The sequence below is a fragment of the Brevibacterium antiquum CNRZ 918 genome, from assembly GCF_900169145.1.
Lineage (GTDB): Bacteria > Actinomycetota > Actinomycetes > Actinomycetales > Brevibacteriaceae > Brevibacterium > Brevibacterium koreense.
In genome coordinates this window covers 115343-169779 of record NZ_FXZD01000009.1, presented here as the reverse complement: position 1 = coordinate 169779, position 54437 = coordinate 115343, and the positions used below count along the sequence as shown (strand labels likewise).

Here is a 54437-nt window from a genome sequence, read left to right as displayed (position 1 = left end):
GTCAGCCATCGTGGGATGCCTTTCGTGAGGTTCTTGGCGGAACTACTAGCGGGATCCCACGATGGTTCTTCACATTTTTGGGGGTAAAGTCCCTGGTGGGAATGCCACCACTCTATGGGACTCACCCCCGAGAAGTCGGGGCGGACGACGATTTCACTGAGACCGACGTTATGTTTCAAAGTGGTGACAGAGTGGGTCGAATCATACGGTTCAGTTCACTATTTGGGACAGGATCCGTAAGATGTGATGCGGATCTCTCCGAGCAAAGACGACACGGAGAGCACTTTTGGATGACAGGAACACAATGAAACGTCGAACTGGTGCAAAGGCAGTGGCCATCGCCGCTGCCGGCGCTTTGCTACTCTCGGCATGCTCGACCTCGACCACAGGTGGAGACGGCGAGGAAGGCGGTAGTTCCCTCACCGTGGGAACCACAGACAAGGTAGTCGCCCTCGACCCGGCCGGTGCCTATGACAACGGAAGTTCGCTCGTCGAACAGCAGGTCTATCCGTTCATCTTGGCCTACAAGCCGGGCACCGCAGACCTCAACCCCTCCATTGCGGAGTCGGCGGTCTTCAGCGAGCCGACCAAGTACGAGGTCAAACTCAAGGAAGGGCTGAAATACGCCAACGGGAACGAACTCACCTCTTCGGACGTGAAGTTCTCGTTCGAACGACAGCTGAAGATCCAGGACCCGAACGGACCGTCGTCCCTCCTCGGCGGCCTGGAATCGGTCGAGACTCCTGATGAGCAGACCGTGGTCTTCAACCTCAAACGCGAGAACGACCAGACCTGGCCGGGAGTCCTCGCCAGCGCCGCGGGACCGATCGTCGACGAGGACGTGTTCGAGGCGGACAAGATCACCGAGAATCAGGCAATCGTCGATGGCAAGGCCTTCGCGGGTCCCTACACAATCGACGGGTTCAAGTTCAACGAGCTGCTCACCTACAAGGCGAACAAGGACTACGAGGGCTTCATCGATCCGGCGAAGACCGAGACCGTGCAGATGAAGTACTTCTCGGATGCCAACAACATGAAGCTCGAGGTCCAGGAGGGCAAGATCGACGTGGCCTGGCGTTCGCTGTCGGCCACCGACATCGAAGACCTCGGCACGAAGGATGACCTCAAGGTGCACAAGGGGCCGGGCGGAGAGATCCGCTACATCGTCTTCAACATGGACACGATGCCCTTCGGCGCTAAGACTGACGACGCCGATGAGGAGAAGTCGTTGGCCGTGCGCCAGGCGATGGCCGATTCGGTCGATCGTCAGGCGATCGCGTCTCAGGTCTACAAGGACACCTTCACGCCGCTGTACTCTCACGTGCCCGAAGGGCTGCCGGGTGCCGATGAGCCTCTGAAGTCGGAGTACGGAGACGGTCAGGGAGCACCCGACGTCGACAAGGCGAAGAAGGCTCTGAAGGACGCCGGCGTCAAGACTCCGGTCAAACTCAACCTGCAGTACAACCCCGACCACTACGGTCCCTCCTCGGGCGACGAATACGCCCTGGTCAAGGATCAGCTGGACAAGACAGGACTATTCAAGGTCAATCTCCAGTCGACGGAATGGGTGCAGTACAACAAGGACCGCACCGCCGACTCCTACCCGATGTACCAGCTGGGTTGGTTCCCGGACTACTCGGACGCAGACAACTATCTCGTTCCGTTCTTCTACGACACGGACGAGACGCCGAGCTTCCTGGGCAACCACTACCGGGACAAGACGATGAACAAGGAACTGAACGCTCAGTCCTCCATTGCTGACGAGGGCGAGCGTGCGGACGCACTGAAGAAGATCCAGGGTCAGCTCTCCGAGGAGCTGCCGACTCTGCCGCTGCTCCAGGGCAACCAGATCGCAGTGTCCGGCAAGGATGTGAAGGGCGTCGATGACACCCTCGATCCCGCGTTCCAGTTCCGTTTGGCGCTGCTGAGCAAGTGAGACCGCGCACGGCAATACCTCGACGGTCAGTGTACTGACCCTCGATACGAGGTGCAGGTGAGCCGCACGGTCCACCTGCACCTCGTCGTGCGTTCGCACCTCGTCACCCGGGCGAAGACACGATCGACGCCCGATGCAATCCACGTCTGATGACGACACAACCGTCTACCGACGAAAGCCAAAGGAACACATGTCTGCAGCCACAAGCGAACCTGGGGCGGAGGCCGCCGAGACCTCGGTCGCGGTGAAGAAGCCCTCGGGAGGCGGATTGGGGCGCTACGTCCTCATCCGATTCGTCCTCATCATCCCCACCATCTTCATCCTCACCACACTCGTATTCTTCCTCATGCGGATCACCGGCGACCCGATCTCCGCGTCGATGGGCGGGCGTCTGACCACGGAGCAACTGGCCGAACGTATCCACGCCGCCGGCTATGATCGCCCGATCCTCGTCCAGTACTTCGAATACATGGGCAACCTGCTCAAGGGCGACTTCGGCACGGCGATCTCCGATGGGCAGCCCGTGTCGAGTATTCTCCTCAACTACGGAACCGCGACCGTCGAGCTCGTCTTCTACGCCCTGATCGTCGCCTTCATCCTCGGCATCCCACTGGGAATGCTCGCCGCATACCATCGGGACAAGGCTCCCGATGCGGCGCTTCGGATCCTCGCGATCCTCGGCTACGCCACCCCGGTCTTCTTCGCCGGCATGATCCTCAAGCTGGTCTTCGGCGTATTCCTGCCCATTCTGCCCGTCGCGGGCCGCGGCACCACCGAGACCGAATACATCATGTCCGGCGTGGTCGGGCCCACCCGGTTCTACATCATCGACGCGATCCGCATCGGCAACATCGAAGTCCTCGGCGACGTGCTTGCCCACGCGGTCCTGCCAGCGATCGCCCTCGGTGTTCTCACGGCCGGAGTCTTCCTCCGGCTCGTCCGCACGAACCTCATCGGCACCTTGGGGCAGCAGTACATCGACTCGGGTCGGTCCCGCGGAATCTCCGAATACCGTCTGGTCACCAAGCACGCATACCGTCCCGCGCTGATCCCGATCGTCACGGTCATGGGCATGCAGATCGCACTCATGCTCGCCGGTGCCGTGCTGACCGAGACGACGTTCGAGTGGAAGGGCCTCGGCTTCAAACTCGCCGAATATCTCACTGCCCGCGACTTCGTCGCCGTCCAGGGAATCGTGGTGTTCCTCGCCATCATCGTGGCGCTGACCAACTTCCTCGTCGACGTCGTCGCCGCTTTCATCGACCCCCGAGTGAGGTACTGATGTCCACTCCAGAGAACAACGAGAACGTCGCCAAGGCGGCTCCGGGCTCCGGTGTCCCCGCCATCACCAGCGATGACGTGGCCAAAAAATCCTGGTTCGCCCGACTGCCGATCGTCTCCCACCTGCGCCAGTCCGTCGGTCTGCAGCGGGGAATGCTCGTCACCGGGCTCGTCCTGTGCGGCATCGTCCTCATCTGCGCGATCTTCGCCCCGCTCATCGCCCCCTACGGCTTCAATCAGCTGGGCACCGCTGATGGCAACTTCGGTTCGAAGCTGCCACCCGGCGGAACCCACATCTGGGGCACAACAGTCGGTGGCTACGACGTCTTCTCCCGAGTGGTCTGGGGCGCCCAGACCGCTGTTGCCGTCATCATCGTGGCCGTGATCATGTCGATCTTCGCCGGTGTCATTCTGGGACTCGTTTCGGGCTACCTGGGCGGCTGGCTCGACCGGATCCTCGTCGTCATCGCCGACGCGGTCTACGCCTTCCCGACCCTGCTGCTCGCGCTTGTCATGTCGATCGCGATCTCCGGCGGTCAATCGAGCGCCTGGGGCGGCATCGCCGCGGCCGCATTCTCGATCACCGTAGTCTTCATCCCGCAGTACTTCCGCGTCGTGCGCGCGGAGACCCTGCGCCTCAAGGCAGAGCCCTTCGTCGAGTCGGCGATCGTGCTCGGTGCCTCGAAGACCCGAATCATCTCGAAGCACATCTTCCGCAACGCCACGCGGACCCTGCCGCTGATATTCACCCTCAACTCCTCAGAGGCGATTCTGACCCTGGCTGGACTCGGGTTCCTGGGCTTCGGCATCGAACCCACCTCGGCGTCGGAATGGGGCTATGACCTCAACAAGGCGCTGCCGGACGTGACCAGCGGTGTGTGGTGGACCTCGGTGTACCCGGGACTGGCCATCGTGCTGACGGTCCTGGGCATCACCCTGGTCGGCGAATCGATGAACGATCTCAACGATCCCCGCCTGAGAGTGCGTCGCAAAGCGAAGACGAAGATCGCCAAGTCCGTGGAGGTCAAGTGATGAGTAAGAACGTGAAGACAGCCAGCCCAGACAGTCCTGGCAACAGCATCCTCGACGTCCAGCGGCTCGATGTCACCTTCTCCACCGACGGCGGCGATGTGCATGCCGTCAAGGACGTGAGTCTGTCGGTCGCCCCCGGTGAGGTGCTCGCGATCGTGGGCGAATCCGGTTCCGGCAAGACCGTGACCGCGCGCAGCATCCTCGGGCTCCTGCCCGAGACCGCCCAGCGCTCGGGCGCGGTCATCATCTCCGGCAAGGATGTCCTCAGCGTCTCCAGCCAGCAGCTGCGCGAGATGCGCGGAAGTGACGTATCGATGGTGTTCCAAGAGCCGTCGACTGCGCTCAACCCCGTCTACACTGTGGGCTGGCAGATCGCTGAAGGACTGCGCGCGCACAATCGGAAGGCGAGTAAGGCCGAACTCAAGGCGAAGGTCGTCGCGGCAATGGAGCAGGTGGGGATCCCCGATGCGAAGAACCGCTTCGACTACTTCCCACACCAGTTCTCCGGTGGGCAGAAGCAGCGCATCGTCATCGCCATGGCGTTGGCGCTGGGAGCCAAGCTCATCGTCGCCGATGAGCCGACCACCGCACTCGACGTCACCGTTCAGGCCGAGATCCTCGACCTGCTGCGAGACCTGCGCGATGAGACCGGGACTGCGATCGTGCTGATCACCCACAATATGGGTGTCGTCGCCGATCTCGCCGACCGGGTCGCTGTGATGTATCGGGGTGACCTCATAGAGGTCTCGCCGGTCAAACAGCTCTTCAACGATCCGCAGGAGCAGTACACACGAGACCTGCTCGGAGCCGTCCCGCGGCTGGGGTCGACGGTCGTCGGCAGCCGCAAGGCCGCCGCGGCCGAGGAACGTGAGGGCGACCGGACAGGGACCACCTCGGTGGGGGAGCCGGGAGACGTCGGTGACGAACGTGGGTCCGGCAGGGGCCGTGACGAACGGGACTCCATCGTCGTCGCACGCGACCTGGACATCGTCTATCCGGGAGGGCTCGGGCGCCCGGACTTCCAGGCGGTGAAGTCCGTGAGCTTCGACATCAAGGCCGGCGAGGTCTACGGTCTGGTGGGCGAATCCGGTTCGGGCAAGACCACGATCGGTCGTGCCATCGCCGGCCTGACCAGGGCCAGTGGTGGGAGCCTGCAGGTCCTCGGGCATGAAATGGTCGGGTTCAAGGAACGCGCATTCTCCCCGATCCGGCGTCGGATCGGATTCGTGTTCCAGGATCCTGCGGCCTCGTTCAACCCGCACCTGACGATCGGCGAGTGTGTGGCGGAGCCCTTCGCCATCCACAGGCGGGACATGAGCGCCAAGGATCGGTCCAAGCGGGTGCTCGAACTCCTCGACTCGGTGCAGCTGCCGACGGCCTATGCGGCCAGGTACCCGCACGAGATCTCGGGCGGTCAACGGCAGAGAGCCTCGCTCGCTCGAGGACTGGCGCTTGATCCTGAGCTGCTCATCGCCGACGAGCCGACTTCGGCCCTCGACGTGTCCGTGCAGGCCAAGGTGCTTGAATTGTTCGTCGAGCTGCAGAACAGGTTCGATTTCGCGGCCCTGTTCATCAGCCACGATCTGGCCGTGGTCGACATGCTCTCCGATCGCATCGGAGTGCTGTTCCACGGCGAGCTGTTGGAAGAGGGGACAGGCGAGAAGGTGCTCGGGTCGCCGAGCACCGACTACACGAAGCGACTCATCGCCTCCCTGCCCGTTCCGGACCCGGATGAGCAGGCGAAGAGACGCGAACTGGCCCGCAACCTGCGCACCGCCGCGGGCTGAGGCTCGGAGCGCACCGCCGCCGGTTGAGCGGAGCACTGCCGTCGGCTGAGCGGAGCACTGCCAGCCGAGGACCGCAGTCGCGGGCAGTCGTGCCGGGCCGACGTCGGCAACCTCCCGGGCGCTGAGCAACCTTCAGAATGAGTTCCCCACGGTCTCAGCAACACCACGGGCGCTGAGCAACCTTCAGCGGGGTTGCCCAGCGCCCGGGAGGTTGCTGAGGCTGTCGACCCGACGGAGCTGAGTGCAGATGCGGTGCATTATCACCGCATCCGGCACGAGCGAGCAAGTGACCGAGCGAGCTCAGGCCTTGTCGTCGGAGATGAAGTCGAGCATGCCTGCCTGACTGATCGGCAGTGCCAGCAGGCGGCTGAGCTCCTCGGCGCTGGGGTCGACGCCGAGGATGCGCAGCGAGTACTGCGTGAAGTCGCGTTCGATGGTGTCTGGTGTCAGATCACCGGTGGGGCGGTACCAAAGTGAGAGCGAGTTGCAGATCGAATGGATTGCACGTGTGGCAAGTTGCGCACTGTCGACGTCGAACGTACCTGCGTCGATGCCTGCCTGGACGATGTCGCCCATGATGACTCGTGCCTCGCGTTGAAGTTCCTTCACGCGGGCGGCATTGTCACCGGTCAGCCGTTCGGTGTCGCGCAGAAGCACCGTGGACACCGAAACATTCTCTATGCGGTAGCGGGCGAGGTAGCGCACCGCCACGGTCAGCTGCTCGGTGGGATCGTCGCCCACTTCGGCGATGACGGCTCGGCAGTGCTCGCTGTACCAGGTGTACGCCGTATGCACGAGCTCGTACAGAGCTTCCTGCTTGGACGGGAAGTAGTAGTAGAGTGCGGACAGACTCAGTCCGGCGGCCTGCGCGATATCGCGGATGGAGGCACCATCGAATCCCTTCGCGGCGAAGGTGTCCCGAGCCGAGCGGAGGATGTTGTTGCGGCCGTTGGTTGATCTCACGGTGCTTGTGCCCCCTGGCAGTCGGATATCGAACAATCTTTCACTTGCCAACCGAGAATACATGACGTTGCTCCGCGAATGGCCGTTTCCAGCCAGAATTCGGCGATCTCTGCGCTGCTGAGGTATGCGCTGGCTCTGGTCGACAGATGGAGGCCACCCCAGACCGGCGACTGAAAACACCACCCCGAGCAGGCGCCTGAAAGCACCACCCGAGCGGGCAGCCGAGGGTAACGCCAATCACATCGCCGAGCGGGAATGATTGATGATTCAATCATGTTTGGAAAGTGTGGCTCGCACGGCCGAAGACTGCCGCTGCCGATCTCCTGAAGCCAACGTCACCTGACATCGCAGCCTATGAACAAACTGAGGACGGACATGCTCAACATCGCCATCATTCCCGGAACTTCGCGCCCGCAGGCACTCAACCCGCAGATCGTCTCCTGGGCCAAGGACCAGCTGGCCGGTCGCGAGGACGTGCGCGCCGAGGTCGTCGACTTCGCCGACTTCGATCTGCCGCTGCTCGACGAGGTCATCCCGGCCGGCGCGAACATGTACCAGAACGACCACACCAAGGCCTGGGGCGCCAAGCTCGCAGAATTCGACGCCTTCATCTTCGTCACCCCTGAGTACAACCACTCGATCTCCGGATCGCTGAAGAACGCCCTCGACTTCGTCGCCACCGAGTTCAACCACAAGGTCGCCGGCATCGTGAATTACGGCGCAGACAAGGGTGTGCGTGCCGCAGAGCACCTGCGCCATATCCTCGCCAACTACAAGCTGGCTGTTGTGCGCGACCAGGCCTCCTTCAGCCTCTTCACCGATGTCGCGGATGGCACGTTTGCTCCGACTGACGTCTCCGCGGCCCCGTTCGCATCGATGCTCACCGACCTCGTGAGCTGGGGCGAAGCCCTGAAGTCCGTGCGCGAGGATTCCGCGTCCGAAGAGCAGGCCGCCTGACACTCACTTCGCTGCCCAGCCGCAGGTGAAGCAGCCCTTCGCCCGGTGGTGACGCATCAGGAGCCCGCCGGTCCGAGTGACCGGCGGGCTCCGTCGTTGAGTCCCGTCCGCCTCCCCTGAGGTGACCCCGCCCACGGGCCTGAGTTAGGGTCGAATCAACACAACGTTCACTCAGTGATACGAAGGACTCTCATGGATCTCAACAACACAGTCGCTCTCGTCACCGGCGGCGCCTCCGGGCTCGGCCGCGCCACCACAGAACGACTCCTGGGCGCCGGCGCCCAGGTCGTCATGGTCGATCTCAACGCCGAGGTGGGCCAACAGGTGGCCGCAGAACTCGGCGATGACGCCCATTTCGTCTCCGCAGATGTCACCAACGAGGAGCAGGTTCAGGCCGCCGTCGACACGGCGACCGGCCTCGGCCAGCTGCGAGTCGTCGTCAACTGCGCGGGAGTCGCGACCCCCGGAAAGCTCGTCTCGCGCAAGGGCCCGCTAGCCCTGGAAGCGTTTTCGAAGGTCCTCAATATCAACGTCGTCGGCACCGTCAACGTGTGTCGTCTGGCTGCAGCTGCCATGCAGGCACAGGAGACTGTGGGCGAAGAGCGCGGCGTCATCATCAACACCGCCTCGGTTGCGGCCTTCGACGGCCAGATCGGTCAGATCGCCTACTCCGCGTCCAAGGGGGCCATTGCCGCGGTGACCCTGCCGATGGCACGCGAACTCGCATCCTCACAGATCCGCGTCGTCACGATCGCACCGGGAATCTTCGAGACCCCGATGATGGCCGGACTGCCCGAAGAGGCTCAGGAATCCCTGGCGAAGTCGATTCCCCATCCCTCCCGACTGGGCAAGCCCGCCGAATACGCGCAGCTCGCCGAATCGATCATCGCCAACCCGATGCTCAACGGGGAGACCATTCGTCTCGACGGTGCCATCCGCATGGCCCCGAAATGATCTGAACTGCAAGGCCGCTGGGCTGCTGAAACTCTGAGCGGCTCAGCGTCTTTCGTTGACGAGCAGGGCCAGCTGGACGCGGGTGCTGACGTCGAGTTTGTAGAAGATGCGCGCCAGGTGGGTCTTCACCGTGGCTGTGGAGACGAACAGCGCCCGTGCCACCTGCGCATTCGTCAAACCCTTTGCGACCGCCTCGGCGATCTCCCGTTCTCGTGAGGTCAGCGGCTCCAGCGGGTCGGGCCCACTGGAGTTCTGCAGTGCCCCGGCACCGGTGGGCCCGAAACGTCCCGCCTCCGTCGCCGAGGTGGTGGCCCCTCCCAGCAGGGAGTCGATGGCGCTCGGAGACAGGGTTCTGGTGCCGTTCGCAGCGGCCCGGACCGCATGGATGAGTTCGTCCGGGGGCGTGTCCTTGAGGATGTAGCCGGCCGCTCCCGAGCGCAGTGCCTGAAGCACGAACTCGTCGGTTCCGAAGGCGGTGAGGATGAGAACCTCGGGGTGGGAGGCCTGAGCCATGAGGGTCCGGGTCGCCTCGAGCCCGTCCATGACGGGCATGCGGATGTCCATGAGGATGATGTCAGGTGCGAGCTCACGGGAGAGTTCGATGGCCTCGGCACCATGGGCCGCCTCGGCGATGATGTCGATGTCATCGGCCGCGCCGAGGAGGAGGCGCAGGCCCGAACGCATGAGGGACTCGTCGTCGGCGATGATGACTCTGATGCTCACGCGATCTCCTCGTTCAGTTGCGGCACGGGGATCCGGGCGCGCAGTTCGAAAGCGGGGGTCCGAGCCACGCTGAGGTCTCCACCCATGGCTTCCATCCTCTCTTTGAGTCCGAGCAGGCCCAGTCCAGATCCAGCCAGCGACTGTTCCCGCGCTTTCGCGACTGTCGGAGCCTCGGCGATATGGGCGTTGTATGCGAGCATCTCGACGCTCTCCAGCTCGGAAATCCACGACAGAGTGAGGAGGAGCTTCTGCCCGGGGGCGTGCTTGACCGCGTTCGTGATCGCCTCCTGGGCGAAGCGATAGATCGTCGTGCGTTCCAGCGCCCCGACAGAATGCAGGAACTCCGGTGTGAGCGGCTGTGTGTAGGTCAGTTCCACAGTGTCTGATCGGTCGGCGATGAGGCGTTCCAGGTCGGGATCGATCACGGTGCCCTGATCGTCTCCGCGCAGCATCGTCAGCACCTCACGCAGTTCGATGCCCGAGCGGCGAGCGCTGGCCGCGATGAGGCGCGCACTCTCATGCACGGATTCGGGGTCGAGATCCCGGCGCACCGAGAGGGCACCGGAGTACATGGCGATGACACTGAGATGGTGCGACAGCGAGTCGTGCATATCTCGAGCAATCCCGCGGCGCACCTCGGCGACGGCCCGGTCCTGGCGGGAACGTTCGCGCAGCAGGGTCTGGGCTGCCGTGTCGATGAGACCCTGTTCGCGTGCACCGCGGATGACCCCGATGACGACGAGTATGGCGAAGACAGCGCCGTTGACCAGGAAGATGGGCAGCTCGAACTGCCCGAACGCGTTCGGTGTCAGCGTATAGGCCATGCTCTGGGAAGCGATTGCGACCGCGAGACAGGCGAAGTCGAGTGACCAGCTGCGACGTGCCGACAACGTGATGAGGAGGGCGGAGGCGGCGACCGCGCCGAGGAGGCTGATCGTACCGAGGAGGATGCCGAGGAGCCCGACGGCCACCGGAATCCATCCGCCGGGTCGACGCTGCAGGGATTCGACGGACCCGTCTTCGGCGAGGAATTCCTCCCCTCCGCGGCCGCTGGCGGTCAGGAAATCGCGGAACTTCTCTGCGGCGAGCACCTTGGGTCGCAGGGTCTTGCGAGGGATGGTCCGCCCGTCGAAGAGCAGGACGATCGGCAGGCAGGCCAGAGCGACGATGCCGAAGGCGATGTGGACGAACAATTCGGCGCGGAGCGCCCCCGCCTGCGCCCCGGCATCCTGCGGATCTGGCCATTGGGCTCCGACGCCGATGGCCAGTATGAGCACGCCGACTGCCAAGGAGACGCCCGTCCAGAAGAGAGCATGCAGAAGAGTGTTGCCGCCGCGATGGTAAGTCACCACTCGAGGCTACCGGTCGCACTCGGCCGCTGTTGTCGTCCGAAAGGATGAGATCGACCGTGCCGATGACCGATGGTGAGCGGCCGCGTTCGTCACTCAAGCGGTGAACTTCACCTCGCTGAAGTCCTTGCGCCACATCGATACTTCGCTGGCGATCTCGCTCAGAGCCACCTCGGTGCCGGGCTCTGCCCCCGTCTCCGCCACGGTCGTGTCCTGCGTCCGGCCGATGTCGAGGGCCCGCGCCATGAGTTCGGCCATCCGGGGCATATCGGCGGCGGTCATCCCTCGGCGCACGATCTCCGGGGTGCCGATGCGAAGGCCGTTCTGGACTCCGGGCTCTTCGGGCACGGGAAGGCCGATGCCCGAGGTGAGGAAGCCGGCGCGCTCCAAGGTCCGGGCCGCTCTCATGCCCCCGCCGAAGGGTGCGGCCAGCAGCCCGAACTGGTGGGAGTCGGTGAAGCCCTGCCTGCAGCGGAAAGGTTCGACACCGCGCGCCGAGAGCTCGGTGGCCAGGGCGGATGCGCTCGCCCTCATCTCGGATGCATAGTCCTCACCACATTCGATCCAGTCGGCCAGGGTCACGCCGAGCGCAGCGACGGCGCTTGCGTCGAAGTTCGCGGTCAGCCCGGGGAACGCGATCGCGTCGATGCGCTCCGAGAGCTCGGCGTCATTGCTCAGCAGCAGTCCGTGGGAGGGCCCGCCGAGGCTCTTGTACGTGCTCATCGACATGAGGTGAGCACCCTCGTCGAGTGGGTTGGCCCACTGCTTGCCGGCGATCATCCCGCACGCGTGGGCGGCGTCGAAGAGGAGGTGGGCGCCGACGGCATCGGCGATCTCGCGGACCTTTGCCACGGGATGTTCGAAGAGATTGAGCGAGCCACCCATAGTGATCAGTCGCGGCTTCACCTCGCGGGCCAGTGCCGCGAGTGCGTCGAGGTCATAGCTGTAGGCGTTGATATTGACCGGGGCTCCGGTGGTCCTGAGCCCGTACAGCCCGGCCGCGCCCTCGGCGTGGTGGGTGACGTGCCCGCCGATCGTGGTCGGGGAGGCGATGATGTCGTCGCCGGGTTGGCATGTGGCCATGAACGCGTAGAGGTTCGCCATCGCGCCGCTGGGCACGCGCACCTCGGCGAAGGAGGCGTTGAACAGGCGGGCGGCGAGTTCAGCGGTGACGACCTCCACCTGCTCGATGTGCTCGAGGCCCATCTCGTACTTCTCACCCGCATAGCCCAAGGAGGTCCGTGAGCCCGAGCCACTGGACAGCAGGGCCGCCGCACGTGGGTTGAGGACGTTCGAGGCGGGGTTGAGATTGAACGCCTCCTCGTCGTGGAGCCGATCCGAGGCGGCGATGAGGTCTTCGATGCCTGCAACGACCTCAGGCATGGTGGCGCTCGTGTCGCCGCGGCTGCTATCGCGGCTCCCATTGCGACTGCTCTCGCCGAGGTGGGTGCGGGAGATGGCCTCGATGCGTTCGCGGCTGCCGGCGGGAACCCAGGTCTGCGGTGTCTGGAACAAGGGCGACTCCTTCGTCGTGGTGGACTCGTGGCGCGACCGGGCCGGTGCGCCCGGATGCCTTCGATCCTAGGCAATCGATGTCAGAATTCCGCGGTCCGAGCCGCAAGAGTGTGTATGAGGTTCATCGTGCGAACGTTGAACGATCAGCACCGCTGTGGACGATAGCCGGGAGGTGGTTCCCGCGACTCACACCGCGGGCAGCCTCGCGAGCACCTCGAACCCGTTCGCTCAGTGACTCCCTGGGCGGCGCAGCAAGAACTACCGGCCGCTGAGTTGAGGAAGGAATGGGTCACTTTCTCGGGGTGAAATCAGCCCAAAACTTCCACAATTCGCGGTGGGGCTGCGACTACTCGCGCGCGAATGGAGCCCCGAGCTCCTTGATGACCGTTTCGGCGGAACCCGTGTGGGCGCCTCGATGGCCGGTGCCGGCCCACAGATGGAGCCACTGAGGATCGTCGTCCTTCTTCGCCTGGGCGCGGAAGGACTTCGTCAAGTGATGAACCGCCGGGTAGGCATCGACCGCGATCGGATCGAACTTCCGCACGAAGTCATTGACCAGCGCACGAGCCGGCCTGCCGGTGAAAGCACTGGTCAGCTGGGTCTCGTCGAAGTCCTCGGACTGCAGAGCAGCGCGGTGGGTCGGCGCAGTGCCTGCCTCATCGGTGAGCAGAAGTAGGGTACCGACGACCACGGCGCTCGCCCCAGCCTGCAGCAGCTCGTCGACTGCCTCGACACCATCAATTCCGCCTCCTGCCGCCACGGGCAGGTCCACTTCGGCGAGGACCTCGCGAACAAGGTCGGCAGTGGACCGATCCTCGATGGATCGCGTCGGGTCGGCGGTGCCCGAGTGCCCACCGGCACGAGGACCCTGAACGATGAGAGCGTCGACGCCGCGATCGGCGGCTGTGCGCGCCTCGGCGGTGGTCGTCACGGTGGCGACCACCTGAGTTCCGACGCATTGGAGACGAGAGACCACCTCGGCGCTGGGGATGTTGAAGGTCATTGACACGAGGGGCACGGGATTGCCGACGAGGTAGTCGATCTTGTCGGTGTAGTGATCGTCGTCATCAACCGGCTCTGGATCGATGGCGACTCCACGATCGGCCGCGACCGGCTCGAGCGCCGAAGCGAAGGCGTCGAAGGCGCCGCGATCAACGGGCACAACGTTTGGAGCGAAGAGATTGACGCCGAAGTTCGCGGTCGTCTCGCGCATGCGCGAGATCAGCGGGGCCAATGCTTCGGCGCTGAGATAGCCGCCGGCCACGAACGGGAATCCGCCGGCTCGGGCGACTGCAGCTGTGAGTTCGGGCGTCGTCGTTCCGCCGGCCATCGGAGCTCCGATGATGGGCAGGTCAGTGGTCTCGAAGGCGATCGTCGTCATCTTTTCCTACTCTTTACTCGGGCTTCCTGGACGAGGTGGGCTCCTCATGGGATGAGTATTCCTCTGCCATTCTTGCACTCCTGCTGAGCTGTGGCGTTCCAGGTCGGCAGCGATGAGGGTACGTGGTCGGGGGAGCCCAGGCTCACCCGAAAGTAGCGCTTGGGCCGTCTCCGGTCGGAACTCAGAAGTGGTGTGCCGGCGGCCGGCCTGAGGGTGCAGGCGCCCGAGACAACGGCGGTCAGCTTCGACTGGGGGACACTTGGGGACCGATCGAAGTTTCATAGCCTCGGTTTGAACGTGGGCCCTGAAACTTCGATCGATCCCCAGCCAGCTCCAGCGCCGCCGCTGTTCACGCCTTCGACTTTTCCGACCCGCGTGACGAAGAATGACGCCGCAAGACCGGAACATGACGGCCGGTGACACCCAAGGTCACAGGAGAGGGCATTGAGCGAGCAGCCCATCCAGACTGGTGTGACTTCGGCAGCGAAGTCGAAGTGTCGTCAGTGAAGGAAGGACCCGCCGTGAGCATCACAGAACCCTTGCGCACCGCTCAGCCTGGCATTTCGACCCGTTCGGTGCATTCGGGCGCCGACCCCGAATCACATACAGGCTCGGTCGTTGCCCCGATCTTCCAGACCTCGACCTTCATGATGGACACCCCGGGCCAGACCCGTGCCGGCTTCGACTACGCACGCACCGGCACCCCGAACCGCAGCGACCTCGAACAGGTGCTGTGCGAACTGGAGAACGCAACGTTTGCGGCGGCAGTGAACTCGGGCACTTCGGCGGAGGTCGCGGTGTTCTCGGCACTGCTGGGCCCCGGCGATGAGATCATCATTCCCCGCGATATCTACGGCGGCACCTACCGGCTGCTCGTCAACGAGTATGAGCGCTGGGGAATCAGCATCCGCACGGTCGACCTCACCGACACCGAGGCGCTGGCGGCCGCGATCTCCGAGAAGACCGCGATCGTGTGGGTCGAGACCCCGAGCAACCCCGGCCTCGATATCGTCGACATCGAGGAGACGGCCAGGCTGGCACATGCCGCGAACGCGCTCCTCGCCGTCGACTCCACGTTCGCGACACCCATCCTCCAACGCCCCATCGAACTCGGGGCCGATGTCGTCATCCACTCGACGACGAAGTTCATCAACGGCCACTCCGATGTCATCGGTGGCGCCGTTCTCGCCGGCGACGGCTCGACCTGTGCCCGTGCCGCCGAGGTTGTCGAACGTCTGCAGAACTACCTTGCATCCGTGGGGCTGGGCGTCGCCCCGTTCGATGCGTGGCTTACCCGTCGCGGCATCAAGACACTGCCGGTGCGCATGGCCAGGCACTGTGAGAACGCGCAGGCCGTGGCCGAATGGTTGGAAGACCGTCCCGAGATCGCCGAGGTGCTCTACCCGGGTCTGCCTTCCCACCCAGGCCATGAGGTTGCAAAGAAGCAGATGAGCGGCTTTGGAGGAGTCGTGTCATTTCGCACGGATACCGAAGCACGTGCCCTGTCTCTGGTGCAGAACACTCAGCTCATCACTCTGGCCGAGTCGCTTGGCGGAGTCGAGTCCCTCATCGATCATCCGGCGACCATGACTCATCTGGCGGTCGCCGACTGTGAGCTCAGCGTCTCGCCGACGTTCATCCGCCTGTCCCTGGGCATTGAGGATATCGGCGACATCCTCGCCGACCTTGAAACGGCGCTTGCTGCAGCGGAGCAGACGTTCACGGGGGACTCCGAGGGCCACCCATCACCGGCAGCTCTGAATCACCCATTTGCAGCGGTATGAAAAGCGGCTGACGCGGCGCGGTGCTCTGCTTACGGTAGGTCGTAGAGGTCCTGGTAGTCACTACCAGCACCGGTGTTGCGTGTACCCGGCCGCTATAGCTGCGTGTGCGTCTGGTCACCGGGCGTGGGGAAAACCCGACGTAGGCTAGGCGGTCAACGTGCTGTTGGCAGCTCGCCGACTCCCGTAGCGTATTTGCTATGAGTGAGAACACCCCCACGAACCCGCACGAATCGGAGCCGCAGGGCACCGATTCTCTGGAGTCCCAGACACCAGAAGAGACACCAGAAGAGACACCAGAAGAGACGCCAGAAGAGATACCAGAATCAGCGAGGTCCATCGGCGCGGAGGCGATAGTCAACGCGCCGCCAAGCGCAGAGACTCTCGAGGTTCCACCGAGCCCAGAGTCCTCGGCCGGCGGCGCGAGCGATGAGTCCGCTGACACGCCTTCGGCGACGGAAGAGGAGCAGCCATCCGGATCACCCCGGGCTTCGCAGTCGCCGACGACCGACTATCCGACGCAGCAGCACACGCCAGCATCCCCCCAGACCCGCGTGATGAATGCGAACTCCCCACAGGGATACCCGGGTCAGGGGCTCCCACAGCAGACGCCCGGACAGCAGCCCACCCAGGTGCACCCATCCCAGCCCGGCCATTCCCAATATGCTGGCCATTCCGCACAGACCGCAAGTGCCCCGCGCACCTACCCCAACCAGCAATCCGCCCGGTTCCCCAACCAGCATCCTGCACCCGCGGCCGGGCCCTATGGGCAGATGCCGATGCGCCCGGTGCAGCCGATGCAACCGCCTCGGCGGAAGAAGCCGAGGACGGAGAACGTCACTTACGCACCTGTGACAGGGACGATGCCTCTCACCGCCGACGGGGTGACTGAGATCCCCGCCGACGGCCCGATCGAATGGCCGCACAAGCGAGCCGGAATCGTCGGCGTCGCGAACCTCGTGCTCTCTGCCGTGATGGCTGTGGTCTGGGCTTGGATCCCGCTCGGCCTGCTGTTCACCGGCCTCGGTGGAATCTTCGCTCTCGGCCTCGGCGTGCTCGCACTCGTCGCCTGGGTCCTCGTCCAGCAGGGTGCCAACGTGTTCGAGCGCTACCGTGCTGAACTCATCTACGGCGACCGCATCCCGGTTCCGAAGATCGAACGCAGCACCCGTGAATCGGGATTCACCCGCTTCTGCCACAATCGCTGGCTGTATGTGAAGTCCGGCTCGTTCTGGCGCTCGAGTGCCCACCACTACGTGAAGATGCTGCTCGGCGCGATCGTCGTCTTCGGCACTGTCGCCGGCATCTGCGCGGCTGTCCTCGGCATCTTCAGCGCCATCAACCCGGAGGGCGTCACGACCTTCTTCCTCGGTTCTTCCACCGGCGGGTTGGGACGCATCGGCGTTGCCATCGGCTCCCTCATCGTCCTCGCCAGCTCCCTGGCGATCCTGTGGTTCGCCCCATACCTCGACAGGGCCCTGGATCGCAGCCTTCTCCCACCTGCACGGACCGCGGCGCTGCAGGCCGAGGTCACCGAACTCGACCGGGCCCGCATGGCCGGGATTGAGGCCGCCGGTGCAGAGCGGCTGCGCATCGAACGTGACCTCCATGATGGAGCTCAGCCCCGCCTCGTCGCCCTGAGCATGACGTTGGGCATGGCGAAGTCGAAGATCGACAACGACCCCGAGCGTGCCAAGGAGTTGGTCTCCGAGGCCCACTCCGAGGCGAAGGGCATCGTCAACGAGCTGCGGCAGTTGGCGCGCGGCATCCACCCTGCGGTGCTCACCGATCGTGGACTCGACGCGGCTGTCTCCGCTCTGGCAGGGCGCTCGTCGATCCCGGTCGAGGTCGATGTCCGTCTCTCCGGACGCATCGATCGAGAGGCCGAAGCTGTGGCGTACTTCGTTGTCGCCGAATGCCTGACGAACATCGCCAAGCATTCGGGGGCAACACATGCCCGAGTCTTCATCGCCCCGATCGAGACAGGCGTCCAGATCGTCGTCACCGACAACGGTGTGGGCGGGGCGCGCATCGACCGTTCGGGCCGTCACACCGGGATCGCCGGTTTGCTCGATCGCGTCGGTGCCGCTCGTGGGACACTGAACCTGACCAGCCCTGCAGGTGGGCCAACTACTGTCGTTGTGGAGGTGCCATGCGCATCGTAATCGCCGAAGACTCTGCCATCTTGCGAGCCGGACTCGAGAGGCTTTTGGTCGATGCCGGCCACGATGTCATCGCCGCTGTCCCCGACGCCAACGAACTCCTCGCGACGGTCCACAACACTCCACCCGACCTCGCCATCATCGATGTGCGCATGCCACCGACGTTCACCGACGAGGGCATCCGCGCGGCCGTGCTCATCCGCAAGCAGAATCCCGACGTCAAGGTGCTCGTGTTCAGCCAGTATGTGGAGGAGCAGTACGCGTCCGAGCTCATCGCTGAGAACACCGGTGGCTTCGGATACCTGCTCAAGGACCGAGTTGCCGATGTCGAGGACTTCCTCGCCGCCGTCGACGAGGTCGCCTCCGGCGGCACCGTCTTAGACCCTGAGGTCGTCTCGCAGATCCTCGTGCGCACACGCAAGAAAGACGGACTCTCAACCCTGAGCCCACGCGAACTCGAAGTCCTCCAGCTCATGGCCGAAGGCAAATCGAATGCTGCGATCGCCCGCACCCTCTACCTCAGTGCGGGAGCGGTTGAGAAGCACATCAGTTCGGTCTTCACTAAGTTCGGTCTCACGGCCGACACTTCGGACAATCGACGAATCCTCGCCGTCCTCACTTTCCTCGGAGCATAGAATGCCTGCCACAGTCCACGTCAGCGAATCCACCCGCACGAGCATGCGCGTGATCATCACGATTGCCGCTCTCGTCGTCCTCCTTGTGCCCATCGCCTTCAGCGTCGCCCACGGGGCCTCACGCCTGAACTACACGAACCTCGAAGTCACGAAGTCGTTGCCGGCCTCCGTCAAGGATCTGAGCTTCGACCTCGACACCAGTGCCTCGGTTGTCGTCAAGACCACTGACACGGATGAGCCTTCTGTCAGGCTCAACGCCACCGGTCCCCGAGGCGAGGCACCGAAACTGCAGGTGAGAGGGTCCGGCAGCTCATCGACCGTGTCGATCGACGAGCATCGCAAACTCGAGAACTCCCGAATCGAGGTCATCCTCCCAGCAGCAAGCTCGAAGGAGATGAAGCTCGACTTCAACGGCGGCTTCGGTGCCATCGACATCGTAGGCGACTACCAGGAGATCGTTGCCAAGACCGATGGGGGCGCAGTCGACGTCAACGGCTCGGCCGATACCCTGCAGACCTCGACGGACTACGGCATGACGCACCTGACCGGAACCTTCGGCACCATCGAGTCCAGGACCGATGTGGGTACCCTTGACGGTTCGAACCTCAATGTCAGTGACCATGTCGACGCTGTGACCTCGACGGGGACGATCGACCTCGACTTCTCCAACGATATGGTTCCGATGTCGGGCATCGTGGCCAAGGCCGACGAAGGCTCGATCGACATCCGTCTTCCGCGTCTGGACCTGGCCCAAGAGAAGATGGCCGCCGAGGCTCCCGCTTCCAAGGACGACGACAGCGCTGATGACGCCAAGGATCTCTTCTACCGCATCAACGCGAACTCGAATCAGGGCAGCGTCGATCTGGCCAAGGATCTTAAGAAGTACGATGCGTCGAAGGATTCTAAGGCCGCCGACGGCAAGACGATCATCCCGGTTGCAGTGAGTGCTGACACCGGAACGATCTCCATCGAACAGAACTAGACTGGCGCATACGGTGCCTGTCGGCGCAACCGCCGGCGGGCACTGCGGCTCAGCAGTCACCACTCCACCGACATCAGGGGATGAGACATGCAGATCACCGTCTACGGCGCCACCGGAACCTTCGGCCGCAGACTCGTGGCACACCTGCGTGAACGTGAGCATTCGGTGATCGCCGCCCACCGCGGCATCGGAGTCGACACGTATGCCGGCGAAGGCGTCACCGAGGCGGGTGAAGGCAGCGAGGTCCTCGTCGACTGCGTCAATCACATGACGAATAACCGACACAAGGCACTCGACTTCTTCTCCCGCAGTTCACGTTCGATCGCCCTGGCCGCGGCAGAGAACCCAGGGGCGGCCATGGTGTGTCTGTCCATCGCGTTCCGTCCTGAGGTCGCCTCGTCCAAGCTGCTCGGCTACTACCAGGCCAAAGAACTGCAGGAGCGCGTCTATCGCAGGTTGGTGCCTGCCGATCAGCTGCTGATGTTCCGCTCGACCCAATGGTTCGAACTCGTCGAATCGATGACGTTCACCGCTGGTCCGGTGGCCTTCGTGCCGCGGATGCGAGTCCAAGCGCTGGCCACAGACGAGGCCGCGCGAATGATGGCCGAGGCCATTGATGCAGGAGAACGGGGAACCCTTGACGTCGCCGGCCCCGAGGTCAGCGACTTCCCGACGATCGCCGGCCGGATCGCTGTGACGAATGCGGATGCAGACTCGGCCCGAGGTACCGGAACACGCTGGTCACGTGTCTCGAAGATCGTTCCCATCCCGCTCCCGGGCCCGATGTCGACCAACGGACTCATTCCAGATTCGCCGAGGTTGTCCGCCGTCACCGTCGATGACTGGCTGCGCACCCACTGAGTCCGCATGTGAAGTTGTAGAATCCAGTCGGGAGGACATACATGAACTGGCTGGAATTCGGGCTCGACGGCATCGACGCGGTGAGGATCATCGTGTCCTCCATTGCGTTCTATATCGGCATCATCCTCCTCGTCAGGGTCTTCGGCCAACGCACCCTGGCCAGCCTCTCAAGCTTTGACCTCGCCTCCATCATCGCTCTCGGCGCGATCATCGGCCGTGCGATCCTCGGAGACACTCCGACGCTCATCGCCGGTCTGCTGGCCCTGGCCACCCTGCTGATGCTGCAGGCGCTGACCGGAAAGGCACGGCACTTCCACCGGATTGCGAGTATCGTCAACAGTCCCGCCATCGTGCTCATGGCCGGCGGTGAGCTGCTGACCGACAACCTCGCCAGGGCTCATGTCGATCCCGCCGAAGTGTATTCGAAGCTGCGCATGGCAGGCATCCGGCATCGCGCCGAGGTGGCCTGCGTGATCCTCGAACCGACCGGTCAGATCAGCGTGACCCGGCGAGGGGCGCCCATCGACGACGAGCTCCTCCGCGGCGTCATCGGAGCGGAGAGAATTCCCCGCGAGGACTGAGACTGCCTATGCTGCCCCGCGAGGACTGAGACTCAGCCTTCGAGCCCGAGGATCCGCGCGCCATTGCGCCACAGTACCGAACACATCCAGTCGTCGCCGAGGTCGAGCCCGGCCAGACCTGAGATCTGATCCGCATAGGGGTAGGGAATGTTGGGGAAGTCCGAGCCCAGGATGATCTTGTCCTGCAGGCCGGCCAAGCGTTCACGGTAAGCGGGGGCCACCTCGGCGGGGGAGTTGAAGAACCCGGAGGCGTACATGGTCGTGTCCAAGTGCACTCCACTGTAGTCTTCGGCGAGGGTGGCGAAGGCGTCGTACTCGGGCATGCCCATGTGGGCGATGACGAACTGCAGGGACGGGAACCGTTCGAGCACCTTCGCCACAGCCTGCGGGCCGGTGTGGGTGCCGGGCAGCGGCTCGGAGCCGGCGTGGATGACGATGGGCACCTGCGCCTCGGCCAGTGCCGCCCACGCCGGATCGAGGACGCGGTCGTTAGGGGAGAAGCCGCCCACCTGGATGTGGACTTTGAAGAGCCGGGCACCCGCCGCCAGCGCCTCAGGGACATAGTCGGCGGATTCCGGCTCCGCGTAGAGGGTGGCGCAGTGGATGACATCGTCATGTGCGGCGGCGAACTCGCGGTTCCATTCATTGAGCCAGGCTGCCATGCCGGGTTTGTGCGGGTAGGTCAGAGCCGGGATCGCACGGACGCCCAGGTCACGGACGATCTGCAGGCGCGTCTGCGTGTCGTAGCGGTAGTGGATGGGCCACGGGTAGCCGTAGCTGGCTTCGGCAGCGTCGAAGTATGCCCACACCTTGTCGAGGACGTTGGGCGGCAGGAAATGGATGTGGATGTCGGCGAGGCCGGGAATGTCCAAGGCCTCGAGGTAGGCCGGAATCTCGGCATCGGTGCGCGGCGGTTGGGTCGCGGTCGCGTCGCTGCGATTGCTCGCGTCTTTGCGATCGGGAAGGGTGAAGTTCTCCATGCCTCCACCTTAGGCGGCGAACCCTGAGGAAGGTCAGCAGCATCCAGCACCCACCCATGCCGCGCACCTAGACTGCCCTCATGGAGTTCACCGATCCGTACGAGATCGACGTCCCGCCAGGCACGCGTGGCGTGGGCGAGGGGCCGTTCTGGGGCCCTGGCGACACCGTGACCTGGTCGTTCCGGCGATTCGACTTCGACCGCGACCACGCCGAGGTGGTCCGGCCGATGCGTGTGATCGAGGACGGGCCGGCCGGCGCCGTCCTGTGGCTGGCCGGTGGCACCGAGACCACCGACACGAGGATAGTCGGCTGGGAAGACACGGACCCCCATGATGTTCCGCTCCGTGCTCGGTTCCGTCCTCCCGCCGAGGCGCCCCGCCGGATCAGCGTCCCGGGCAGCTGGCGTGGGGTCGGGGTGCTGAAGATCGTGCCGCGCCACGCTCCGTTCTCCGTGTGGGTGCTGCTGAAATCCGGTGCGGCCGGATCGATCTCGGCGCTCTGGTACATCAACCTCGAGGCCACCCATCGTCGCGCGAACGATGCGCTTTACACGAGTGATCACATCCTCGACATCACGTTCCCGCTCGACAGCGAACCACTGCACGCGCGCTCGGCAGAGGGGGCGAACGGGGAACCAGTGCTCAACCCGAACGGGGCGGTGTTCAAGGACGTGGATGAGCTCGCCGCCGCGGCGAACTACGGTGCGTGGCCACGTGAGTGGTCGGATGCCATCCGGCACAATGGTTCGCAACTGCTTGACCACCTCGGCGAGTTCACCTGGGCGTTCGACCCGAAGTGGGAGATGAAGGCTCGAGAGCTGGCGTCCGAGATGACCTCGAATACTTCGCGAAAACAGGAACATCACCGGGTCCAAAGTGGTTGCTACAGCAAGGACTGGATTTAGGCGCTGCCGGTTCGGCCACTGCCGATTCAGCCTCTCAGACACGCAACGACCGCGCGCAGACAGTGCGCGGCGGTGATGAAAGGAAGCATCTCGATGACGACAAACCACAGGATTCGTCTGAATTCTCGTCCGGTCGGCGAGCCGAAGGCGGAGAACTACCTCCTCGACGAGGTTGACCTGCCGACGCCGCAGGACGGCGAGGTCCTCCTGCGCACCCTGTACCTCTCACTCGACCCGTACATGCGCGGCCGGATGTCGGAGGCGAAGTCCTACGCGAAGCCGGTCGAACTCGGCGACGTCTTGGGCGGCGCCACGGTTTCCGAGGTCGTCGAGTCGAACTCGTCGAACTTCTCCGCAGGTGACACCGTCCTCGGCTACGGTGGATGGCAGGAGTACTCCGTCGAGAACGCCGCGCACCTGCGCCGCGTCGATCCGGAGATCGCACCGATCAGCACAGCCCTCGGCGTTCTCGGAATGCCAGGCTTCACCGCGTACGCAGGTCTCCTGGAGATCGGCCGTCCGCAGCCCGGCGAAACCGTTGCCGTCGCTGCCGCCACAGGTCCCGTCGGCTCCGTCGTCGGTCAGATCGCGAAGATCAAGGGTGCGAAGGCCGTCGGCATCGCAGGTGGACCGGACAAGGTCGCCCACCTGAACGAGCTCGGCTTCGACGTGGCACTGGACCACCGGTCGGGCAACCTCAGGAACGAGCTCAAAGAATCGGTGCCGCAGGGTATCGACGTCTACTTCGAAAACGTCGGCGGAGATGTGTTCTCGGCAGTGCTTCCGCGACTGAACACCTATGCTCGTGTGCCTCTATGCGGCCTCGTTGCCAACTACAACCTCACCGAACTGCCGGAAGGCCCCGACCGTTCGGGTGCACTCATGGGCAACATTCTGACGAAGTCACTGACCGTTCGCGGCTTCATCCAGACCGAATTCGTCGAAAAGTACCATGACGACTTCCTGTCCGACATGAGCGGCTGGATCAAGGAAGGAAAGATTCGCTACCGCGAGGACATCCGCCCTGGACTCGACAAGGCACCCGAGTACTTCAACGACCTGCTCAACGGCCGAAACTTCGGCAAAATGGTCGTGGCCGTCGGCGCGCAGAGCTGAGAACTGCTTCGGAGAGGTCCGTCGGTTGGTGCGTCAGACTACTCTGACTGTCGGTAGGTGCTGGTCGATCTGTGGCGGTTCCTCGACTGGCACTCACGCGAATTGGGCGAACGCCTCGGCGGGGTCAAGCCCCATGCTCAGGGCCAAGGTCAGGACGATGCGGGCCTTTCGGGAGTCGAGGATCCCGGCGGGAATGAGGCCGGACTCGAGCAGTCCGATCTCACCGCCGGGGTAGCCGTAGGTGCGGGTCAGGCTCGCACCCGAGCCAGGCCGTGATGCCAGGATCACGGGCATGGCCTCGCCGAGGCGGGCCACCGCCGGCACCAGGTGCTCCGGGACGTGGCCACCGCCGACTCCAGCGAGGACTGCACCGGTGAAACCGGAGTCGATGAGCTGGGTCAGTGTCTCCTCGGGTTCGCCCATGCCCACCTCGACGAGTGCGACCGGGGCAAGCGCTTCGGGGCGGGGGAGGCCCGCGAACGGCGAGACATCGACGGCGGAGGGCGAGTGGGGGAGTCGGACGGTGTCCTCGCTGAGCCAGCCGATGGCGCCGAGGACGGGACCGGAGGAGAACGCCGCGGTCGAGGTCACATGGGACTTGCGGACGAAACGCGGATCGTGGATCTCGTCGTTGAAGACCAGACTTGAGGGCAGCCCATCACTCAGGGGAGAGAGTGCAGTCAGGGCCGCAGCGCGCACGTTCGCCGGTCCATCGGCGCCGGGCAGGGTCGGGTTGCGCATGGCTCCGGTGGCGGCGATGTGAGTCGCCGAATCATTGAGCAGCCAGAGGGCGAAGGCGCTCTCCTCGAGAGTGTCGGTGCCCTGGGTGAGGACAATGCCATCGGCCCCGCTCGTGCGGGCCAGTTCGCGGACCTCGAAGATCATATCGAGGGTGACATTGGCGCTGGAGACCTGCGATACCTGGGTGAAATCGGCCTCCAGGTCCGGCCAGATCTGGTCGAGGCCGGCGGCCGCGGCGATCTCTGCTCCGCCCAGAGCCGGCGCCACTCCACCCGACTGGTTCGGGGTCGACGCGATGGTTCCGCCGAGGGCGGCGACAAGGAGGTGAGGAGAGTTCGCAGACATGGGGATGATTCTATCGGTCGGCCAGCTGGTTCGATGCTGACCCGTCCACCCTGACTCGTTCACCCTGACTCGTCCATTTAGTGTCATGGCCGTTTGCTAGCATCCAGGCATGGATCCTGACACCGTGCTCGCACTCGCTCATGACCAGGCGATCCAATATCCGTCGGTGGAGATCGAGCACCCGTTCGGGCCGGAGTATGCCGTGTACAAGGTGCGCGGGAAGATGTTCCTGATGTTCTTCGATCTGCGCGGCGTGCCCAGCATGAATCTCAAGATCGACCCACTCGACTCGGAGGTGCTGCGCGACGCCTACGAGGAGATCACCCCTGCCTATCACATGAACAAATTGCACTGGATCACGGTCGCCGGCGCAGGCGAGGAGGATGCCGCAGGCACTACCCTCGACGTGGACCTACTCCATGACCTCGTCCTCGAGTCCTACTGTCTGGTCGTTGCGAAGATGGCCAAACGTGATCGTCCCGTGGACCCGGCGACGTTCGGAGGCCGAGCCGATGACTAACCCCGAAGTTGGCAACGGACCCCACCGGCGCAGACAATAGGTGACATGTCCGCCCTCAGCTCCGCACTCGCCTACAGGCGACTGCTCGATGCGAATGCCACATTGCGCATGCTGCGGGCCGACCATCTCCCGGTCATGGCCGCGGTACTGGGCACTCACCTGGGCAGGCCCGGCACCCGAATCTCCACCGAAGACCTGCACGAGTCCATCGACTCCGACCTCGAAGAGCTGCGCGACCACTTTGATCTGTCCACGCGGACAGCCAAGGCCTACTGCGACGACTGGCGAAGGGCAGAGATCCTCGTCCGCCGGCCGGCCACCTCGGCGAGGGGTGAGACCTACGAACTCTCCGCGGCGGGATTCGACGCCATCCGCATGCTCGAACAGCTGCGCACCCCACCCCAGACCGCGACCGAATCACGACTGGTCAGCCTCGCCCAGTCCGTACGCCAGTTGGCCATCGACACCGATCCGGACAGCTCCCGTCGGCTGGCATCCCTGCGAGCCGAACGTGACCGCATCGATGCTGAGATCGCTCGCGTCCGCCGCGGCGACCCCCGCTCGATCGTCCTCGACCGGCGCCGCGCGAATGAACGCGTCGGCGACATCCTCCAACAAGCGCAGGGCCTGCCCGCCGACTTCGCCCGCGTCCGCGCCCGCTTCGAAGAGCTCAACCAGGAGCTGCGGATCTCGATACTGGCCGCCGAGGACTCACAGTCCCAGGTCCTTCACGAGGTCTTCCGGGGCGTCGACCTCATCGAGTCCTCCGATGAGGGCAGAACGTTCTCTGCCTTCTCCGCGCTGGTCCGCGATCCCGAGCAGGCCTCGGCCTTCGACGAGGACATCGCAGCGATCCTCGACCGCGACTTCTCGGCCACGCTGACGGTCGAGACCCGCCGGTCGCTGCGCACCCTGATGCGACAGATGAAGGACGGCTCCCGCGAAGTCTCCGACATCCTCTCCGAATTCGCTCGCGGACTGCGCCGCTACGTCCACTCCCACGAATTCCAACGCGACCGCGTGATGCGCACGCTGATTCAGGATGCTCTGGCCGCGGCGGCCCCGGTCTCACAGGTGCGCAAACCCTATGACACCCTCGGCGTGGATCTTGAGCTTTCGAGCGTGGCATTGGGCAGCGTCGGGGAGGTCGTCCTCCACGACCCAGACGAATTCGATGCCGGTGCCGAACTGGGCGAGGCCACTGAGACCGAAGTCGACTTCGCTGAACTCATCGCCGTCGCCCGGGAATCCGAGATCGACTTCTCCGAACTCAGCGACAACGTCAACCGGGCGATCCGTGGTGCCGAGCAGATCTCCGTCGCCGAGGTGCTCGACCATTTCCCAGCCTCACAGGGCCTGGCCAGCGTCGTCGGCCTACTATCCCTTGCCAGCACCTATGGCAGCGTCGACCCGGAAGTGCGGGACCGACTCGAATGGGCAGGGGTGGACGGAATTGCGCGCAGCGCCACGATCCGCCGCCACTACTTCACCGAAAGCATCACACTATGAGCGATTCCGCAGACACCCCCACCGAGGTTGAAGCCTCCGCCCAGAATCCGAGCGCGCTGTGGTTTCAGGACACGGGAACCCTGGGTGAGCGCACCCGCAGGGTTCTGCTCGAACTGCTCAAAGGCCCGTATGTCTCGGGCGCACAGAGTCCGCAGCTGTGGTCAGCACTCGTCGCCGATGAGGCCATTGTGCGATCACGGCTCCACGACCTGTTCCTGGAGCTCGTCATCGATAAGATCGACGAATTCGCCTTCACCCGCAAGGTCGTCACCGAGGAGGTCGATGTGCCCGCGGCTGTGCGCAGCGAACGGTTGACCTTCCTCGATACCGCTATGCTTCTCGTTCTGCGTCAACTGCTCCTGGCCGCACCCGGCGAGCGGCGTGTGATCGTCGATCGCGAGGAGGTCTACGAACGCCTCGCGATCTACCGCACCGGCGACGAATCGACCTTCCAGCGCAATCTCAACGGTGCCTGGAACCGGATGAGCAACCGTCTGCGTGTCCTCCACAAGGCCGGCGAGGAGCGTTTCGAGATCTCGCCGATGGTGAAGTTCCTCATCGACGAGGACCAGGTGCGCGAGCTCATCGACGTCTACGAACGCATCGCGGCGGGAGAGGCCAAGGGCTCCATCGCCGAGGCAGGTCTCGGTTCCGTCGAGACCGACGATTCCGAGACCGACGATCCCGAGGAGGACGAGGCATGACCGAGGCGCTCTTCCCGATCGATGCCGCACTCATCGCTGATCAGGCCCGTGCCCGCGGTGCCGATCGTCCCGACGTCGGCAGCCAGTGGCGGCTATCGGAGATTCAGATCGCGAACTGGGGCACCTTCGACGCGGACATCCACCGCATTCCTGTCTCCCACAAGGGCCACCTGATCACCGGGCCTTCGGGTTCGGGCAAGTCCTCGCTGCTCGACGGCATCGCCGCCGTACTCACGCCGGACAAGTGGCTGCGCTTCAACGTCGCCGCCCAGACCGCAGGCAGTCGGATCGATCAGCGCAGCCTCGTCAGCTATGTTCGCGGCGCATGGACTCGCACAGCGGATTCCGATGAGGACCGTGTCGTCAGCAAGTACCTGCGTCCACGTGCCACCTGGAGCGGCATCATCCTCCGCTACGACAATGGCACGGACCGTCCGCTGTCGCTGGCCAGGCTCTTCTTCATCAAGGGCTCGGGCACGAAGATGACCGACCTCTCCGACGTCTGCATTCTCGAACGAGCAGGCCTCGACCTCGCCGACCTGCAGCAGTATGCGCGGAGCGGACTCGAGACCAGGAAGCTCAAAGCAGAGCATCCCGAAGCGCTCATCACCTCAAACGGTTCCCACGCCAGGTTCTATGCCCGAATGCGCAAGGTATTCGGCATGGCCAGTGAATCGGCGCTGCAGCTGCTGCACAAGACCCAATCGGCCAAGAGTCTCGACAGCCTGGACCGGCTCTTCCGTGACCACATGCTCGAACCGCCGGTCACCTTCGACCTGGCCGAGACCGCGGTCAACCAGTTCGGGGACCTCAAAGACGCCCACAACCACGTGGTCGAACTGCGCCGCCAACGCGACCACCTTCTCGAACTGCGCGAGGCCTCGAACCGATACGACTTCGCCCATGAGTCCGCGGCGAAGTCGATCGCCCTCAACGATGCTCTGCTGCCGTTCCAGAAACGACGCGAACTCGACCTCATGCGCTCAGACCTCTCGGCCCTGCGCCGGGAGCTTGTCGAAATCGAAGTCGCTGCCGACCGGGCCAAGAAGGACTACGACGCTGCGGTCGACGAATACGATCTCACCCGCCGCGCCACCCTCGACCTCGGTGGCTCGGAGGCCGAACACCTGCAGCAGCGCATCGACACGGCTGAAACCGAACGCCGGGCCATCGCCGATCGGTGGGCCAGCCTCGAGCGACAGCTGAAGCAGGCGGACATCGAACAGGTGCCCACCTCGGCGGCGGAATTCGCCGAACTCCAGGCCCAGATCGCGTCCACCCTCGACGAGGAGACACAGGCCGCAGGACCCAGCCATGCCGACCACGATCGTTTCTCGAAGGCCCGCGCACAGGTCAGAGAACTGGAAGCTGAGATCGACTCCCTGCGCCGTTCGGGCTCGACCGTGCCGGGCAATCTGCTCCAGATCCGGCAGGAACTGGCTGAGGGCACCGGACTCAGTGAGAAGGCATTGCCCTTCGCCGCCGAACTCATCGACGTCGATCCCGACCACGCAGCCTGGACCGGGGCGATCGAACGCGTGCTGCGCCCGCTGGCACTCACAGTCCTCGTGCGCAGCGAGAACCTCGGAACGGTCCGCTCCTGGGTCGACGCCCACCGCATCAAGGGCCGACTCGTGTTCGAGGAGATCCCCGCCCAGGCGGCGAGACCACGACCCGTGGGCAGCGCGAAGTCCCTGGTCAACAAGGTCACTGTCGCCGAAACAGGGTTCGGGGAGTGGATGCATTCCACCCTGTCCGAACGCTTCGACTTCGCCTGTGTCGAGCGCCCCGACGAACTTGACGACCATCCCCGTGCCGTCACCATCAAGGGACAGATCAAGACCTCCCGGACCCGCTATGAGAAGGACGACCGGCGTCGCATCGACGATCGCAGCCAGTGGGTGCTCGGTGACCGGGAGAACAAGCTCGAAGCCCTCATCGCCGCCCTGAAAGAAGCCCAGGCGGAGCTGGCAGAGGCCGAATCCGTCGTCGACGCAGCGAACGCGGAGACCGCACGGGCCCACCGCCGGAAGGGCATCCTCGCCGGAATCCGCGAACAGTCCTGGCGCGATGTGGACCTGGCCGGGGCCAAGGAGACGATCGCGACCCTGGAGAAGGCCCTGCGTGAACTCGAGGACTCCGACGGTGACCTGCAGCAGGCGATCGGGGCCGAACGCGAGGCTCGTGCGGCGAAGGAATCCGCCGAGGCCGCCACCCGCGATGCCGACTACGGACTGCGGCGGGCGAACGAGGAGATCACGAGTCTGCGGGCCGGTCTCAGTCGTCTCGAGGACGACGTCAGTGCCGGGGTCATCCCCGAGGTGGATCCGAGGATTGCCGAGGCGCTCGAGGCCCGGTTCACAACGATCCAGCGCAGCATCAGACGCGAGTCTCTGCCGGAGATCGGCCAGCAGGTCTCCCAGGCCCTGCAATCGGAGAAGGACAAGGCGCAGGCCGTGGCGACCGAGGCAGGTCAGGCCGTCACCCGGCTGGCCGCTGAGTTCAAGGCCGCGTGGTCGTCGGTGGCCTCCGACCTCACCGCCGATGTCGCCGATCGGCATGACTATCTCGGGATGCTCGACGAAATCCTGGCTCACGGACTGCCCGATCACGAGAACAGATTCCGGGACCTGCTGCGGCAGCGCTCCCGCGATCTCATCGGCGAACTCCTCAACGAGATCCACGCCGCACCACGCGAGATCGAGGACCGGGTCGCGCCGATCAACTCCTCCCTCCTGCGGTCCCAGTTCGACGAGGGCCGCTATCTGCGGTTGAAGGTCAAGACTCGGCGCAGTGAAACCGTCAACGCCTTCATCTCCGACCTCCGCAAGGTCGCCGGCGGCACCTGGGGTGAAGAGGACATGGCGACTGCGGAGGACAAATACGACACCCTCGCCGAGGTGATGCGCCGGTTCTCCTCGAGTGAGCACGTCGACAAGGTGTGGAAGAACCACTGCCTCGACACTCGTCTCCACGTGAGCTTCCTGGCCGAGGAGATCGACGACCACGGTCGTGCCCACGCCACCTACGATTCCGGTGCTGCGATGTCCGGCGGTCAGCAGCAGAAGCTTGTGATCTTCTGCCTCGCAGCGGCACTGCGCTACCAGCTGGCCGATCCCGATGAGGCGATTTCGAAGTACGGCACGATCATCCTCGATGAGGCCTTCGACAAGGCCGACACGAGGTACACGCGCATGGCACTCGACATCTTCATCGAGTTCGGGTTCCACATGGTGTTGGCCACCCCGCAGAAACTTCTGCAGACCATCGAACCCTATGTCGGTGCGGCGACCGCGATCGAGAACCCGAGTCGGCAGAAGACCCTGGCAGCGACCATGGTCTGGGACACGGAGAATAGGGAGGAGCCCAGCGGTGGAGCCGACGCGGACGAAACGGTTGTTGGTGACCACGCAGGCATCGGCGATCACGCAGGCACGGATGAGAATGACGATGAGAGCTGAGCGGGTGAGGCGTCGATGAGGACTGACCAGGTGAGGCGTCGATGACGATGCTCACCGTCGCTGAGGCGCGGGCGAAGGCCCGCAACCGCCTGCGCTCATCCATGTCGACCTGGGCCACCCGGCATGAACCGATCGGCACCAGCCCAGACGAGGGCTCCGAGGTCAGTGCTCCCACCGCGGCGGTCGTCGAGATCGCCCTGCACCCGCCCACGGAGAAACAGGTGCTTCAGGACCAGCCGGCCGCAATGGAATGGGCCGGGAGCTGGCGGAAGATCGCCAGCCCCGATGCCGGTGGCTCGAAGCCGGAGAACCTGAGTCATCCGGTCATCGACTGGACCGAGCGCTCCTGGGCGCGGGTTGGCCGTCAACAGATCCCACTGCGCCTGCGGCTGGGAACCCCGGAGGCTGTGGCGAATTTTGTCGGCGGGGACGATGCACGACAGTGGCGTCGGCTGCGTGACCGGACCGTGACGATCCGGTCACGGTTTGACGGCCAGCCCACGGCCGCCTCGGCGATCACGGCTCACACGAAACGGATCCTCGGACTCGGACAGGCCGAATTCGACACCCTCCTCGATGTTGTCGAATGGTTGCGCGATCACCCTGTGGGAACCCTGCGGCCCAGACAATTGCCGATCCGCGGAGTCGACTCGAAATGGTTCGAGACGCACCGCTCCTTGGTCACGGCACTGCTGGAGGCAACCAGGCGACCCGATGCAATAGACGTCCTCGACGCCCAACCGCGGATACGAATGCGCATCCTCGACCCGAGTCTCGCACCCTCAGGTCTGGCCGACATCACCGCGCCCGTGTCCCAACTGAGCGAGCTGACAATCGCGCCGCGGCTCGTCTTCGTGTTCGAGAACCTCGAATCTGTGCTCGCCATGCCCGCCTGGACCAGCGCCGTAGCCGTGCACGGCTCGGGCTATGCCGTGGACAATGTCGCCCGCCTGGCCTGGGTGCACGGAGCTCGCATCATCTACTGGGGCGACCTCGATTCGCACGGCTTCGCGATCCTCTCGCGGTTGCGTACCCACCTGCCGGGAGTGAAATCGACGCTCATGGACGAGGGCACACTCATCGATCACAAAGACCTGTGGGTGCAGGAGCCGAAACCACACGCGGGAAAGTTCCCGGAACTGACCGGTACAGAGGCTCGGGCGCTCGCCCGCCTGCGCACCGAGGGCGATGTCCGCCTCGAACAGGAGCGGATCCCCTGGGGCACGGTGCTGGACCGGTTGACCACCTCGGTGGAGGAGCTTGGCGCATCGACGAAGAAACCGACCACCTCGGCGGGGGAACAGGGGTGACCGACCGGCCCCGCGGCGGGCTGGCCGCTCTGTGCATTGCCGAACTGGTCAGTTGGGGCCTGCTCTACTACTCTCTGCCGGTGGCGGTGACGCCGATCTCTGCCGACATGGGCTGGAGTCAGACGACCGTGACCGCAGCACTGACCATGGGTCTCATCGTCTCGGCGCTCGCCGGTGTGCGCGTCGGCAGACTGCTGGACTCCCACGGTCCACGAGCGCTCATGAGTCTCGGAACGGTCATCGGCATTGTGGCGCTGCTGCTCGTGGCGGCGGCACCGAACCTCATCGTCTTCTTCCTTGCCTGGGTGCTCGCGGGATTCGCGCAGGCGGCCACGCTCTACCCGCCGGCGTTCGCCGTCGTCACCCGCTGGTATGGGGCAGACCGGGTCAAACCATTGACGACGATCACCCTTGTCGGCGGGCTTGCTTCAACTGTGTTCGCACCGCTCATCGCCTGGCTCATCGATTCCTGCGGTTGGCGCACAACCTACGTCGTCCTCGCCGGAATCCTGGCGGTCACAGCACTGCCGATGCATCTGTTCTTCCTCAACCGGAAATGGACCGACGTGGCAGCCGGACAATCACGGACCCCATCGCGGGCCGAGATCCGCACGATCACACGATCGAATCGTTTCATCCTCCTGCAGCTCGCCGTTGCCCTGTCGACCTTCACCCTCTTCGCAGTGACGATCAACATCATCCCGCTCCTCATTGAGCGCGGCGCCGCATACGGGCTCGCAGCCATCGCCCTCGGGCTCGTCGGCTTCGGGCAGGTGGCCGGACGGATCTTCTACCCCGCCCTTGAACGCCACACCACCTCGCGGGCCAGGACTGTGCTGCTGTTCGCCTGTGGGGCGATCGGACTGTGGCTCCTGGCCTTCGTCCCCGGACCGATCTGGTTGCTCATCGGCTTCGGCATGCTCGCCGGCGGCGTGCGCGGATGTATCACCCTGCTGCAGGCGACTGCTGTCGCCGATAGGTGGGGGACAGCCAACTTCGGGGCGATCAACGGAGTCTTCGTCGCCCCCATCACCGTCGGCACTGCACTGGCTCCCGTCGCTGGCCCCGCACTGGCCGGCGTCGTCGGAGGCTATCCGATGATGGCGATCGTGATGGCTGCGTTGCTGACCGGGGCGACGGTGCTGTCGGCGAAGACGTGAGAGCACCGATGGTGGGTTCTCGTGCTGTCTCTGACTTCACACCCGCAGACCGCTGACCTCGGGGGTAGACTGAAACCGCGGTACCAGCCTGTGTCGGCACTCTGACGGGGATGCTGACGGAGGTCCACCCCGGAGCTGTGAGAGCTCCACGTGTTCCAACGGAAGGAATCCTATGCCCACCGTCGCCGGAAACATTGTCGATACGCTCGTGGCCAGCGGAGTCAAGCGGGTCTACGGGATCCCCGGAGATTCGCTCAACGGCTTCACCGATGCGCTGCGCGTCAACCCGCAGCTCGAATGGGTCCACGTCCGCCACGAAGAGGCGGCATCCTTCGCCGCCAGCGGTGAGGCCGCACTGACTGGTGAACTCGCCGTGTGTGCAGGCAGCTGCGGGCCGGGAAACCTCCACCTCATCAACGGTCTCTACGACGCCCAGCGCTCTCGTGTGCCGGTGCTCGCCATCGCCGCTCACATCCCCAGCGATGAGATCGGCTCGAACTACTTCCAGGAGACCCACCCGACCGAGCTGTTCCGCGAATGCAGCGTCTACGTCGAGCACGTGGCGACCGCGGAGCAGATGCCGCGCCTGCTGCGCATCGCCATGCGTGAGGCCATCGAGAAGCGCGGTGTCGCGGTCCTCGTCATCCCCGGTGACGTCGGACTCGCCGATATCTCTGCCGCCGCCGAGGTGGTCCGGTCGTATGCGCCCCGTGTGATCCCCGCAGAATCCCAGCTTGAAGAGGCTGCGAAAGCACTGAACAAGAGCAAGAAGGTCACGATCCTCGCCGGTGCCGGAACGCAAGGCTCCCACGATGAGCTCATCGCCATCGCATCCAAGCTGCAGGCTCCGATCGTGCACTCGCTGCGCGGCAAGGAATTCATCGAATACGACAACCCCTACGACGTGGGGATGACCGGTCTGCTCGGCTTCTCTTCGGGCTACCATGCGCTTAAGGACTGCGACACTCTGCTGATGTTGGGCACCGACCTGCCCTACCAGCAGTTCTACCCCGACGACGCGACAGTCATCCAAGCCGACGTGCGAGGCTCCCAGATCGGACGGCGCACCCGCGTCGACATCGGTCTGGTGGGCACCGTGGCTGACACCGTCGGCGAGCTCCTGCCGCTGATCAAACCGAGCCGCAGCAGCGCTCACCTGAAGTCGATGACCAAGCATTACGGTAAGACCCGCAAGGATCTCGACGAACTCGCAACCCCGTCGAAGCGGACCATCCACCCGCAGTACCTGACTCGCCTCATCGATGAGATGGCCGACGACGATGCCGTGTTCATCCCCGACGTCGGCTCACCCGTGGTGTGGGCTGCCAGGTACCTGACGATGAACGGCAAGCGCCGACTCATCGGTTCCTTCAGCCACGGCTCCATGGCCAACGCCCTGTCCCAAAGCGTCGGCGTCCAGGCCTCCCATCCGGACCGGCAGACGATCGCGCTCGCCGGAGACGGTGGCCTTGCCATGCTGTTGGGCGAGCTCATCACCCTGACGCAGAACAAACTGCCGGTCAAGACCGTCGTCTACAACAACTCCTCGCTGAACTTCGTGGAGTTGGAGATGAAGGCCGCCGGCTTCGTCACCTTCGGAACGGAGCTGTCGAACCCCGACTTCTCCACCATCGCCGAGGCGGTGGGCATCAAGGGCTTCCGCGTCGAGAAGTCGAAGGATCTGCCGAAGGTCGTGCGTGAATTCCTCGCCTACGACGGTGCCGCGGTGCTCGACGTGGTCACCGAACGGCAGGAGCTGTCAATGCCGCCGACGATCACCGCGGAACAGGCCAAGGGCTTCGCTCTCTACGCCGTTCGCACGGTGCTCTCCGGCAAGGGCGACGAGCTCATCGACCTGGCGCGCACGAACATCCGCCAGCTGTTCTGAGTCGCGGGCGCGGGCGCGGTCGAGCAGTCGCTGAGGCTCGCGCTCGCGGGCACACAGTCGCTTGGCGCCTACGCTTACGCTCGTCGCGGCCAGCGTTTGAGTTGGGCTAGTTCACACGATCGGGTACTCCGCCAGAGCCTGCGCGGTGACCAGGGCGGCGGTCATCGCTTCGTGGCCTTTGTCTTCCTGGGAGCCCTCGAGACCGGCGCGATCGAGTCCCTGCTGTTCGGTGTCGCAGGTCAGCACTCCGAATCCGACCGGTTTGCGGGAGTCGATGGCGACCCGGTTCAGCCCATCCGTGGCAGCTTGGCACACATAGTCGAAATGCGGAGTGCCGCCGCGGACGACGACGCCAAGCGCGACGACCGCGTCGAAGTGCGGAGCCAGTCGTGCAGCAGCCATAGGCAGTTCGAAGCTTCCCGGGACTCGAATCAGGGTGGTCTGGGCGTCGGCTTCGGTGGCTGCCCGCTGGGCTCCGTCGACCAGACCGTCCATGATCTGTGTGTGCCAGGATGCTGCGATGATGGCGACTCGAGTATCTGCCGCGGAGACTGTGAGCTCGGGTGCTCCGGAGTGTGCCATGGTGAGGTCCTTTCGTAGCGGCCGTGATGGCCGGGAAATCAGTGGTCAGCAGTGCGTGTGAGTGAAGCAGCTGCTCAGCAGTGGTGCTTCTCAGCGATGGGCGCCGAGGCGGTGGCGCTGCCGACCACAGAGGGCAGGGTCAGTCTGTGGTGCATGCGCTCGCGCTTGGTGTTCAGGTAGTTCGAGTTCTCCGGTCGCGCTGGGATTTCCAGCGGAACGACGGCCTCGATCGTGATCCCCAGCGATTCGAGCGCCCGGGTCTTGTCCGGGTTGTTCGTCAGCAGGCGGATGCGGGCCAGGCCGATCGAGCGCAGGATCTCCGCGGTTGCGTGGTAGTCACGGTCATCGTCGTGGAAGCCGAGCTCACGGTTGGCGTCGACCGTGTCCAGACCCTGATCCTGCAGAGCATAGGCACGGAGCTTGTTGCTCAACCCGATTCCGCGGCCCTCGTGGCCGGTCATGTAGATCACTGCCCCGCCTTCCTCGGAAATCCGGTGCATCGCCAGATCCAGCTGTTCTCCGCAGTCGCATCGGTGAGACCCGAAGACGTCCCCAGTCAGGCACTCCGAATGCACCCGAACCAGAGGAGCGGGCCCCCTCAGTGAAGACTCCTGAGCTGTCGACTCATCGCCAACGGCGGCAGAGTCCACTCCGGAGAACACGCCGAGGTGGTCGTGCCCGTCGATCGTGAATGCGCGGGCTCTGAAGCTCCCGTGCTTCGTCGGCAGCGGCACCTCTGCCGAGGCCTCGATCGCACGCGGGTTCGCACCCGGCTCATGCGTCGAACCGTGAACCGTTGATTCGGTTCCCGAGCTGACCTCAGCATTCACAGTGCCTTTGCGATCCGCTTCGTTCAGGTAGTCGATGAGTCCTTCGATCGAGACCATCACGAGCTGATGAGCATCGGCGAACTCACGGAGGGAGTCAAAGCGCATCATCGAACCGTCATCGTGGACGACCTCGCCGATCATCGCCACGGGAGTGGCCCCGGCCAGGCGAGCGAACTCGACTCCAGCCTCGGTGTGGCCGGGGCGTTCACGGACTCCACCGGACTTTGCGATGAGCGGGAACACGTGACCGGGGCGCGTGATCGATGCCGGATCGAGGACTGCTGCGGCAAGGTGGCGTCCGGTCAGGGCACGCTCGGCGGCGCTGATTCCGGTGGTCACGCCGACCGCGTCGCAGCTGATCGTGTAGGCGGTTCCCTTCGGGTCTTCATTCGCTGAGACCATGGGCGGCAGGTCCAGCGCGGCAGCACGCTCAGCCTCCATGGGCGCACAGATGACACCGGAGGTGTAGCGGACGAAGAAGCCCATGGTCACAGCCTCGGCGAACTCGGCGGCCATGATGAGATCGCCTTCGTTCTCGCGGTCCTCGTCATCGACGACGACGATGGGCTGGCCCGCAGCGAACGCCGCAATCGCGTCCTTGACCGGATCGAGCCGCGCGCCTGTGGGGGTGGTCTCAGCCATGGTCGGCTCCTTGTCGGGTGGCGTTGGTTGAGTTGAAGACTGTGGTCGTATCTGGGGTGGTTCCGAACGACAGCAGGCGGGCGGTGTACTTCGCGAGCACATCCACCTCGACGTTGACCGGATTACCGGGGGCCAGGTCGCCGAACGTGGTGTGGGTCAGAGTGGCCGGGATGAGCCCGACCTCGACCCAGGCGCTGGCCTCGGTGGGTTCGGATACGGCGGTCAGCGTCAGCGAGACACCGTTGAGGGCGATGGAGCCCTTGATGGCGGTGTAGGGGGCGAGGGAATAGGGGATTCCGATGCGCAGGGTCGACCACTGGCCGTAGTCGTCTCGGCTCAGCAGCTCACCGCAGCCGTCGACATGTCCCTGCACCACATGACCGTCGAAGCGCCCTGCGGCGGGCGTGCACCTCTCCAGGTTGACCCGGTCCCCGGGGCGCAAGGCTCCCAGCCCGGTCAGACGCAGGGTCTCACCCATCACCTCGGCAATGAAGGGGCAAGGCACTTCCGCGGTGAGGCTGCCAGACGACTCCGCGCCGGAGGTGCCAGGCGACTCGGCAGTCGCACTGCCTGGAGGCGAGGCATCGCCGGTTCTGACCGAGGTCAGGCACACCCCGTTGACGGCCAGTGAGCCGCCGAGACCGAGGTCGTCGACGAGCCCCTCGGCGTCGATGGTGATGACAGCCGAATCGTCCAAGTGGTCGATGGCTGCGACGGTGCCGAGCTCTTCGATGATGCCGGTGAACATGTGCCCTCCGAGTGAGTGTGCGGTCAGTGAGTTGATGGTGTCTCAGATGGTGTAGTTGTCAGTGCTGCCGAGGCTGGTGCCGTCAGTGACGAAGTGCAGCAGCACATCAGGTCCAAGCCGCTCCACTGCAGGTTCGGCCGTCTCGTCGGGAACCAGGCTGATGGCCTCGCTCAGCGTCGAAGTGCTCATGCCCGAGAGACTGGACTTCCCCGGACCGATCAGCAGGGGCGCCTGATAGCAGAAGACTTCGTCGACTGCGTCGGCGGCGAAGAAGGCGCCGAGTACGCTGGGGCCGCCCTCGACGAGGATGTGCCGCATACCGCGGGCATGCAGTTCGCCCAGCGCAGCCGTGATGTCGCGTGTGCGCAGGTGAATCGTGTCGGGGTTGAGCGCGAGGAAGGATTCCGGTGGCAGCGACGTCAGCCCGAGCACGATGGGAGCCGGCTGTGACTCCAGCGGTTCACCGGCGGGGTCCCTGGCATTGAGTCGCGGGTCATCGGTGAGGACGGTTCCGGTGCCGACGAGGATCCCGCCGACCCGGGACCGGAACTGATGCGCATGTTCCCTCGACTCCGCCGAGGTGATCCATTGGCTGGTCCCGTCGGCGGCTGCGATCATGCCGTCAAGACTCTGCGCGATCTTTGCCGTGACGAACGGACGCTCGGCGTCGACGGCACGCCGCCACCGGGCGTTGAGAGCCAGCGACTCGTCGCGGCCCAGGCCCGAGCGGACCCGGATCCCCGCCTCGACGAGGGTGGCTTCACCGCCGGCAGCGACATCGTTCGAATCTGGCAGAGCGAAGACGACATCGGGGATCCCAGCAGCGATGATCGCCTGGGCGCACGGCCCGGTCCGGCCGGTGTGGTTGCACGGCTCCAGGGTCACGAACAGGGTGGTTTCGGTGAGGTCGACGCCGAGGTCGATGGCAGTGGTGATGGCGTCCACCTCGGCGTGGGGACTGCCCACTCCTGCATGATGGCCGATGACGATCTGCGAGTCCCTCGTCAGGATCGAGGCTCCCACCAGCGGATTTGCGCCCCGGTGGCCGTTTCGCGCAGCCTGCAGAGCTGCGGACATCGCGGTCGTTTCGAGATCGGTGAACCCCGCCTGCATGAAAAAACCTCCCAGCCGATGTCGGGCGGGAGGATATTGCGGGTGCAACTATCAAAAGCGCGCGGACGTGTGCGACAGCGCATTGGGATGCACCGAACCACAGCGACCGCAGTCGCCATGCTCCTCCCATCCAGACTCTTACTGTCGGTCTCGGAATTTCACCGAGTCAACCACCTGCACGAATGCAGACAGTTCGCGGACTGTCACCGCCGGTACGGATTTTCACCGTCCCCGGAACATGTGACCACAGATTAGCACGCCTCTCGCCGAGGCGCCCATGACATCCATCACACGACAGCAGCAGGTGCCCTGTCGCCTTCCCGCCAAGGGCGCTCTCGCGAGCGGTGGCAACTCTGATGGTGGGGTGCAACCTTGCGATATTGCATAACTAAGGTATATAACTGAGTTATGGATGATGTTGATTCGGCGGAGCTCGTCACTGGTCTTGTCGTCGTCTCCTCGCGCCTGACCAGGGCGCTGAGGAGAGTCGTCGGCAACGAAGGCGAACTTGTCACGCTGCGTGCACTCGGCGTTGTCGAGCAGTACCAGCCTGTTCGAGTAGGCCATTTTGCGCAGGGGTATCTGTGCTCTCAGCCGGCGGCGACGAAGGTCCTGGCCCGGCTTGAGGAGGCAGGCTACGTTCTGCGTGAAGCCAGCCTCAGTGACAGAAGGGCGTCACAGTTCTCGCTGACCGAGGCTGGCCGCGCAAGGTTGGCCGAGAATCGCACCGTTCTGGTCGAACGGATGGAGCCCTACTTCGAGGCTCTGACTCCCGAGGACAGGCTCAGCGTCCATCGGGCGCTGGGGCTGGTCTCGCAGTATCTGCAGGAGCAGCATCCCGTGGATGCCGATGAGGTCCAGCAGGACGAGGCACAGTCCGGCTGACGACGCCCCGACTCGGCGGTAGTCAGATCGAGCTGACGATCACATCAGACCAACGACAACAAATCACGACAGATCGACGAAAGGGTGCGCAGGAACAGCAATGAGCGTCTCACCAGGTAATGAAGCACAGATGAAAGATGAGGAGGGCGCGGAGGCATCTATTCTGCGTCAACCACGAGCAGTATGGGCAGTCGCGTTCGCCGCGGTCATCGCGTTCATGGGCATCGGGCTGGTTGACCCGATCCTGCCCGCGATCTCCGCCGAACTCCACGCATCGCCGTCGCAGTCGATGCTGCTGTTCACCAGCTATCTGTTCATCACCGGTGGCATGATGTTCTTCACCAGCTTCGTCTCCTCCCGGATCGGCGCGAAGACCACGCTGCTCATCGGCCTCATCCTCATCGTCGCCTTCTCCGCCTTGGCAGGCTTCTCTGGCAGCGTCGACCAGATCATCGGCTTCCGCGCCGGATGGGGGCTGGGCAACGCACTCTTCATCTCCACTGCGCTCTCGACCATTGTCGGTGCGGCTTCCGGCGGTGCCGAGAAGGCGATCATCCTCTACGAGGCCGCCCTGGGCATCGGCATTGCGACCGGTCCGCTGTTGGGCGGTCTGCTGGGAGGGATCTCCTGGCGCGGACCGTTCTTCGGCACCGCCGTCCTCATGGCCATCGGCTTCATTGCCATCGTGATCCTCCTGCCGGGTGGGAAGTCCGGCGCCGGTGGCCTCACAGCTTCGGCCGACCCGATCAAGCTCAGTGCCACCTTCCGGGCCCTCGCACGCCCCGGTGTCCTCGTGCTCGGCATCGCCGCGCTGCTGTACAATTTCGGCTTCTTCATTCTGCTGGCCTACAGTCCCTTTCCTGTTGAAGCGGCTGCAGCAAAGGCCGGCATCGAAGACTTCGGGGCCATGGGTCTCGGCTACGTGTTCTTCGGATGGGGAATGTGTGTGGCCATCACCTCGGTCTTCGGTGCACCTCTGCTGACCAAGCGTCTGGGCCGTCGCCGCAGCCTCGTCGTCGCACTGATCGCGCTCGCCGCACTGCTGGCAGTGATGGGATTCCTCGTCGAATCCTTCGTCGGCATCATCGTCAGTGTGATCGTGGCCGGACTGATTCTGGGTGTCCTCAACACCGTCTTCACGGAATCGGCGATGGAGGTCAGCGACCTGCCTCGCCCCGTCGCTTCGGGCACATACTCAGGCGTGCGCTTCATCGGCGGTGCCATGGCTCCGGTCGTGGCCGGAGTTGTCTCCGAGTCGATCAGCACCGGCGCACCGTACTTCTTCGGCACTGGCGTGGTGCTCCTGTCTGTCGTGGTCATCGTGATCGGATGGAAGGCCCTGCGTCGGGTCGACGGTCACATCGACGAAGCTCCTGTCGACGAGGCCTATGCCCTGACTGGGGGCGACGCCTGAGCTGAACGCATCGTTGGTGAGGGATCGACTGATCCGAATATCCATCTGAGGCGAATCATCGGTGGCGCCTGGGAAGCTTGAGCTTCCCGGGCGCTGTGGTGTTTGCCGATGATTCACCTCACGTTCCAGGTCTGGAACATGATCAATACGAGGAACTCGGACTTCGTGTAGCACAATTGATATCGCACTTCCTGTGCAGAGACGATATTTTCCCTAACACGAAGGTCACCATGTCCTACGACGCGAACAGCGCATATCCCGCAGGCCCCGGTGCCACCGGTCCAGGTGCCATGGGCCCTGGTGCTCAGATCCGTGGGGCCGCCAGCCCCGACGATCTCTCCCTTCCGCTCTACGGCGCATCCTTCGGCCAGGCCGTCAAGCGCTTCTTCAAGAAGTACGCCACATTCTCCGGCCGCGCATCGCGCAGCGAATTCTGGTGGATGGCACTGTTCACTTTCCTGGTTCAGCTCATTCCAATGGTGCTGATCATTGTCGGTGTGGCAATGTCGGCAGGTTCTGCGGCAGCAGTCGATCCATATGACCCGGCCGCTGCGCAGGCGGCGACTTCAGGGCCAGGCATGGTGATTGGACTGATCGGCTATGGCCTCAGCGGCCTCATCAGTCTCGCCATGATCATCCCGAACCTGGCGATCACATGGCGTCGTCTGCATGATGCGAACTTTGCCGGGCCGTTCTTCTTCCTCATCTTCATCCCCGGAGTCGGCGGGCTGATCTTGTTCGTCCTGGAGCTCCTGCCTTCCAAGCCTGAGGGCCAGCGCTTCGACGTCTGATCGTCTGAGCACTCTTGTCTGAGCACGATCTCTCCTGTGAGTGACCCGTCGCTCGATCAGGCTTGAAGCTGCCGCATGCACACCCTGCATGCGGTAGCTTTTTCAATGCCGCACAGTGATTGCCAAGTCATACCCTCCGTGCCGTATGGCACCACAGCTGCCAACTCAGGCAGTCCGTTTCGCTTAGCGCCCTGGGGGTACCAAAACATACTGCTGCGGAGGGAAGGTGTGGAGCTGACTGGGCGTGATGCTCCATTGGGCCACACTCAGCTCGACGCGAGTGAGGAGGAAGCCCGTGCGTTCGTCGACCGTACGAATGACCACACCATTGCGCAGAAGACGATGGCCCAGACGGTCAATCCGATCCAGTACCATTGAGCGCCGATCCACGAGATGATCGGCATCTGGTCGACCTGCCCCACGCTTGTGCTCGCCACGGAGTACATTCCGAGCGGAAAGACCATGCTCCACAGCCCGGCCGAGTATCCCAAGGGAATGCGGTGGCGCACGTGCCTCCATATACCGGCGATGACGAGCGCAGGGATGAGCCAGGTCGAGATCGACCACAGGATCGCCGAGGCGCCCGCGATGATGACGGTGGTGGCCGCGAAGATCGGGGAGGTGCCTCCTTCGAGGATCTTCGATCCCGCGACGACTGAGATGGCCAGCGCGCCCATCATCACCCAGTACGGGGCGTCGAGGTCCTCGGGGCCGATCCGGTGGAGCAGTGCCCTCACGCCCACGAAGACAGCGCAGGCGAGGTACATGCCGACGCCGACGCTCCAGGCGATGACGGCGATGACTGCGAGCACGGCGCCGAAGTTCGCGTCGGCGGCGGGGGCGGGAAGTTCAGCCATGAGCCCGGACGCAGCGACCGCAACGGACTGAGCTGCCACCACGCAGACGAACCAGGTTCCATTGACCTGCGTGAGTATGGGTGAGGTGGTCGAGCCGAGGATGGCCGAGAAGGGAATGAGGTAGCCAAGAATCAGCCAGGCCAGGAGGCCGAGGCTGAAGAACGCGAGGGCGACGCGGAAGTGAGACTGCCCCTCCAATGCAGTCGCGAGCACGTTCGTCGCTGCGACGAACGTGAAGTAGCCGAAGGCCTTCGACGGATTGTGGAGATCGGCGCGCATCTCAGCGGTGTGCGAACAGGCACGCCAGATGACGAGCACCACGAAAAAGACATAGAGGACCACAGCCAGCCAGAATAGAACGGTCGAGAGCGCTGTCAGCCCCTTGAGGTGAGCACCGATCGACATGATGCCGGTGGCCATGACGGAGGCGAAGCATCCAGGGGTGACAGTGGCCGGGCTCAGCCCCCACGTGCTCTGCAGGTATGTCAGGCTCGTCTGTTCATTGCTCATTGCTCATTGCTCTATTATCTATTATCTGCAATTTGTGGGATTACAGACATTTGCGGCGTTTTCGAGCGCATGTTCAGCTTCGATCACTATAGTTACCTATGGGTAACTTGACATGCGTCAGACGGAGCGCCTGCGACAGGGTCCATGTGGCGTAATGTGCTGGGAAGTGGAGCGCGCCAGACTCGCGTTCCCGACGTCATTGGCCAGCACGATCGGTCGACACAGTCGCACACAGTGGGAGCAACAGGAATGCAGAGCAATTCACAGACGCTCACCGACGAGACAGAACAAGCGGTGAGCCTAGTCAGCCTCCGGGATTGGGGGATGTCGGGCAAGCAGGGAGACGTGTTCTCCGGAATCGACCTCGACGTACCCCTGGGTTCGATCGCGATCATCCAGGGCGCGGCCGGAGCCGGCAAGACATCCCTGCTCCTCTCAATCGCGGGCCGCATGCGAGTGACCTCCGGTGAGGGCCACGTTGGCGAACTCGATATCCGGAAACAGACCCGTCGCGTTCGCGGGCAGGTCAGCGTCGGTCATGTCGCCGGGCTCACCGACCTCGAGGACGATTTCACCCTCGCCCAGCACATTGCCGAACGGCTGATCATGCTTCAGCCCTGGTACAAGCCATGGGTGTCGAAGTCCTCCCTGCGCGAGGTCATCGACGTCATTCGCAACACCTTCGAATCCGCCACCGAGGTCATCGACCGCCTGCCTGCTGGGACATTTTCGACGGCGGATGCCAAAGATGCTGATTTCCTCATCGATGACGAAGGGAAGACCTTCGTCTCCGAACTCAGCGGGCTGCAGAAGTTCCTCCTCGAGCTCAGTCTGGCCAGCATCGCTCAGGCACCGGTCGTCGTGCTCGACAACATCGACTATCTGCGCGAGCGGCAGGATCGCGCCCGCGCCTGGGCAGCAATCCTGATCTACCAGGAACTGCGCCGGACACGCGACCCCGAGTGTCCGCTCACAGTGATCGTCTCCTGTGAGGACTCCTCCGACGTCGACCTCGTCATGGATGCACTGCGCTCAGAGGTCTCGCCCACCTCGGTGAGCGAATTGCTCCTCACTCAGCACCCCCGCCACTGAGCGGCCCATCCCATCCCCGCAAGCTTTTCGAATCTGATCCGATAATAAGGTGTTTCTGCGATGTTCTCTCTGCCTTGGCTCGAACTCTCTCGCTTCAAACGACACACGATCACTCGCCTGGCGATCATCGTCGTTGCCGTCATCCCCGCGATCTACGGCGGTCTGTACCTGGCCTCGAACTGGGCGCCGACCGATAACCTCGACAAACTCCAGGCCGCCGTGGTCAACACTGACGAAGGCGCGAAGAAGCCCAGCTCGGACGGCGAGAAGCTTCACGCAGGTGATGAGCTCGTTGACCAGATCACCCCCGAAGGTGAAGGCGGATTCGATTGGCAGGAGACGTCGCTGAAGGAGGCCAACGACGGCCTTGCCGAAGGCAAGTACTTCGCGGTCCTCGAGATTCCCTCGAACTTCTCCGAGCGACTCGTCTCGACGGGAGGGGACGATCCCGAGCAGGCAGGACTGAACCTGCGCACCGACGATGCGCACAACTACATCGTGGGACAGATGGCAGGAACCATCCTCAACGAGATCAAATCAGGGTTGAACGAGACCACCACGTCCGAATACGTCTCCGAGGTCTACCTCGGCTTCAACGACATCCACTCCTCGACAGAGAAAGCCGTCGACGGTGCAACCCAGCTCAACGACGGTGCAGTCGATCTCCACGACGGAACGGGCGAACTCTCCGACGGAGCACATACCCTCGACAAGGGAGTCGGCAAGCTGCAGACCGGCATCGGTGACCTCGACGACGGAGCCGGAAAGCTCAAGAAGGGCAGCGGCGACCTGAAGACCGGCGCAGATACGCTGGCCAGGAGCACCACCGAGGCGAAGAACGGCGCGAAGAAGTTGTCGACCGGAGCCGGACAGGTGGCCGATGGAACTTCGCAGCTGCGTGACACGGCGGACGAGACCACGGACAAGGCAGAGGACCTGCGGGATCGCGCCGGCGACCTCGTCGAAGGAGCACGACCCAAGCTGAACCAGGCGGAGGACGACTTCGACTCGGCGCGGAAGACGGTGCGCGGCGACGTGGATGACCGAGTTGCACAGCTGCGCGAAGATTACCCCGACGATCCGAACGTGGCGAAACTCGCCGACGACATGGACAACCTCGGCGGAGATCTCGACAAGGCCCACGAACGGGCGTCGAAGGCAGCAGATGAGGCTAAGGATCTCGAGGATCCGGTCAAGGATGCCGTTGATGACGTCATGGGCAAGATCAGGGACGCCGACAAGAAGATCGGCAAACTCGACGACGGTGCACAGAAGGTGGCCACCGGGGCCGACGACCTGCATTCGGGACTCATCAAACTCGACACCGGTGCGGGCGACTTGGCCAAGGGCGCCGGAGACCTCAACGACGGCGTCATCTCGCTCAAGGACGGCACCGAGAAGGCCAAGACGGGCGTGGCCGATCTCAAGGACGGATCCTCGCAGCTCGCGGACGGCTCCGATGACCTCGACAAGGGCGCGAAGAAGCTCGTCGACGGCTCGGAGGAGCTCGCGGACAAGCTCGCCGAGGGGCTCAAGCAGATCCCGACCTATGACAAATCCGACCGCGAGAATCGCTCGGACGTCGTCGCGTTGCCCGTCGATGCCGAGAAGCACAAGGACAACGCAGTGGATGCCTACGGGGAGGGCTTGGCCGCGTTCTTCGTCTCTCTCGCCCTGTGGATCGGCGGCATGATCACCTATATGGTCATCAATGCGATCCCCTACCGCGCACTGATGTCATCAGCGAAGTCTTCCCGAATCGCCTGGGCTGGTTACGTGCCCGGCATCCTGTTCGGAATAGCCCAAGTGGCGGTGCTCTACGGAGTGCTCGCCTTCGCCCTCGACTTCTCCGCCGGCGCCTGGGTGTGGACCCTGCTGTTCTCGATCCTCGTGGCAGCCAGCTTCCACGCGGTCCACCAGCTCTGCGTCGCGGCCTTGGGGGGTGTCGGCAGGCTGGTCGCCCTGGTTCTGCTCATGATCCAGATCGCCTCGGCGGGCGGAACCTATCCGGTGCAGACAGCACCTGGTATCTTCCAGATCATCTCGCCGTTCCTGCCGATGACCCACGCGGTCAACGGCCTGCGGACCCTGATCGCCGGTGGGGACATGTTCATCGCCGCACAGGCTGCAGTCGTCCTGCTGCTCATGACTGCGATCGCTTTGGTGGCAACCATGTTCGTCTGCGGCCGGAAGCGGATGGTCACGCTGACCCAGCTGCACCCGAGCTTGTCGCTGTAGCGCTCACCCCTCGCCAAGGCGGCGGTGCGTTAGCGGGCACAGCCACCTCGGTGAGGGGAGACATTCACCCTTCATCGAAATGCCGTAGGTAGCGCTGAGGTTCATGCAGGAAGCGCCTCCAGTGGTCGACCATGTCGAGTCGATCCCATGTGGATTCGCGCAGCCCCCATTCGCCGACCTCGACGAGTTTGGCTCCCTCGGCTCGGGTGAAGACGGGGGAGTGGGTGGCCATGATGGTCTGGCGCCCCGCGCGCTCTCGCTGTCGGATGAGCTGCAGCAGTGTCAGCGAGGCGGTGAAGGACAGCGCGCTCTCCGGCTCGTCGAGGACCCATAGTCCCAAGTCCAAGAACTTCCCCGACAGCATCTCGATGAACATCTCGCCGTGAGACTGCTGCGAGTAGTGGTGGCCGCGACCCGCGCCGATCTCCATCAGATAGGCCATATTCTCGTGCATGGTCTCGGCGCGGAGGAAGAATGCGCCGCGCTTGGCAGCGGCACCACGCACGATCTGCACGTGCTCGCTCAGTTCGGGCACCTCCTCGGCGTGGTCTCGCACTTCCCATCCCGTACCGCCTCCGTGCGGGAGATCGAGGGCTGTGGCCAGTGCTTCGATGAGCGTTGACTTGCCCGAGCCGTTCTCCCCGACGAAGACGGTTGTGCGCTCGAACTCGAAGCCATCCAGGAAGTCACGGACCGCAGGAAGGTCGCGCAGCCATTGGCTGAGCTCTGGCGGAGAGTGCGCGTGCTTGGTCACGGATCGCAGCGGCAGGTCAACACGAGGGTCCATGTGTCCGAATGTAGTCGCCGGCACGGACACGACAATGAGGGGCAACGACTGTGCGGCAACTGGCGAAGATGGCTGACGCGCCGATGATCCCGGCTCGATATAGCCGCTACCCGAACGCGAGCCGGGCCGCCAGGATCACCAGCACGAGCGCGATGATCACGTCGAGAACCTGCCACACGCGCGGCCTGGCAAGGTAGCCCGAGAGGCCGCGGGCACCGTAGCCGATGCCGAGGAACCACGTGAGAGACCCGAACATCGCCCCGATCGTGAACGGCAATGCTCCGCCGGGCCCCTGCTGATTCGCCAGGTTGCCGAGCATGACGACGGTGTCGAGGTAGACCCCGGGGTTGAGGAAGGTCAGCGCCAGAGTCGTTGCGATGATGGATTTCAGGCTGCGCTGATGCGTGTCCGCTTCGAGCCCCGATGCTTCGCGTGCCGAGCGCAGGCTGCCCCACGCGTACCAGAGCAGATAGGCCACCCCCAGCCACCGCAGGATCTCCAGGGCCCACGGTGCAAGCAGGACGATGGCACCGATGCCTACAGTGCCCGATCCGATGAGCAGAATGTCGGCGAGGATGCAGATCGTGAGCACTACGCCGAGGTGCTCGCGTCGAATCCCCTGGCGCAGGACGAGGGCATTCTGCGGGCCGACGGCGATGATGAGCGACCAACCGGCAAGGGTTCCGCTGATGAGATGAGTGAGCACCCGAAAAGACTATGACGCGAAAGCAGATAAGAAAAACAACAGAATCTTCATGTGATGCACAATGGCTTAATGAACATCGATCATGTCAAAGCCTTGGCTGCTGTTGTCGACGAGGGCACGGTGGAAGGCGGAGCCTTCGTCCTGGGTGTCACGCCATCGGCGACGAGCCAACGCATCCGCACCCTCGAATCCCGCATCGGGCAGGTGCTCATTCGCCGTACGAACCCGATCACCGTCACCGAGGCGGGGGAGGCGGTGCTGAAATATGCGCGGGAGGTCGAGCTCCTCGAGTCCGAAACCATGGATCGACTGCACGGCATCGACATCGACGCGCCCGACGGCATCGGCAAGGACAACGGTGAAGGGCCTGATCAGAGAAGGCGGGTGCCGACGGTGCTGCGCATCGGTGTCAACGCCGATTCGCTCTCGACATGGTTCCGCCCGATCTTCGCCGAGGTAGCCGGCTGGGACGATATCGTCATCCGCATCGAGGTCGCCGACCAAGACAAAGCCCTGCCGCTGCTGACCTCGGGGGAGGTGCTGGGCACCATCACCTCGGCGGAGGCAGGCGGCTACGGCACCCAGGTGCAGAAGCTCGGTTCGATGCGCTACGTCGCCGTCGCGACGAAGGGTCTGCTCACGAAGCACGGTGCCGACGTTGGCGGTGGATCATTCGCCGAGGTGGACCTCGGGTCCCTGCCAATGGTGAACTTCGGCAAGGACGATGACCTCCAGTTCACCTACCTCAGGCGCGCCGGAGTGACGACGATCCCGCCGATGTCGGTGGTGCCCAGCTCCTGGGAATTTGCGGCCGCAGTCGAGGCGGGGGTCGGGTGGGGGCTGATCCCGATCATGCAGCTGGGAGATCTCAGCAGGGACCTCGTGCCGCTCTCGTCCGAGCCGAACATCGACGTCACGCTCTATTGGCACCATTGGAATCTCGCTTCGGAGAAACTCGGCCGTCTCACCGAGGCGCTCCATCGGTCGGCCGTGCAGATGCGGTGATGGTCGGCTGGATCAGCGCGCCGATCATTTCGGATCGGGTGCTGGTTCGAGTACCTTCGCGATCAGCCACCTGAGCTGATCGAGCGCGGCATCGACGGTCACGCGCTCCGGGGTCACGATCGAGTGCAGGGCCAGCCCATCGAGCATGGTGAACAGCGCAGTGGATGTGGAAGCCACCTCGGCGGGGTCGATATGACCTTCCTCGGCCAGGATCCCGAGCCACCGATGCAGGCACTCATAGGTGAAGTTGTGGCCGTATTCGAGGAGCCGTCGGGTCACCGCACGGCGTTCGGGCCCAAGGGCGCTGATGTGCATCGTGAGCCACAGCTCGAGCTGCATATCGCGGTGTTCGTGTGTGGGAAGGAACTGCGCGCAGCACTCAAAGAGACGATCGGCCGGATCGAGGCTGGGATCTGTGATCGAGAAGTCCTGAACTGCGGTGTCCATTGAATCGCGAGCGATCGCTTCGTGCAGATCGGACTGGGTGGGGAAGTAGTGGCGCAGTGTTGAGGCTCCGATTCCGGCTTCCTTGGCGACCTCTCGCACGCTGAGGTTGGCCTGGCCGGGAGCCGACTGCTCTGCCAGCCGGATCGCCGCCGAAATGATGTCATCGCGTCTGGACATTCGTGGTCCTCTCGGTTCCATGCGTTGTTTCGGTGTCGCGCATCGTTGCCATTCACTGTATAGTACAACGTGCTAGTACGCTGTGCTGGTGCGATGTGCTAAGAGTGTCGGGTGTGCTGAGCAGGTGAGCGCCTCGACCGAGACTTCACCCGATGAGAATGGAACCTCGCATGATCGAAAGTATCCAAGGATTCGCCGGTTCAATCCCCGACTGGCTGCAGTGGGCGGGCATCATGCTCGTCTCCGCGATCCCCTTCGTCGAGTCCTACTTCGGGTCTGTCATCGGCGTCGCCATCGGTCTGAATCCGGTGGTCGCGATCCTCATGGCCATCATCGGGAACGTGCTTTCGATGCTCGCATTCGTCTACGGTGCAGGGGCAATCCGCGACAAAGCGACGAAGAATAGGACCAAGGACGACGAGTCCTCCCAGAAGCGGCAGAAACTCAAGCGCATGTTCGACAAATTCGGCGTCCCCGGCGTCTCGCTGTTGGGGCAGACTCTGCTGCCATCGCAGATCACCTCGATGGCGATGGTCGGCTTCGGAGCCAACCGCAATGCCGTGGCCTTCTGGCAGATCATCTCGATCATCCTCTGGGGCGTGCTCTTCGGCGTCCTCGCCACCCTCGGAGTCAACCTCGCCCTGAGGTGACAGGTCGAGAGCGGGCGCGACGGGCGCGACGGGCGCGACGGGCGCGACGGGCGCGCCGGGTGCGACGGGCGGGCCGGGCGGGACCAGTGACTAATGGAAACTATGGTCCGATTTTCGGCCTCGGAATCGGCCTAAAACTTCCTTTTGTCGCGACTGCTGCGGGTGCAAGGCGCCGTGTGAGACGCCTTGCGCGAAACGGCTCTTGCCGCGTCAGTGCGGGCATCTAGACTGTGCCCATGACCGAATCCACCCCGACTGCAACGACCATCGACGCCGACGAATTCGCCGTTGCGGCGCAGCGCATCCTGGCCGAACTCACCGCGAACCCCGAGGCACAGTTCCGCGACGGTCAGCTCGAATCGATCCGCGACCTCGTCGTGGAGAAGAAGCGAGTCCTCGTGGTCCAGCGCACCGGGTGGGGCAAGTCTGCGGTGTACTTCGTGGCGACCAGAATGCTGCGCGCGGCGGGCACCGGACCCAGCCTCATCATCTCCCCGCTGTTGGCTCTCATGCGCGACCAGATCGCCGCCGCCGAACGCGCCGGAGTCCGCGCAGCCAGCCTCAACTCCTCCAACGTCACCGAGTGGGACTCCGTCCTTGACGACCTCAGGGCCGGCAGCCTCGACGTTCTGCTCGTTTCACCCGAGCGGCTGAATAACCCCCAGTTCCGCGACGAAGTCCTGCCGCAGCTCCTGGCCTTCCTGGGCCTCATCGTCGTCGACGAGGCGCACTGCATCTCCGACTGGGGCCACGACTTCCGCCCCGACTACCGACGCATCGGACACATCCTGTCCGAACTTCCCGGCAACACCCCGGTCTTGGCCACAACAGCCACAGCCAATTCCCGCGTCGTCACCGACGTCGCCGAACAGCTTGGCCAAGACACCACCGTCGTCCGCGGCGAACTTGCCCGTGACTCCCTGAGGCTGGGGGTCCTGCCGGGCCTCGACGCGAGTGGCCGAATCGCCTGGCTGACGTCCCACCTCGGCGATTTCACCGGCTCGGGAATCATCTACACGCTTACGGTCAGTGCCGCCGAGGACATCACACGCATCCTGCGCGAACAAGGGCATGAGGTCCGTGCTTACACCGGCCGCACCGATTCCGAGGAGCGGGCCGAACTCGAGCAGCAGCTCAAGGACAACCGGCTCAAGGCGCTCGTGGCCACCTCGGCGTTGGGAATGGGCTTCGACAAACCCGACCTCGGATTCGTCATCCACATCGGTGCCCCATCGTCTGCCGTCGCCTACTATCAACAGGTTGGTCGCGCCGGTCGTGCAACGGACTCCGCCGATGTCCTGCTCCTGCCCGGCGCCGAAGACCAGGAGATCTGGAACTACTTCGCCACCGCCTCGATGCCCAGCCAGTCTGATGCCAACGCCGTGCTTGAGGCCCTCGCCGAGGCGGACGGGCCACTGTCCGTGGCACGCTTGGAGACCCTTGTCGGCACCAAACGCACCCGTCTGCAACTGCTGCTGAAGACTCTCGAGGTCGAGGACGCCGTCACCAAGATCAAGGGTGGATATATTTCGACCGGGCGCGGATGGGTCTATGACCAGGAGCGCTACGATAAGGTCGCCGCGGTGCGCGCCGCCGAAGCGCAGGCGATGCTCGACTACGAATCCACGCGCGAGTGCCGGATGGAGTTCCTCATTCGTCAGCTCGACGACCCAGAGCCCAAACCCTGCGGGCGCTGCGATAACTGTGCCGGAGTCTGGTGGTCTGCCGAGATCTCAGACGAGAACAGGCAGGCAACGGCAGGGACTCTGCATCGTATCGGTCTGCCCATCGACCCGCGCAGCACCTGGCCCAGCGGCATGGCCAACATCGGAGTTCCGCTCAAGGGCCGCATTCCAGCAGGAGAGTTGGCTGCCGAAGGCCGGGCCATCGCACGACTCAGCGACTTGGGGCAGGGGCAGGCTCTGCGATCGTTCCTCGCTCCGGACGCTGCCGACGCGGAGGTGCCGGCACAGATCGGCAAATGGTGCCTCGAGGTCCTGGGCCAATGGGACTGGGAGATCCGCCCCGAAGTCGTCGTCTCGGTCCCGAGTGCGCGAAGGCCGACCACGGTGAGGTCACTGGCAGCCAATCTGGCATCTGCGGGCAGGCTCATCGACGGCGGCGAACTCCTGCAGGTCCATGAGCACGGCAGCCCGGAGGTCAACAGCGCGTTCCGGGTCAAGGATCTCTATGACGCGTTCGTCGTCCCGCCCGAGGTCGAAGAGGCAGTGGCCGGAAAGGCGGTGCTGCTCGTCGACGATGAGGTGGTCTCCCGCTGGACGATGGCCATCGGCGCACGACTGCTCCGGCAGGCGGGTGCCACCGCGGTTCTGCCGTTCGCCTTGGCGCTGCGGGGCTGAGGCCAGCTGACGGAATCAAACTCAGACGCGAGCGCTCACGGATCCTGCTGGAGTTGGAACGTAGCCCCTTCCGGATCGGTGACCGTCACGATGCGGCCATACGGCGAATCTTCGGGCCCGGCGAGCACCTTGCCGCCCAGCTCGCCCACCCTTGTCGCGGTGGCATCGGCATCGCCGACGTTGATGTAGTCACGCCAGAAGGACACCTGAGTCCACTCGCTGGCGTCGCAGATGCCGGCCACAGAATTCTCCTCGGCGCCATGCGTCGAATACGGGAAACCCTCCATCGCCACCAGGTCGAAGGAGAAGACATTCCGATAGAACTCGGTGGCGACGGGATAGTTCACCGTCATGAGTTCGAACCACACCGGAGTCCCGGGCGTCAGCGGAGTGTCGAAGCCGGTGAACTCGCCCGGCTGCCACATGCCCACACTCGCACCCGTGGGATCGGTGATGACTGCCATCTGGCCCAGTGGTCCGACGGACATCGGCTCGGCGATGGGAGCCGCTCCCGCGGTGAGCGCTGCCGCGTAGGTGCTCGCGATGTCATCGGTGTGCAGGTAGGTCGTCCACATCGCCGGGATCATCGGATTCGGTGTGCCGTCCATGTTCACAGCGCGCATGGCACCGCCGACAGCTGCTCCATCCTTCGTGATCATGTTGTAGTGGCCGAAATCTGGTCCCTGATCCTCGAATTCCCAACCGAAGATCTCAGAGTAGAACGTCGTCGTGGACTCGAAATCGTGACACGTGTAATCGATCCAGACAGGCTGTCCTGCACGGAGATTCTCAGGCATTGCGGCTCCTCAACATTGCGGTTGGCAGGGCGTGCTCAGCGCGGGTGGGGTTGTGTTGAATCAATGCGCTGGGGTGTGCTGTGGTCAGTGCCAGTTTCTGGTGAACTTGGCGAAGTAGTCATACATTGCGGACTGCAGCAGTGGCCCGAAGGTCACACGCTTCACCCCAAGGTCCTGCAGCTGCGAGAGATCGAGCTCGTCGGGCACGGCACCCTTGATCGGGTGAGCCGTGACATTGAGTGGCAGGCTCACCTGCGACAGTATGGTCTTGAGCGTGTCGGTGTCAG

At 64.1% G+C, this 54437-nt stretch carries 46 protein-coding genes and 1 riboswitch (1 of these 47 cut by a window edge); of the genes, 29 read left to right on the top strand and 17 right to left on the bottom strand.

All coding sequences use genetic code 11. From position 1 onward, the window contains the following. The first annotated feature begins 304 nt into the window (after positions 1–304). From BANT918_RS13560 to BANT918_RS13545, 4 genes are all read left to right on the top strand, one after another. Positions 305–1936: an ABC transporter substrate-binding protein gene (locus tag BANT918_RS13560; protein ID WP_101620745.1), complete on the top strand. Its 1632-nt coding sequence runs from the start codon at positions 305–307 to the stop codon at positions 1934–1936. 190 nt (positions 1937–2126) lie between these two features. Next, on the top strand, positions 2127–3218 hold the full coding sequence (locus BANT918_RS13555; protein ID WP_101620744.1) for an ABC transporter permease: 1092 nt from the start codon (positions 2127–2129) through the stop codon (positions 3216–3218). Then, positions 3218–4249: an ABC transporter permease gene (locus BANT918_RS13550; protein WP_233429404.1), complete on the top strand. Its 1032-nt coding sequence runs from the start codon at positions 3218–3220 to the stop codon at positions 4247–4249. The genes BANT918_RS13555 and BANT918_RS13550 overlap by 1 nt, the downstream gene beginning before the upstream one ends. Continuing rightward, positions 4249–6036, top strand: a complete 1788-nt coding sequence (locus tag BANT918_RS13545) for a dipeptide ABC transporter ATP-binding protein (protein WP_101620743.1) — start codon at positions 4249–4251, stop codon at positions 6034–6036. Before BANT918_RS13550 ends, BANT918_RS13545 begins: the two co-directional genes overlap by 1 nt. Before the next feature lie 300 nt (positions 6037–6336). Here BANT918_RS13545 and BANT918_RS13540 read toward each other — a convergent pair whose 3' ends face one another. Continuing rightward, the gene (locus BANT918_RS13540; protein WP_101620759.1) at positions 6337–6999 is read right to left on the bottom strand and encodes a TetR/AcrR family transcriptional regulator; all 663 of its coding nucleotides are present in this window, start codon (positions 6997–6999) and stop codon (positions 6337–6339) included. 375 nt (positions 7000–7374) lie between these two features. On the opposite strand from BANT918_RS13540, the gene BANT918_RS13535 reads away from it, so the two are divergent. Both BANT918_RS13535 and BANT918_RS13530 read left to right on the top strand, forming a co-directional pair. Then, positions 7375–7956 carry an NADPH-dependent FMN reductase gene (locus tag BANT918_RS13535; protein WP_101620742.1) on the top strand — a complete coding sequence of 194 codons (582 nt, stop codon included), beginning with the start codon at positions 7375–7377 and terminating at the stop codon, positions 7954–7956. A gap of 192 nt (positions 7957–8148) precedes the next feature. Further along, positions 8149–8910: a 3-hydroxyacyl-CoA dehydrogenase gene (locus BANT918_RS13530; protein WP_101620741.1), complete on the top strand. Its 762-nt coding sequence runs from the start codon at positions 8149–8151 to the stop codon at positions 8908–8910. 42 nt (positions 8911–8952) lie between these two features. On the opposite strand, the gene BANT918_RS13525 is transcribed toward BANT918_RS13530, so the two are convergent. The 4 genes from BANT918_RS13525 to BANT918_RS13510 form a co-directional block, all read right to left on the bottom strand. Beyond that, positions 8953–9633 (bottom strand): response regulator transcription factor, encoded by a 681-nt coding sequence (locus BANT918_RS13525; protein WP_101620740.1) that lies wholly within the window; start codon positions 9631–9633, stop codon positions 8953–8955. Continuing rightward, the gene (locus BANT918_RS13520) at positions 9630–10982 is read right to left on the bottom strand and encodes a sensor histidine kinase (protein ID WP_101620758.1); all 1353 of its coding nucleotides are present in this window, start codon (positions 10980–10982) and stop codon (positions 9630–9632) included. The genes BANT918_RS13525 and BANT918_RS13520 overlap by 4 nt, the downstream gene beginning before the upstream one ends. A 96-nt stretch (positions 10983–11078) precedes the next feature. Then, on the bottom strand, positions 11079–12497 hold the full coding sequence (gene glyA / locus BANT918_RS13515; RefSeq protein ID WP_208618114.1) for a serine hydroxymethyltransferase: 1419 nt from the start codon (positions 12495–12497) through the stop codon (positions 11079–11081). Between the two features lie 346 nt (positions 12498–12843). Next, entirely contained in the window at positions 12844–13878 is a 1035-nt protein-coding gene (locus tag BANT918_RS13510; protein ID WP_101620739.1) for a nitronate monooxygenase, read from the bottom strand. A 521-nt stretch (positions 13879–14399) separates the two neighbouring features. Between BANT918_RS13510 and BANT918_RS13505 the strand changes: the two genes are divergently transcribed. The 6 genes from BANT918_RS13505 (at position 14400) to BANT918_RS13480 (ending at position 20880) form a co-directional block, all read left to right on the top strand. Then, positions 14400–15662 (top strand): trans-sulfuration enzyme family protein, encoded by a 1263-nt coding sequence (locus BANT918_RS13505; RefSeq protein ID WP_233430489.1) that lies wholly within the window; start codon positions 14400–14402, stop codon positions 15660–15662. 197 nt (positions 15663–15859) lie between these two features. Then, positions 15860–17824 carry a sensor histidine kinase gene (locus BANT918_RS13500; protein ID WP_101620738.1) on the top strand — a complete coding sequence of 655 codons (1965 nt, stop codon included), beginning with the start codon at positions 15860–15862 and terminating at the stop codon, positions 17822–17824. Continuing rightward, positions 17812–18456 (top strand): response regulator transcription factor, encoded by a 645-nt coding sequence (locus BANT918_RS13495; RefSeq protein WP_101620737.1) that lies wholly within the window; start codon positions 17812–17814, stop codon positions 18454–18456. Before BANT918_RS13500 ends, BANT918_RS13495 begins: the two co-directional genes overlap by 13 nt. Before the next feature lies 1 nt (position 18457). Beyond that, entirely contained in the window at positions 18458–19438 is a 981-nt protein-coding gene (locus BANT918_RS13490; protein ID WP_101620736.1) for a hypothetical protein, read from the top strand. 87 nt (positions 19439–19525) lie between these two features. Beyond that, positions 19526–20299: an SDR family oxidoreductase gene (locus tag BANT918_RS13485; protein WP_101620735.1), complete on the top strand. Its 774-nt coding sequence runs from the start codon at positions 19526–19528 to the stop codon at positions 20297–20299. Between the two features lie 41 nt (positions 20300–20340). Continuing rightward, positions 20341–20880 (top strand): DUF421 domain-containing protein, encoded by a 540-nt coding sequence (locus BANT918_RS13480; protein ID WP_101620734.1) that lies wholly within the window; start codon positions 20341–20343, stop codon positions 20878–20880. A gap of 32 nt (positions 20881–20912) precedes the next feature. Here the strand turns inward: BANT918_RS13480 and BANT918_RS13475 are convergent, their stop codons facing one another. Then, positions 20913–21860 carry an amidohydrolase family protein gene (locus BANT918_RS13475; protein ID WP_101620733.1) on the bottom strand — a complete coding sequence of 316 codons (948 nt, stop codon included), beginning with the start codon at positions 21858–21860 and terminating at the stop codon, positions 20913–20915. Positions 21861–21940: 80 nt separating this feature from the next. Between BANT918_RS13475 and BANT918_RS13470 the strand changes: the two genes are divergently transcribed. Both BANT918_RS13470 and BANT918_RS13465 read left to right on the top strand, forming a co-directional pair. After that, a complete protein-coding gene (locus BANT918_RS13470; protein WP_101620732.1) occupies positions 21941–22765 on the top strand; it encodes a DUF402 domain-containing protein in 825 nt (274 codons plus the stop codon). A 93-nt stretch (positions 22766–22858) separates the two neighbouring features. Next, entirely contained in the window at positions 22859–23881 is a 1023-nt protein-coding gene (locus BANT918_RS13465) for an NADP-dependent oxidoreductase (protein WP_101620731.1), read from the top strand. A 93-nt stretch (positions 23882–23974) separates the two neighbouring features. Here the strand turns inward: BANT918_RS13465 and BANT918_RS13460 are convergent, their stop codons facing one another. Next, entirely contained in the window at positions 23975–24967 is a 993-nt protein-coding gene (locus BANT918_RS13460) for an asparaginase domain-containing protein (protein ID WP_101620730.1), read from the bottom strand. 109 nt (positions 24968–25076) lie between these two features. Between BANT918_RS13460 and BANT918_RS13455 the strand changes: the two genes are divergently transcribed. The 7 genes from BANT918_RS13455 to poxB all read left to right on the top strand — a co-directional run bounded on the left by BANT918_RS13455 (position 25077) and on the right by poxB (position 35519). Further along, positions 25077–25487: an MmcQ/YjbR family DNA-binding protein gene (locus BANT918_RS13455; protein WP_101620729.1), complete on the top strand. Its 411-nt coding sequence runs from the start codon at positions 25077–25079 to the stop codon at positions 25485–25487. A gap of 45 nt (positions 25488–25532) precedes the next feature. Beyond that, positions 25533–26996: a DUF3375 domain-containing protein gene (locus tag BANT918_RS13450; RefSeq protein WP_101620728.1), complete on the top strand. Its 1464-nt coding sequence runs from the start codon at positions 25533–25535 to the stop codon at positions 26994–26996. Continuing rightward, positions 26993–27700, top strand: coding sequence for a DUF4194 domain-containing protein (locus BANT918_RS13445; protein WP_101620727.1), 708 nt, complete (start codon positions 26993–26995; stop codon positions 27698–27700). The genes BANT918_RS13450 and BANT918_RS13445 overlap by 4 nt, the downstream gene beginning before the upstream one ends. Further along, the gene (locus tag BANT918_RS13440; protein ID WP_233430488.1) at positions 27697–31161 is read left to right on the top strand and encodes an ATP-binding protein; all 3465 of its coding nucleotides are present in this window, start codon (positions 27697–27699) and stop codon (positions 31159–31161) included. Before BANT918_RS13445 ends, BANT918_RS13440 begins: the two co-directional genes overlap by 4 nt. A gap of 41 nt (positions 31162–31202) precedes the next feature. Next, a complete protein-coding gene (locus BANT918_RS13435) occupies positions 31203–32471 on the top strand; it encodes a Wadjet anti-phage system protein JetD domain-containing protein (RefSeq protein ID WP_101620726.1) in 1269 nt (422 codons plus the stop codon). Further along, positions 32468–33631 carry an MFS transporter gene (locus BANT918_RS13430; RefSeq protein WP_101620725.1) on the top strand — a complete coding sequence of 388 codons (1164 nt, stop codon included), beginning with the start codon at positions 32468–32470 and terminating at the stop codon, positions 33629–33631. Before BANT918_RS13435 ends, BANT918_RS13430 begins: the two co-directional genes overlap by 4 nt. Before the next feature lie 172 nt (positions 33632–33803). After that, positions 33804–35519 carry a ubiquinone-dependent pyruvate dehydrogenase gene (gene poxB / locus BANT918_RS13425; RefSeq protein ID WP_101620724.1) on the top strand — a complete coding sequence of 572 codons (1716 nt, stop codon included), beginning with the start codon at positions 33804–33806 and terminating at the stop codon, positions 35517–35519. A gap of 111 nt (positions 35520–35630) precedes the next feature. Here poxB and ribH read toward each other — a convergent pair whose 3' ends face one another. The 4 genes from ribH to ribD form a co-directional block, all read right to left on the bottom strand. After that, positions 35631–36101 carry a 6,7-dimethyl-8-ribityllumazine synthase gene (gene ribH, locus BANT918_RS13420; RefSeq protein ID WP_101620723.1) on the bottom strand — a complete coding sequence of 157 codons (471 nt, stop codon included), beginning with the start codon at positions 36099–36101 and terminating at the stop codon, positions 35631–35633. A 74-nt stretch (positions 36102–36175) separates the two neighbouring features. After that, the gene (ribB, locus tag BANT918_RS13415; RefSeq protein ID WP_101620722.1) at positions 36176–37573 is read right to left on the bottom strand and encodes a 3,4-dihydroxy-2-butanone-4-phosphate synthase; all 1398 of its coding nucleotides are present in this window, start codon (positions 37571–37573) and stop codon (positions 36176–36178) included. Beyond that, positions 37566–38321, bottom strand: coding sequence for a riboflavin synthase (locus BANT918_RS13410; protein ID WP_101620721.1), 756 nt, complete (start codon positions 38319–38321; stop codon positions 37566–37568). The genes ribB and BANT918_RS13410 overlap by 8 nt, the downstream gene beginning before the upstream one ends. Positions 38322–38363: 42 nt before the next feature. Then, positions 38364–39434 (bottom strand): bifunctional diaminohydroxyphosphoribosylaminopyrimidine deaminase/5-amino-6-(5-phosphoribosylamino)uracil reductase RibD, encoded by a 1071-nt coding sequence (gene ribD, locus BANT918_RS13405; protein ID WP_101620720.1) that lies wholly within the window; start codon positions 39432–39434, stop codon positions 38364–38366. 114 nt (positions 39435–39548) lie between these two features. Beyond that, a riboswitch (FMN riboswitch) is annotated at positions 39549–39677 on the bottom strand. A 165-nt stretch (positions 39678–39842) separates the two neighbouring features. Here ribD and BANT918_RS13400 point away from each other — a divergent pair. The 3 genes from BANT918_RS13400 (at position 39843) to BANT918_RS13390 (ending at position 42524) form a co-directional block, all read left to right on the top strand. Next, positions 39843–40319, top strand: a complete 477-nt coding sequence (locus BANT918_RS13400; RefSeq protein ID WP_101620719.1) for a MarR family winged helix-turn-helix transcriptional regulator — start codon at positions 39843–39845, stop codon at positions 40317–40319. Between the two features lie 130 nt (positions 40320–40449). After that, the gene (locus BANT918_RS13395) at positions 40450–41733 is read left to right on the top strand and encodes an MFS transporter (protein ID WP_101620718.1); all 1284 of its coding nucleotides are present in this window, start codon (positions 40450–40452) and stop codon (positions 41731–41733) included. Positions 41734–41963: 230 nt separating this feature from the next. Then, a complete protein-coding gene (locus BANT918_RS13390; RefSeq protein ID WP_101620717.1) occupies positions 41964–42524 on the top strand; it encodes a DUF805 domain-containing protein in 561 nt (186 codons plus the stop codon). A gap of 266 nt (positions 42525–42790) precedes the next feature. Here the strand turns inward: BANT918_RS13390 and BANT918_RS13385 are convergent, their stop codons facing one another. Beyond that, positions 42791–43891 (bottom strand): tellurite resistance/C4-dicarboxylate transporter family protein, encoded by a 1101-nt coding sequence (locus tag BANT918_RS13385; protein ID WP_101620716.1) that lies wholly within the window; start codon positions 43889–43891, stop codon positions 42791–42793. A 249-nt stretch (positions 43892–44140) separates the two neighbouring features. Between BANT918_RS13385 and BANT918_RS13380 the strand changes: the two genes are divergently transcribed. Next, the gene (locus tag BANT918_RS13380) at positions 44141–44983 is read left to right on the top strand and encodes an ATP-binding cassette domain-containing protein (RefSeq protein ID WP_101620756.1); all 843 of its coding nucleotides are present in this window, start codon (positions 44141–44143) and stop codon (positions 44981–44983) included. A gap of 60 nt (positions 44984–45043) precedes the next feature. Continuing rightward, positions 45044–47221, top strand: coding sequence for a YhgE/Pip domain-containing protein (locus BANT918_RS13375; RefSeq protein WP_101620715.1), 2178 nt, complete (start codon positions 45044–45046; stop codon positions 47219–47221). Positions 47222–47285: 64 nt separating this feature from the next. Here BANT918_RS13375 and BANT918_RS13370 read toward each other — a convergent pair whose 3' ends face one another. After that, positions 47286–48008 carry an AAA family ATPase gene (locus tag BANT918_RS13370; RefSeq protein WP_101620714.1) on the bottom strand — a complete coding sequence of 241 codons (723 nt, stop codon included), beginning with the start codon at positions 48006–48008 and terminating at the stop codon, positions 47286–47288. A 106-nt stretch (positions 48009–48114) separates the two neighbouring features. Next, positions 48115–48714 (bottom strand): LysE/ArgO family amino acid transporter, encoded by a 600-nt coding sequence (locus BANT918_RS13365; RefSeq protein ID WP_101620713.1) that lies wholly within the window; start codon positions 48712–48714, stop codon positions 48115–48117. A 69-nt stretch (positions 48715–48783) separates the two neighbouring features. On the opposite strand from BANT918_RS13365, the gene BANT918_RS13360 reads away from it, so the two are divergent. Continuing rightward, the gene (locus BANT918_RS13360; RefSeq protein ID WP_233430487.1) at positions 48784–49719 is read left to right on the top strand and encodes an ArgP/LysG family DNA-binding transcriptional regulator; all 936 of its coding nucleotides are present in this window, start codon (positions 48784–48786) and stop codon (positions 49717–49719) included. 24 nt (positions 49720–49743) lie between these two features. On the opposite strand, the gene BANT918_RS13355 is transcribed toward BANT918_RS13360, so the two are convergent. After that, a complete protein-coding gene (locus tag BANT918_RS13355) occupies positions 49744–50343 on the bottom strand; it encodes a TetR/AcrR family transcriptional regulator (RefSeq protein WP_101620711.1) in 600 nt (199 codons plus the stop codon). Between the two features lie 170 nt (positions 50344–50513). On the opposite strand from BANT918_RS13355, the gene BANT918_RS13350 reads away from it, so the two are divergent. Beyond that, positions 50514–50993, top strand: a complete 480-nt coding sequence (locus tag BANT918_RS13350; protein WP_101620710.1) for a hypothetical protein — start codon at positions 50514–50516, stop codon at positions 50991–50993. Positions 50994–51229: 236 nt separating this feature from the next. Beyond that, on the top strand, positions 51230–53353 hold the full coding sequence (locus BANT918_RS13345; RefSeq protein ID WP_101620709.1) for a RecQ family ATP-dependent DNA helicase: 2124 nt from the start codon (positions 51230–51232) through the stop codon (positions 53351–53353). 35 nt (positions 53354–53388) lie between these two features. Here BANT918_RS13345 and BANT918_RS13340 read toward each other — a convergent pair whose 3' ends face one another. Together BANT918_RS13340 and BANT918_RS13335 are read right to left on the bottom strand one after the other, a co-directional pair. Then, entirely contained in the window at positions 53389–54150 is a 762-nt protein-coding gene (locus BANT918_RS13340) for a VOC family protein (RefSeq protein ID WP_101620708.1), read from the bottom strand. Positions 54151–54234: 84 nt separating this feature from the next. Beyond that, a protein-coding gene (locus BANT918_RS13335; protein ID WP_101620707.1) for an isocitrate lyase/PEP mutase family protein crosses the window boundary here: on the bottom strand, positions 54235–54437 show its end. The gene runs 571 nt beyond the window's last position; 203 of the gene's 774 nt are visible here — the last part of the coding sequence; the start codon falls outside the window, past its right edge; its stop codon occupies positions 54235–54237.

Coding starts and splice junctions, on each gene's coding strand:
- BANT918_RS13560 (WP_101620745.1), top strand. CDS start 305: ATGAAACGTCGAACTGGTGCAAAGGCAGTGGCCATCGCCGCTGCCGGC.
- BANT918_RS13555 (WP_101620744.1), top strand. CDS start 2,127: ATGTCTGCAGCCACAAGCGAACCTGGGGCGGAGGCCGCCGAGACCTCG.
- BANT918_RS13550 (WP_233429404.1), top strand. CDS start 3,218: ATGTCCACTCCAGAGAACAACGAGAACGTCGCCAAGGCGGCTCCGGGC.
- BANT918_RS13545 (WP_101620743.1), top strand. CDS start 4,249: ATGAGTAAGAACGTGAAGACAGCCAGCCCAGACAGTCCTGGCAACAGC.
- BANT918_RS13535 (WP_101620742.1), top strand. CDS start 7,375: ATGCTCAACATCGCCATCATTCCCGGAACTTCGCGCCCGCAGGCACTC.
- BANT918_RS13530 (WP_101620741.1), top strand. CDS start 8,149: ATGGATCTCAACAACACAGTCGCTCTCGTCACCGGCGGCGCCTCCGGG.
- BANT918_RS13510 (WP_101620739.1), bottom strand. CDS start 13,878: ATGACGACGATCGCCTTCGAGACCACTGACCTGCCCATCATCGGAGCT.
- BANT918_RS13500 (WP_101620738.1), top strand. CDS start 15,860: ATGAGTGAGAACACCCCCACGAACCCGCACGAATCGGAGCCGCAGGGC.
- BANT918_RS13495 (WP_101620737.1), top strand. CDS start 17,812: ATGCGCATCGTAATCGCCGAAGACTCTGCCATCTTGCGAGCCGGACTC.
- BANT918_RS13490 (WP_101620736.1), top strand. CDS start 18,458: ATGCCTGCCACAGTCCACGTCAGCGAATCCACCCGCACGAGCATGCGC.
- BANT918_RS13485 (WP_101620735.1), top strand. CDS start 19,526: ATGCAGATCACCGTCTACGGCGCCACCGGAACCTTCGGCCGCAGACTC.
- BANT918_RS13480 (WP_101620734.1), top strand. CDS start 20,341: ATGAACTGGCTGGAATTCGGGCTCGACGGCATCGACGCGGTGAGGATC.
- BANT918_RS13475 (WP_101620733.1), bottom strand. CDS start 21,860: ATGGAGAACTTCACCCTTCCCGATCGCAAAGACGCGAGCAATCGCAGC.
- BANT918_RS13470 (WP_101620732.1), top strand. CDS start 21,941: ATGGAGTTCACCGATCCGTACGAGATCGACGTCCCGCCAGGCACGCGT.
- BANT918_RS13465 (WP_101620731.1), top strand. CDS start 22,859: ATGACGACAAACCACAGGATTCGTCTGAATTCTCGTCCGGTCGGCGAG.
- BANT918_RS13460 (WP_101620730.1), bottom strand. CDS start 24,967: ATGTCTGCGAACTCTCCTCACCTCCTTGTCGCCGCCCTCGGCGGAACC.
- BANT918_RS13455 (WP_101620729.1), top strand. CDS start 25,077: ATGGATCCTGACACCGTGCTCGCACTCGCTCATGACCAGGCGATCCAA.
- BANT918_RS13450 (WP_101620728.1), top strand. CDS start 25,533: ATGTCCGCCCTCAGCTCCGCACTCGCCTACAGGCGACTGCTCGATGCG.
- BANT918_RS13445 (WP_101620727.1), top strand. CDS start 26,993: ATGAGCGATTCCGCAGACACCCCCACCGAGGTTGAAGCCTCCGCCCAG.
- BANT918_RS13440 (WP_233430488.1), top strand. CDS start 27,697: ATGACCGAGGCGCTCTTCCCGATCGATGCCGCACTCATCGCTGATCAG.
- BANT918_RS13435 (WP_101620726.1), top strand. CDS start 31,203: ATGACGATGCTCACCGTCGCTGAGGCGCGGGCGAAGGCCCGCAACCGC.
- poxB (WP_101620724.1), top strand. CDS start 33,804: ATGCCCACCGTCGCCGGAAACATTGTCGATACGCTCGTGGCCAGCGGA.
- ribH (WP_101620723.1), bottom strand. CDS start 36,101: ATGGCACACTCCGGAGCACCCGAGCTCACAGTCTCCGCGGCAGATACT.
- ribB (WP_101620722.1), bottom strand. CDS start 37,573: ATGGCTGAGACCACCCCCACAGGCGCGCGGCTCGATCCGGTCAAGGAC.
- BANT918_RS13410 (WP_101620721.1), bottom strand. CDS start 38,321: ATGTTCACCGGCATCATCGAAGAGCTCGGCACCGTCGCAGCCATCGAC.
- ribD (WP_101620720.1), bottom strand. CDS start 39,434: ATGCAGGCGGGGTTCACCGATCTCGAAACGACCGCGATGTCCGCAGCT.
- BANT918_RS13400 (WP_101620719.1), top strand. CDS start 39,843: ATGGATGATGTTGATTCGGCGGAGCTCGTCACTGGTCTTGTCGTCGTC.
- BANT918_RS13395 (WP_101620718.1), top strand. CDS start 40,450: ATGAAAGATGAGGAGGGCGCGGAGGCATCTATTCTGCGTCAACCACGA.
- BANT918_RS13390 (WP_101620717.1), top strand. CDS start 41,964: ATGTCCTACGACGCGAACAGCGCATATCCCGCAGGCCCCGGTGCCACC.
- BANT918_RS13385 (WP_101620716.1), bottom strand. CDS start 43,891: ATGAGCAATGAACAGACGAGCCTGACATACCTGCAGAGCACGTGGGGG.
- BANT918_RS13380 (WP_101620756.1), top strand. CDS start 44,141: ATGCAGAGCAATTCACAGACGCTCACCGACGAGACAGAACAAGCGGTG.
- BANT918_RS13375 (WP_101620715.1), top strand. CDS start 45,044: ATGTTCTCTCTGCCTTGGCTCGAACTCTCTCGCTTCAAACGACACACG.
- BANT918_RS13370 (WP_101620714.1), bottom strand. CDS start 48,008: ATGGACCCTCGTGTTGACCTGCCGCTGCGATCCGTGACCAAGCACGCG.
- BANT918_RS13360 (WP_233430487.1), top strand. CDS start 48,784: ATGAACATCGATCATGTCAAAGCCTTGGCTGCTGTTGTCGACGAGGGC.
- BANT918_RS13355 (WP_101620711.1), bottom strand. CDS start 50,343: ATGTCCAGACGCGATGACATCATTTCGGCGGCGATCCGGCTGGCAGAG.
- BANT918_RS13350 (WP_101620710.1), top strand. CDS start 50,514: ATGATCGAAAGTATCCAAGGATTCGCCGGTTCAATCCCCGACTGGCTG.
- BANT918_RS13345 (WP_101620709.1), top strand. CDS start 51,230: ATGACCGAATCCACCCCGACTGCAACGACCATCGACGCCGACGAATTC.
- BANT918_RS13340 (WP_101620708.1), bottom strand. CDS start 54,150: ATGCCTGAGAATCTCCGTGCAGGACAGCCTGTCTGGATCGATTACACG.